This window comes from Pseudomonas sp. NPDC087029, from assembly GCF_044745345.1.
Lineage (GTDB): Bacteria > Pseudomonadota > Gammaproteobacteria > Pseudomonadales > Pseudomonadaceae > Aquipseudomonas > Aquipseudomonas faucium.
Genome location: NZ_JBIVAB010000012.1, coordinates 55275 through 112945, shown reverse-complemented (window position 1 = coordinate 112945; position 57671 = coordinate 55275). Strand labels below are relative to the sequence as shown.

Below are 57671 nucleotides of genomic sequence, written 5' to 3'. Positions count from 1 at the left end.
CGTACTGGTATTCCTGGGCGCCGATTTCCACCCGGGCGACATCGCCGATGGTCACCGTGGAGCCGTCCTGGTTGGCCCGCAGCACGATCGCGGCGAACTCCTCGGGGGTGCTCAGCTGGCCCTTGACCACCACGTTGGCGGTGATTTCCTGGGTGCCGCGGGCGGGCAGGTCGCCAATGCTGCCCGGGGCCACCTGGGCGTTCTGCGCGGCGATGGCGTCGGCCACATCGTTGGGGGTGAGGTTGAAGCCGATCAGCTTGGCCGGGTCGATCCAGATCCGCATGGCGCGTTCGGAGCCATACAGCTGGGCCTTGCCGACACCCTTGAGGCGGCGGATTTCGTTCATCACGTTGCGCGCCAGGATGTCCGACAGCGCGGTTTCATCCAGGCTGCCGTCCACCGAGGTGAGGGTGCCCAGCAGCAAAAAGCCGGTGGAGACCTTTTCCACTTGCAGGCCCTGCTGGGTGACCGGGCGCGGCAGGCGCGACTCGACCACCTTGAGGCGGTTCTGCACGTCCACCTGGGCCAGGTCCGGGTGGGTGCCCGGCTCGAAGGTGGCGGTGATGGTGGCGCTGCCCAGGCTGCTCTGCGACTCGAAGTACAAGAGGTTGTCGGCGCCGTTGAGCTCCTGCTCGATCAGGCTGACCACGCTCTCGTCCATGGTCGCCGCCGAGGCGCCTGGGTACACGGCGTAGATTTCCACCTGCGGCGGCGCCACGTTGGGGTACTGGGCCACCGGCAATTGCGGGATGGCCAGGGCACCGGCCAGCAGGATGAACAATGCGACCACCCAGGCGAACACCGGGCGGTCGATGAAGAATTGCGGCATGGGTCAGGCCCTCACTGGCCGTTGTGCTGGGCGATGGGCTGGGCGCCGTCGACCTGTACCTGGTCGCCGGCCTTGACGTGCTGCAGGCCTTCGACCACCACGCGCTCGCCGGCGGCCAGGCCGTCGCTGACCAGCCAGCGGTCGCCCTGGGCGCTGCCCAGCTGCACCTGGCGTTCGCTGACGCGCGCCTGGGCGTCGACCACCAGCACCTTGGGCACGCCTGCGCTGTCACGCAGGATGGCCCGCTGCGGCACGCTCAGGCCCTTGGGCTGCAGCGCCTGGTCCAGGCGCACGCGCACGTAGCTGCCGGGCAGCAGGTCGAGGTCGGGGTTGGGGAACTCGCTGCGCAGGGTGATCTGGTTGGTGCTCGGGTCGACGCTGATGTCGGAGAACAGCAGCTTGCCGGGCAGCGGGTAGGCGCTGCCGTCGTCCTGGATCAGCGTGGCGCGCGCCTCGCTGGCGCCCACCTGCTGCAGTTCACCGGCCCGCAGGGCGCGGCGCAGGGCATTGAGCTCGCGGGTCGACTGGGTGACATCGGCGTGGATCGGGTCCAGTTGCTGGATGGTCGCCAGTGGCGTGGTCTCGTTCTGGCCGACCAGCGCACCTTCGGTCACCAGTGCGCGGCCGATGCGCCCGGAGATGGGCGCGGTGACCGTGGCATAGCCCAGGTTCAGGCGTGCCCGCTCCAGGGCAGCCTTGGACTCGGCGACCACGGCATCGGCCTGCAGGAAGGCGGCGCGGGCGTTGTCGTATTCCTGGCGGCTGACCGCCTTGTCGTCGACCAGTTCGCGGTAGCGCTGCTCTTGCAGGCGGGCCTGGTACAGGTTGGCCTCGGCCTTGGCCAGGGTGGCGCGGGCGCTGTCGTGATCGGCCTTGAACGGGGCCGGGTCGATGAGGAACAGCACGTCGCCCTGCTTGACGTCGCTGCCCTCGCGATAGACGCGCTTGAGCACCACGCCCGCGACCCGAGCGCGGACCTCGGCGGTGCGCGGGGCGAGGATGCGCCCGCTCAGCTCGGTGCTGATGGCCAGGGGCTCGAGCTGCAGGGTTTCTACCCGCACCTGGGGCTTGGGGGCGTCTTCGGGCTGTTCGGCGCTGTCGTTGCAACCGGCCAGGGAAACGGCCAGCAGCGCCACGAGCGCCACGGGGCGCAGGTGCGGGGGGAGGATGATAGGCATACGGATCTTCCGATGATGAGCCGGTGTATGCTACGGCAGCCGTTCCCTGGGTGCCTGTTAACAGCTGTAGGGCGTGTGTGAAAAAGTGTGAAGAATGAGCCTGCCCAGTTGTAGGATTCTATATTCTCCTTGGCCATCTGAGCGGTCCTCCCCTAATTTTTCTCAAGCGCCTATGCCCAATATTCTCCTGGTCGAAGACGACAGTGCCCTGTCCGAGCTGATCGCCAGCTACTTGCAACGCAACGATTTCCATGTACGGGTTATTGCCCGTGGCGACCATGTGCTCGACAGTTTCCACCGCGACAAGCCGGACCTGGTGATCCTCGACCTGATGCTGCCCGGCATCGACGGCCTGCAGGTGTGCCGCCTGCTGCGCCAGGCTTCGCAAAGCCTGCCGATCCTGATGCTGACCGCCCGCGACGACAGCCACGACCAGGTGCTGGGCCTGGAAATGGGCGCCGACGACTACGTCACCAAACCCTGCGAGCCACGGGTACTGCTGGCCCGCGTGCGCACCTTGCTGCGCCGCAGCAGCGTCAACGAACCGCGCCTGGACAACGAGCAGATCCTGGTCGGCGGCCTGCGCATCGACTTGGCCGAGCGCCTGGTCAGCTGGCGCGGCGAGGAGGTGGAGCTGTCCAGCGGCGAATACAACCTGCTGGTGGTGCTGGCGCGCAACGCCGGCGAAGTGCTCAGCCGCGACCGCATCCTCCAGCAATTGCGCGGCATCGAGTTCAACGGCACCGACCGTTCGGTGGACGTGGCCATTTCCAAGCTGCGCCGCAAGTTCGATGACAGCGCAGGCGAGGCGCGCAAGATCAAGACCGTGTGGGGCAAGGGCTACTTGTTCAGCCGCGTCGAGTGGGAGTGCTGAGGGCACATGCTGAAGATCCTGGTGCGCCTGTACCTGGTGATCATCGTCGCCTATGCCGGCGCGCTGCTGCTGATCCCCGATGCCATCGTCGGCCTGTTCCACGAGCGCTTCATGGCCTACAACCTGGACCAGGCCAAGGGCGTGCAGTCGCTGATCGTCCGCCAGTTCCGCCAGGCCCCGCAGGCGCAATGGCCGGCCGTGGAAAAGGAACTGGCGCAGGCGTTCGCGCCGCTGCAGGTCAGCCTGCTGCGCAACGACCAGGCCGATTTGAGCGCTGCCGAGCAGGCGCGCCTGGAGCACGGCCTGTTCGTGGTGCGCATCGGCGACTGGGGTTACTACCAGACGGTGCTGGCGCCGCTGGACAAGAACTGGCTGGTCAGCCTGCACGCACCGCCCGACCCGCTGGACATCAACCTGCTGTCCTGGGGTGTGACCGTGCTGATCGGCGCCGCCATGCTCGGCTGCCTGCTGCTTTGGGTATGGCCGCACTGGCGCGACCTGGAGCGCCTGAAGGAAACCGCCCGGCGCCTGGGCCAAGGGCAGATGGCCGAGCGCACGCACATTTCGCCGCATTCGAACATCGGTGAACTGGCCGGGGTGTTCGACACCATGGCCAGCGACCTGGAGCGCCACGTCAACCAGCAGCGCGAGCTGCTCAACGCGGTGTCCCACGAATTGCGCACGCCGCTCACCCGCCTGGATTTCGGCCTGGTGCTGTTGTTCGACGAAGTGCCGCCGAGCAGCCGCAAGCGCCTGCTGGAGCTGGTGGGGCATGTGCGCGAGCTGGACGAGCTGGTGCTCGAGCTGCTGTCCTACAGCCGCCTGTACAACGCCGACCAGGCCCGCGAGCGGGTCGAGGTGTCGTTGCTGGAACTGGTCGACAGCGTGCTTGGCAGTTTTGCCGAAGAGCTCGATGCCCGTGGCATTCGCTGGGAGGTGCAGGCCGAAGGCAAGCTGCCACGCTTCGTGCTCGACCCGCGGCTGACGGCGCGGGCGGTGCAGAACCTGGTGCGCAATGCCATGCGCTACTGCGATGAGAGCCTGCTGCTGCGCCTGCGCCTGGAAGAGGACGGCGCCTGCCTGCTGACGGTGGAAGATGACGGCATCGGCATTCCGGTGGAGGAGCGCGAGCGGATTTTCCAGCCGTTCTACCGCCTGGACCGCAGCCGCGACCGCAATACCGGTGGTTTTGGCCTGGGGCTGGCGATCAGCCGGCGGGCGATCGAGGGGCAGGGCGGCACCTTGACCGTGGCGCAGTCGGCGCTGGGTGGGGCGCAGTTCAGGATTCGTTTGCCTGCAGGCGGCTAGGTTGGCAGGCCCGGCCCTATCGCCGGCAAGCCGGCTCCCACAGGCATGTGCTGGCTAACTGTTTTCTGCAAGCCTGGCAGTCCACAGGACGAAGCGATCCTTGCCACTGTGCTTGGCCTCGTACAACGCCTGGTCGGCCTTGACCAGCGCCATGGTCAGGGTGTCCTCGCTGTCTACCCGCGCCAGCCCGATGCTGATGGTCACCGGGTGTTCACCCACATCCTCGCGTACCCGCCTGCACAGCGCCGCCACCTGCCGCTCGGCGCCTGCCTGGTCGAGCTCCTTGAAAAAGATCACGAACTCCTCGCCGCCAAGCCTGGCGAATTCATAGCCGCCCATGCTCGCCTTGATGTGCACCGCCACGCGCTTGAGCACCTCATCGCCGATGTCATGGCCAAAGCGGTCATTCACCTTCTTGAAGTTGTCGATGTCGACCATCGCCAGGTACTGCCCGGTAGGCGCGGCCTTCAGCTGGCGCTCGGCCTTGGCCATGAACGAGCGGCGGTTGGGGATGTCGGTCAGCACGTCGATGTAGGCCTGGTCCAGCAGCACCTTGGACATGTAGAAATTGTGCAGCTTGGCCTGGCGGATGCGCAGGTAGCTGTAGACCACCAGGCCGCTGAGGAACAGCGCATAGCTGATGAGCATGGCCGCTTCCAGGTCGGTCAGGCGGATGTTGGTGCTGAAGAAGGGGTTGAGCACGGCCCAGGTGATGGCCATGGCGCAGAAGAACGACCAGCGCCGCACCGGCAATACCGACACGCTGTAGAGCACGGTGGAGGTGCCCAGCACCAGCCAGACCGGGCGCAGTGCGATGGGGATGCCTTCGATGACCAGGCGCATGCCCAGGGTGATGACGGCGATGAACAGCAGGTTGAGCACGTCGAAGTGGTGGGACTTGCGGGTGAAGCCCAGCACCACCGTGAGGCTGCACATCAGCCCTACGAACAGGCCCGAGCGCCAGGTGAAGCCCTGGTGGCCCAGGTAGCTGACGATCAGGTCGAAGATCAGCCAGACGGCGATGCTGACGCAGAAGATCAGCTGGCAGAAACGCCGGGAGTTCTCGAATTCGTATTGGCGAAACTCCGAGCGCAACGCGGCGGGGGCGACTTGTTGGCGAACGTAGTCTTCGATGGTCCTGAGCATCGGGGTTTCCTTGTGCGGACTGCTTTTGCCTGGGCCGGCCCTATCGCCGGCAAGCCGGCTCCCACAGGGTAGGGGCCAGTTTGCCGGTGGCAGGGCCAGTACAGGCACTCAATTGAACGACAGGATACCCCGAGCCCAAGGCCGATAGCGCAATGCAAACACCGCTTCGGCATGGCACCCACCGCTCAGCCTGGGCTCACCCGGCTCGGCGCGAAACGCCTGCCCTGGTGCACTCACCTGGCGAAACGCTTCCCGCACCACGCCCACCCGGCACGGCAAGGCCTGCTCATAGCCCTGGCGCACCAGCGGCGGCAGCCGCCCGGTGCCGATGCCGTCCTGCCACCATACGGTCAAGCCCAGCCCGGCCAGTTCATCCAGCCACGCGGCGTTGACCCGCGGCGCCAGGTGGCCGGCGCTGAAGGCGCTGATATGCAGGGGCTTGTCCAGCTGCCGGTTGAAGGCCTGCAACTGCTTGAACAACGCCTCGCGGCGGCTGGCGTCACGAAAGTGCAGGTCATCCAGCTCCAGCGGCAGGTACCAGCCCGCCACCGGCAACTGCCAGTCCTTGCGCACCTGCTGGTACTGGCTCAGCGAGCGGCCCAGCTGTGCCTTCCAGTAGCTGCCCAGGCCATCGGCGTCCAGGGTTTCGATGCGCTGGTAGTAGGCCGGGTCCATGTACAACCCCAGCACCAACTGCAAGCCCTGGGCCTGGGCTTCGCGCAGGCTGTTCGCCAGCCAGCCCTGGGCACCGCCGAAATCGCTGTCGCCATAGGCGCTCCATTGCACGATCAGGGTCTTGCCGCCCTGGGCCACGGTGGCGCGCCACAGTTGCTGCCACTGGGCGGCGCTGACCCCGGCATCGCGGTTCAGCGGCTGGTAGAACAGGCGCTGGTCGGCCATGGCCGGCAGGCACAGGGCAAGTAGGCAAACGGCGAGCAAGGTACGCATCAGAAGGTCATCTCCGCGCCAACCAGCACGCCATTGGCGCGCTCGTAGAGGTTGCCACCCAGCGACTGCTGGTATTCGGCGCGCACTTTCAGCGAGCCGCGGTAGGCGTTGTAGCGGTCGTCGTCGAACCACCATTGCCAGCGCACGCCGACACCGGCGCGGGCATCCTGGCGCCAGTCGTTGCTCGGGTCTTGGCTTGAGAACTCGAAGAAGCCGTAGGGCATGAGGGTTTGCGGCGAATTGCCGGGCAGTTTCCAGGCATGGCCCTGCTGGTAGCGCGACAGCCAGGCGTGATCGCCGGCGCGGGTCCACCAGGCGGCATCGAGGTAGAGGAAGCGCTCGTTCCAGTCGTCCTCGTCGACCCGCCAGTCGTTGCGCCAGTCGCCCTGGTCGAGGAACGAGGCGGTGGCCCGCAGCAGCAGGTCGTTGCTCGACTCGGCATGGTGGCGCAGGTCGCCCCAGTTGCCGCCGACCTTGGCCGGGCTGAGCAGCTCGCCCAGGCTCAGGTTGTTGTTGTGCTCCTCATCGATCTGGCGCTGGTGGTAGAGCTCGGCATACAGGTTGAGGTTGGCCTGGCCCAGTGGCTTGTAGCGAAGGCCCACCCCGGTGCCCATGCTCTGGGCGTAGTCGGTGCGGCTCTGGCCGCCGAACAGCACGCGGCCATACACCGACAGGGTGCTGCCGTTGCGGCTGGGCTCCTCGCCCAGGGCGTGGTCCCACATGGCCAGCTGCACGTTCTGCGACTGGGCGCGGCGCGAGCTGCCGCTGCGCTGGCCGTTGTCGAGGAACTTGTCGTTGGTCGAGGTGCCGGCGGGCGACCAGGTGCTGGCCAGGGTGATGGTGTCACGCCGCGACAGCGCTTCATGGGCGCGCCGCTGGCGGTACTCGCGGGCTTTCAGGCTGCCGTATTCGTCGTCGCCGTCGACCAGGTTCTGCTCCACATCGAGGATGCGCCGCAGCTCGCGGCGGGCGGCGGCGCTGTCTTCGGCTTCGTCGTAGCGCAGCGCCAGGGTTTCACCCAGGCGGTAGTCCTCGGGGAAATCGCCAGTGGCCTGTTGCAGGAAGGGGATCGACTGGCGGCGCTGGGCCTTGTCCGTCGAGCCGGCCAGGCGCATCCCGTAGTCGGCGCGGTAGCGTGGCTGGTCGGGAGCCAGGCGCACCGCTTCGGCGAGCCAGGCCGTGCTCTGCGCGCTGTCGCCGGCCAATTGCGCGGTGCTGGCGGCGGCATAGTAGTGGTCGGCCCGCGGGTTGCTCGCCAGCGCCTGGCGCTGGAAGCCCAGGGCTGCCTGCAGGTCGCCCTGGCGCTGGGCGATGGCGGCGCCCAGCGCCCAGTCATCGGCGCTGCGGTGGGCGGCGGCATCCCAGTAGCGGCGGGCGCTGTCGGCATCGCCGAGGTTCAGTGCGCCGCTGGCGGCGGTCAGCCGGGCGTTGTCGGTCCAGGCGCTGTCCGGCAGGCTGCGCCAGATCGGCGCGGCCGCCTGGGAATCGCCGGCGGCTTCCAGTGCATAGGCCAGTGGCAGGCGGCTGCCGGTACCGTCCAGGCGCTCGGCGGCCTGGTAGTAGACCACCGCTTCACCGGGCTGGTCGGGCATGGCGCAACGGCCCAGGGCGCGCAACTGGCCCGCTTCGCTCGGGGTCGCCGGGATGGCCTGGCGCACGGCCGCGCACTGGCCGTTTTCGGCCAGCCGGGCGAGCAGTTGGGCGCGGGTATTGGCATCGACCCTGGGCACCAGGTTGAGCATGCGGCGGCTGTCCAGCGGGCCGTCGTTGCGGGCGTAGAGATTGCCCAGGCGCTGCAGCAGCGATGGCGTCAGCCGGCCTTGGCGGCGGTCGTAGGCCTGCTCGAGCAAGGCCCTGGCGCGCTCGCTCTGGCCCTGTTGCAGGAGCAGGAAGCTGGCTTGCTCCAGCGCCGCCAGGTCACCGCTCTGGCGGTAACGCCGCTCCCACTCGGCCGCCGTGCGCGGTTGCGGCGGTTGCACCGGGTCGCCATACAGGCGCTGCTTGAGCACGGCATAGGCGCGGGCATCGGCCGTGGCGGGGCAGGCCTTGAACTGCTCGCGGGCCAGCTCCGGGTCGTGCCGCGACAGCCAGTCCACGGTTTCCAGGCAAGGGCGCTGCAGCTCGTTGCTCAGGCGCCGCACCAGCACCGCGTCGTCGCCTTCGCGGGCCAGCTCCCAGAGTTGCTGGCGCAGCTCTGGCCGTTGCAGCTGGTCGCTCGGCAGGGCCTGCAGCGAGCGCTGCGCCAGCTGGTTGTGGCCCACGGCGATGGCGCGGTTGGCCATGGCCAGGCGCGCCTGATTGGCGGCTTCGGCAGAGGGCGCGCTGGCGAGCAGCTTGTTCAGCCCTTTTTCGTCGACCTGCTGCACATAGGCATTGGCCAGGCGCTGCCAGTCCTGCGGCGGCAGCTGGCCCTGGTCGGCCAAGGGCGCGAGCTGTTCGATGGTTTCCTTCCAGTTGCGCAACTGTTCGGCGAAGTTGGCCCGGGCCAGGCGCAGCACCTGGCCATCGTTGCGCGGTGGCAATTGGTTGAGCCAGTCCAGGGCCTTGGCGGCGCCGCCGAACTTGGCCAGGCTCAGGCTGTAGGCTTGCCACAGGCGCACGCGCTGGTTGCCGTCGGCGGCGGCCAGCCAGCTTTCCACCTGGCCCGCCGGCGGCGGGTCCTGCTCGATCCAGGTCAGGCGCAGCTCCAGCAGGGCGTCGGCATGTTCGGCGCCGTCGCCCATCTGCTCGGCCATGGCCTCGGCTTCCTTGTAGCGGCGCTGATGGGCCAGGGCCTCGACCAGCAGGGCGCGGGCCTCGTCGTTGTTCGGCACGCGGCCGAGCACGTGGCGGGTCAGGCGCTCCACTTCGGCCCAGTTGTCCTTTTTCGCTTCGCGGTAGCTGCGCTCCATGAACGGGTAGCTGGTGAAGCGCTGGAAATCGGTCATCGGCGCGGCCACGGCGGGGAGCGCGGCGCAGCACAGTAAAAGGCTGGTAAAGGTCAGGGTAAAGCGCGGCTTCATGCCACCTCCCGGATCAGGTCATAGGCGGCCTGCTGTTCGCTGGCCTGTTCGGCGAGGGCTTGTTCGAGCACCTGCTCGGTGATGATGCCGCGGGCGATCAGGTGTTCGCCGAGGCTCTCCTGCTCGGGGTCGAAGTCGATCAGCGCCTGGTTGAACAGGGTCACCGGAACCATGCCGCGCACCTGCAGCAGGGCGCCGAGCATGACCTGGTGGCTGCTGACCTGTTCGAGCAGTTCGGCGTTGTCCTGGTGCTGTTCGAGCACCTTGAGCATGTGCCGGGTTTCTTCCTTCTGCCAGGGGCTGGGGTAGTGGTAGCGCAGGCCCAGGGTGACCCGGCCCTGGGGCGCCAGGCGGTAGCTGACCGGGCGCTTGAGCTGGCGGCTGATCACCCCCAGCGAAACCTGGCTGACCGGGCTTTCGCTGGCCAGCACCAGGGTGTCGCCGTCCTCGGCCACCGGCAGTACGCCGTAATGGGTGGCCAGGCGCCGCGGCAGCGCGGCGATCAGCCGCGGGTCGAGCTTGAACGGGTTGAGCGGGGCCCAGGGCAGGTCGAGCTGCTCGGCCAACGCCTGCACCAGTTGCTCGCTGCTCAGCCAGCCGCGCAGCAGCAGCTCGCGGCCCAGGCGCCGGCGTACCGGGCTGTTGATGGCCTGGTCGAGCTGCTGTTCGCTGATGTACCCCTTGGCCACCAGGCGCTGGCCCAGTGGTGTGCGCGCAGGCGCAGCGATGGCGGGGAACTCGTGGGTGGTCTTGTCCCAGGCCACCCGGCGCGAGTCGCCCATCTCCATCACCTGGCGCAAGGCGCGCAGGTTGGCGAAGAAGTTGACGAAGTTGCTCCACATCATCCGCGGCGCCGACAGCAAGCCCTCGCCGATGCCGTAGTAGCGGGTGACGAACCAGCCGCGCTGGAACAGGCGGTTGATCAGCATCAGGCCGTTGAGCCAGAGCAGGGTGGTGAGCAGCTGGCTGTCGCTGAGGATCGACATGAACCGCCACGACTGCGGCGCGATCACGGTCACCAGCCACATGGCCAGCAGCACCAGCAGCAACAGGTTGACCAAAAAACTCAGCAGGTAGGCGAACAGGCCGCGGCGGTCACGCCAGAGGAAGTAGTTGAGCGCGCCGGTGCGGCTCCAGCCCAGGTTGCTGGTGCCCTGGAACACGATGCCGACGATCCACCGGGATTTTTGCCGGATGGCGTGCTGCCAGTCGCGCGGGAAGTGCTCGCGCACGCAGATCACCTGGGAGAACTCGCGGCTCATGCCCAGGCGCCACTCTTGCTTGAGGGTCAGCGCCGGGTCGGTGATGGAATAGCGGGCGAAGATGCACTTCATGCCCTTTTGCTTCAGGCGAAAGCCGATGTCGTAGTCTTCGGTGAGGCTCTGCACGTCGAAGGCGATGCCGTCGCCTTCTTCGAGCAGCGCGCTGATGGCGCGGCGGCTGAAGCAGGTGCCGACCCCGGCGCTGGGCACCTGGCCGGTGAGCGCCTCGCGCACGATCACGTCCTTGCCATGGTTCTCGGCGAACTCGTCCACATAGTGCCCGGCGGTGAAGCCTTTCCATTCCGGCGCATAGGGGTACACCGGGATCTGGATCATGTCCTTGGCCGGCAGCAGGTAGTTGAACAGGCGCAGTTCCATGGGCGAGATGACGTCTTCGGCGTCATGCAGGATGAAGCCTGCGAACTCGATGCGGGCATCGTCCTGGAAGCGCAGGATGGCGTCGATGATGTTGTTCAGGCAGTCGGCCTTGCTGGTCGGCCCGGGGCGGGCGCAGACCACTTTGTGCACGTTGGGGTAGTGCAGGCACACGGCGTCGACGTCGGCCTGGGTCTGTGGGTCGTTGGGGTAGGTGCCGACGAAGATCTGGTAGTTCTCGTAGTCGATGGTCGAGGCTGCCAGGCGCGCCATTTCGCCGACCACGCCAACCTCGTTCCAGGCGGGCACCATGATCGCCAAGGGCTTTTCGGGCACTTCGAACAGGCGTTTCTCGTCGGCCTTGTCGTACTTGTCGTAGATGCGGAATCGGCGGATCAGCTTGCGGCCCCAATAGCACAGGTCGATGAACAGGTCATCGAGGCCGAGCAGGAACATCAGCGTGGCGAGGATGATCGCGAGGATTTTGAGGCCGAACAGTACGTAGGTGAGAAAGTCGATGAAAGCCAGGCTCATGCGTCGTCCTGTTGGTTGGCAGTTTCCTCGAACCAGCGGCTCAGGCGCTCGGCGATGATTTCGCTGGCATGGCCGTCACCGAAGGGGGTGAACACGCGTGCCATGCGCTGGTAGGCGGCCTGGTCGTCGAGCAGTTGGCTGGTTTCCTTGACGATGCGTTCGGTCTGGGTGCCGACCAGCTTGACCGTGCCGCCCTCCAGCACCGAGGGCCGTTCGGTGACCTTGCGCAGCACCAGCACCGGCTTGCCCAGGGCCGGGGCTTCTTCCTGCACGCCGCCGGAGTCGGTGAGGATGATGTGCGCGCGGTTCATCAGCCAGACGAAGTGCTGGTAGTCCTGGGGCGGCACCAGGTAGATGTTGTCGCGCCCGGACAGCAGGCCATACACGGCCTTTTGCACATGCGGGTTGAGGTGCACGGGGTAGACGAACTGCACATCGGGGTGACGCAGGGCCAGCTCGGCCAGGGCCAGGCAGATGCGCTCGAAGCCGGCGCCGAAATTCTCCCGGCGGTGGCCGGTGATCAGCACCATGCGCTGGTCGTCGCGCAGGGCATGCAGCGGTGACTCGGCGGCGGGGTGCCAGGTGCTTTGGGTGAGGAATTCGCGCATCCACAGCAGGGCGTCGATCACGGTGTTGCCGGTGACTTCGATGTGCTCCGGCGGCACGCCTTCGCGCAGCAGGTTGTCGCGGCTCTTGGTGGTGGGGGCGAAGTGCAGGTCGGCGATCACCCCGGTCAGGCGCCGGTTGGCTTCCTCGGGCCAGGGTTGCTGCAGGTTGCCGGTGCGCAGGCCCGCTTCCACGTGGCCGACCGGGATGTGCCGGTGGAAGGCGGCGAGGGCGGCGATGAAGCTGGTGGTGGTGTCACCGTGCACCAGCACGATGTCGGGCTGCACCTGTTCGTAGGCCTTGTCGATCTTGTCCAGCAGGTCGCGGGCCAGGCCGTTGAGGGTCTGGTTCTGGGTCATCACCTTGAGGTCCTGGTCGACGCTCAGGCCGAAGGCGGTGAGCACCTGGCCGAGCATCTCGCGGTGCTGGCCGGTGGAGCAGATGTGCAGGTCGATGTCTGGCCATTCACGCAGCACCCTGGCCAGCGGGGCCATCTTGATCGCCTCTGGGCGGGTGCCGAATACCATCATGACGGTGTTAGCCATTGTCTTGTTTCCTCGTTCGATTCCCCGGACGAAGCTGTAGGATTTGTGCCGCTAGCAATGGATAGATACAAGCAGTCAAGCGCGGGGTTGTCCAATGCACGGCCGTTCGCGGTCAGCGCCTGGGCTGAGCGAATCGGGGTGGGGGTTGGTTGCAGGGCGGGGCTGCCGGGTGCCGGAGAATGGGTGTCGCTGAAACGTTTAGTCTAAATATTTTTAATTGAACGTTCAGTCAAAAATGTATTTCAGGCTTTTTCTTACAAGCAGCTTCTTGTAATTTGGCAGGTCATTTCCAAACGGAGCTGCACATGCAAGGCAAGGCACGCAAGATCGTCCAGGCCATTCTCTACGAGGCGATTGCCGTGGCCTGCGTGGCGCCGGCGCTGGAGCTGGCGTTCGATGCGGGCATGGCCCAGTCGACCCTGTTGTCGATCCTCATGTCGGGCATCGCGATGAGCTGGAACATGGCCTTCAACTGGGCGTTCGAACGCTGGGAGGCACGCCAGCCCAAGCGCGAGCGCACGCTGCTGCGCCGCTTGCTGCATGCCCTGGGCTTCGAGGGCGGGCTGGTGCTGCTGTTGCTGCCGCTGGTGGCGTACTGGCTGGACGTGAGCCTGTGGGCGGCGCTGCTCACTAACCTTGCGCTGTTCGTGTTCTTCTTCGTCTACGCCTTCGTGTTCCAGTGGGGCTTCGACAAGGTGTTCGACGTGCCGCTTTCGGCCCAGCAAGCCAAGTGTTGACTTGCCGCCAGCTTGCAGGATAAGTTCCCACCCCATGAACACTTTCCCGCACGTGAACGCGATTATTATTACCGCCATTATCAGTTTGGCGGGCTAGCGCGTACGTGCACCGAACCCGCCCTGGAGGCGGGTTTCTTCTCTCTGACTCCTGGGCAACGCAAATAAAGCCAAGGAGTTGCACCCGATGACCAGCCTCAACGTCAGCCCCCGCACACCGCTCACCCCGCAGCAGCTGCTGTCGGAGCAGGTGCGCCGCATTCTCTCGGCGCCGGTGTACGACCTGGCCATCGAAACCCCGCTGCAGCTGGCGCCGGCACTGTCGGCCAGCCTGGGCAACCAGGTGCTGCTCAAGCGCGAAGACCTGCAACCGACCTTCTCGTTCAAGATCCGCGGTGCCTACACCCGCCTGGCGCGGCTGAGCACCGCCCAGCGCGAGCGCGGGGTCATCACCGCCTCCGCTGGCAACCACGCCCAGGGCGTGGCCATGGCGGCGGCGCGGCTGGGCATCAGGGCGACCATCGTCATGCCCACCACCACCCCTTCGCTGAAGGTCGAGGGCGTGCGTTCACGCGGTGGCCAGGTGGTGCTGCACGGTGAAAGCTTCCCCCATGCCCTGGCCCACGCGCTGACCTTGGCCGACAGCGAAGGGGCGACCTTCGTGCCGCCGTTCGATGACCCCGACGTGATCGCCGGGCAGGGCACCGTGGGCATGGAAATCCTGCGCCAGCAGCCGGGGGCGCTGGACGCGATCTTCGTGCCGGTGGGTGGCGGCGGGCTGGTGGCCGGCATCGCCGCCTACGTCAAGTACCTGCGCCCGCAGGTCAAGGTGATCGGCGTCGAGCCGCAAGATTCCAATTGCCTGCAGGCCGCGCTGGCGGCCGGTGAGCGGGTGATCCTGGCGCAGGTCGGCACCTTTGCCGATGGCGTGGCGGTGGCCCAGGTCGGTGCCCATTGCTTCGAGCTGTGCCGGCATTTCGTCGATGAAGTGATCACGGTCAGCAGCGACGAGCTGTGCGCGGCGATCAAGGACATCTACGACGACACCCGCTCGATCACCGAGCCCTCCGGCGCCCTGGCGGTGGCCGGGATCAAGAAGTACGTGGCCCGCGAAGGCGTGCAGGGGCAGACCCTGGTGGCCATCGACTCCGGCGCCAACGTCAACTTCGACCGCCTGCGCCATGTGGCCGAGCGTGCCGAGCTGGGCGAGCAGCGTGAAGCGATCATCGCCGTGACCATCCCCGAGCAGCCCGGCAGCTTCCGCGCGTTCTGCCAGGCGCTGGGGCGCCGGCAGATCACCGAGTTCAACTACCGCTATTACCCCGGCAAGGAGGCGCGCCTGTTCGTCGGCGTGCAGACCCACCCGCAGCACGACCCGCGCGAGCAACTGCTGGCGAGCCTGGGCGAGCAGGGCTACAGGGTGCTCGACCTGACCGACAACGAACTGGCCAAGTTGCACGTGCGCCATACCGTGGGTGGGCATGCGGCGCCGGGCGCGCAGGAGCGGGTGCTGCGCTTCGAGTTCCCGGAGCGGCCGGGGGCGTTGCTGGGCTTTCTCGAGCGGCTGGGCAAGCGCTGGAACATCAGCCTGTTCCATTACCGCAACCATGGCGCGGCGCAGGCCCAGGTGTTTGCGGCGCTGGAGGTGCCGGTGGAGGAACAGGTGGGGTTGCCGATGGCGCTGGAGGAGATGGGGTATCGGTATTGGGATGAGACCGAGAACCCGGCTTATCGGTTGTTTCTGGGGTAGTGCGGTGGTGTCGGTACTGGCCCCATCGCCGGCAAGCCGGCTCCCACATGTACAGCGCTGTGCCTGTGGGAGCCGGCTTGCCGGCGATGGGGCCAGCGCGGCCGCTAGCGCTCGCGCATGAAGAACCCGGCCACATACTTGCGGAAGGTCTCCAGGCTCTTGAAGTCGGCATAGCGCTTGAAGTTCTCGGCATCCGGCTCCGGCCCCAGCGGCTGCTCCAGCAGCGACACCGACAACACCCGGTCCTGGTCCGAGGTCAGCACCAGCTCATCCATCACCTGCCCGCCAATCACCGGCCGGCGCATCTGCACCTTCACACCCTTGCCGGCCATCCAGTCGATCAACGACACCAACGCCTTGAGCGGCTCACGTTCCTCGTCGCGATACACCGGGAACAGGTGAGCCCGCGACAGCACCGGCACGCTGGCCACATGGATCAGCTCGTAGAAATGGCTGCCGGCGGTGGCCGGCGAATACAGGGCCAGGGCCAGCAGCGGGCCGGATGCGCGGCTGCCGCCCCAGTACAGGTGGTGCCCCTGGAAGTCGAAGCCATCCTCGCTGCGGTTGTTGAACAGCTTGCGCCCGCGCACCTGGTCGACGCAGTCCAGCAGCAGCCCGTGGCGGCGGTGGTTGCCGAACACCGTGGCCTCGCGCAGGCGGGCTTTGAGCATCATCATGTGCTTCATGTCCAGCCGGGTTTCCAGGTAGTTGCTGGCGGGCACCCGTTCGAGCAGCGGATATCGGCTGGCGACGCTGCGCAGTTCGGCGAACTGGGCAGTCAGGTCCTTTTTCAGGTGCGTGGCGTACAGGTTCAGGCCGCTGGTCTCGATCCAGGTCAGCAACAGCGACAGCAAACGCTGCTGGTCGCGCCGCTCGCTGCCCTCGCCACTGCCTTCGAGGCCATCGCTGGCCCTGGGGAAGTCAGCGATCAGGCGCAGCGGCGTATCCGGCGCCAGCCAGGCGGCCGGGGCGCTGGGTTGGGCCTCGCGCTCGGCGGCCTCGCGTTCGTCCTTGGTGAAGGGGCAGCCGGGGGCGTGCTCGGCGGTGCCGGGGTTGTTCTTGAGAAACAGCGTGCCGGTGTTGCCATTGAGGGTGACATTGAGCACCGGCAACGCATCCTTGCGGCAATCGCAGGCCAGCCACTGGTTGGCGCTGCGCACTTTCATCAGCAGCTGGTTGGCCTGCAACAGGCGGGGGCCGACGAGGTTGCCGCCGGCGAAATCCGCCAGCAGTTCCTCTTCGGCCGGTGTCAGGCTGCGCACCTGCGCGGCGGTCTTGTCGATGATTCGCATGAAGCAGCTCCCAGCTACGAGCCCCAAGCTTCAGGCAAAGTCGCGCCGCTTTCAACGTGTGGTTCAGCTGCCAGCGAACATTTTCGCGGCGCGGGCGCGGATTTCCTCGGGGCTGAGGTCTTCCTTGTGGGTGGAGACGAACCACAGGTTGCCGAACGGGTCTTTCAGGGTGCCGCTGCGGTCGCCATAGAACTGGTCCTTCACTTCATGCATCTGGGTGGCGCCGGCGGCCAGGGCCTGGGCATACACCTTGTCGCAGTCCTCGACGTACAGGTGCAGGCCAACGGCGGCGCCATTGAGTTTCTGGCTGGCGGTGAGGCCGCCTTCCATCTGGTCGCACGGGTCGGCGAGCATCATCGACGAATCGCCGATCTTCAGCTCGGCATGGCCGACGCGGCCGTCCGGGCCTTCGAGGCGGAACATCTCCACGGCGCCGAAGGCCTTCTTGTAGAACTCGATGGCCTTGGCGGCGTCCTTGATGGCCAGGTAGGGGGTGATGCTGTGCTGCCCTTCGGGAATGGGTTTGACTGCCATGTTCGGTACTCCTCTGACGGGGTTGCGAAGGGGGCACGTGGCGCGCCCCTGTTGCATAGAGTCGTTTGCAGCCCTGGAAGATCGACAATCCTGCTAGACCGATTGTCTATAAACAGCCGCGCCTCAGAAGATGTAGTCGGTGGTCAGGAAGCTCGATTGGCGGTTGCGGATGATCTCGCTGATCAACTCCTTGTTGGCCTCCTGGAAGCGGGTGGCCACCAGGGTGCGGATCGAGAACACGCGCAAGGCGTCATGCACCGACAGGGTGCCTTCGGCGCTGTTCTTGCGGCCGTTGAACGGGTAGGTGTCGGGGCCGCGCTGGCACTGGGCGTTGAGGTTGATGCGCCCGACCTGGTTGGCAAAGATGTCGACCAGGCTGCCGATGGTCGCCGGGTCGTTGCCGAACAGGCTCAGTTGCTGGCCGTAGTCGGAGTCGAGCACGTAGTCGATCACCGTCTGCAGGTCGCGGTAGGGCACCACCGGCACCACCGGGCCGAACTGCTCCTCGTGGTACACGCGCATGTCGCGGTTCACCGGGTACAGCAGCGCCGGGTAGAAGAACGAGCCGCGGCTTTGCCCGCCGCCTTCATTGAGCACCCGCGCGCCCTTGGCGGTGGCATCGGCCACCAGGCCTGCGAGGTAGTCGACCTTGCCCGGTTCCGGCAGCGGCGTCAGGGCCACGCCCGGCGCCCAGGGCATGCCCGGCTTGAGCGCGGCGAGCTTGCGCTGGAACTTGTCGAGGAACGGCTCGACCACATCCTCGTGCACGAACAGGATCTTCAGCGCCGTGCAGCGCTGGCCATTGAACGACAGGGCGCCGGTGACGGCCTCGTCCACGGCGTTGTCCAGGTCCACCTGGGGCAGCACGATGCCGGGGTTCTTGGCATCCAGCCCCAGGGCCGCGCGCAGCCGGTGCGGGCGCGGGTGCAGCTTCTTCAAATCACTGGCCGCCTTGTGCGTGCCGATGAAGGCGAACACGTCGACCTTGCCGCTGGCCATCAAGGCGCTGACCGTTTCCCGGCCGCGGCCGTAGATCACGTTGATCACCCCCGGCGGGAAGCTGTCGCGAAAGGCTTCGAGCAGCGGGCGGATCAGCAGCACGCCGAACTTGGCCGGCTTGAACACCACGGTGTTGCCCATGATCAGCGCCGGGATCAGCGTGGTGAAGGTTTCGTTCAGCGGGTAGTTGTAGGGGCCCATGCACAGCGCCACGCCCAGGGGCGCGCGGCGGATCTGGCCGAGGGTGCCTTGTTCGAGCTCGAAGCGGCTGGAGCGGCGGTCGAGGTCCTTGAGGGCGTTGATGGTGTCATTGATGTAGTCGCAGGTGCGGTCGAATTCCTTTTCCGAGTCCTTGAGGTTCTTGCCGATCTCCCACATCAGCAGCTTGACCACCGCCGTGCGTTGCTCGCGCATGCGCGCCAGAAACTGCTCCACATGCTGGATGCGCTCGGCCACGCGCATGTTCGGCCAGCTGCCGCGGCCCTTGTCGTAGGCCTGCACGGCGGCGTCCAGGGCCGTCAGCGCGGTGTCGGCATCGAGCAGCGGGGCGCTGCCGAGGATGACCTGGCGTTCGCCATCGGCGTGCTTGAGCCACACCGGGCTGCGCACCGTGGCCAGCGGGCCGTCCCAACGGCGCAGCTCACCGTTGACCAAATAGTCGCGTTGCTCCAGGGGCTCGCCCAGGTGCCAGGCCTCGGGGATGTCGTCTGGGCTGGGAAACAGCGAATCGAGCAGGGAGTCCATGGGTGCCGCACCTCGCATGTCTAGGCAGGTGAATCGCTTCAGCTTCGAGCATGCACCTGGCCAAAGAAAAATACCAGTCTGGCTCAATATTGCCGGGCGTGCGCCGATACAGGAGCAATCGACCGCGTTCGCAGGCCTATGATCCCGTCCAACTCCCCGCTTTCAGAAGAGCAGAAACCGCCTGTCGGTCGCCTGCGCCAAACCCTCTGCCGCTGGTTGCCGGCTGGCCTCACCGTGGCCGGCGTCGGCCTGTCGGTGCTGCTTGGGCAGGTGGATGTGCAGCGTCAGCCGGCCGGCACCGAGGCCTACGTGCTGACCTCGCCACTGTTCTGGTACGCCCTGGCCTGCACCGGCGTGACGTGCCTGTTTCTCTGCCAGACCCACCGCAAGCAGCGCCAGTTGCAGCAGCGCAACCGCGAGCTGCGCCGCTCCCAGTCGCAGCTCGAACGCCTGGCCCATTACGACACCATCACCGGCCTGCCCAACCGCGTGCTGTTCCAGCAGCAGCTGACCGAAGCGATCGGCAAGGGCGATGGCCTGGCCGTGCTGATGCTCGACATCGACGGCTTCAAGCAGGTCAACGACAGCCTCGGCCACCCCATGGGCGACCTGCTGCTGCAGCAGGCCACTGCGCGCTTTCTGCAGGAACTGGACAGCGCCGACCGCCTGTGCCGCCTGGGCGGCGATGAATTCGTGTTCATGCTGCGCGGCACCCAGGGGCAGATCAGCCACCAGCTGGCGCACTTGCTGCGCTGCCTGCAGCGGCCGTTCGACCTCAACGGCAACGCCGCGCTGGTCACGGGCAGCATTGGCCTGGCCTGGTGCCCGCAGCATGGGGCCGATGTCGGCAGCCTGTTGCGCCATGCCGACACCGCCATGTATGTGGCCAAGGAAAGCGGGCGCAACACCTGGCGCCCTTACCACGGCGACATGACCGCACGCCTGCAGCAGCGCCTGGACCTGGAGCGCAACTTGCGCCGGGCCTTGCAGGCCAACGAGTTCGAGCTGTGGTACCAGCCCAAGGTCGACCTGTTCAGCGGTTGCCTGGAGGGCGTCGAGGCGCTGCTGCGCTGGCGCGACCCGGCCCACGGCCTGGTGCCGCCCGCCGAGTTCATCCCGCTGGCCGAACGCACCGGGCTGATCATCCCGCTGGGCGAGCGGGTGCTGGAACTGGCCTGTGCGCAGATGGCCGCCTGGCGCGACCAGGACCGGGTGCCCGGGCCGATGGCGATCAACGTGGCGGCGCTGCAGATCGAGCGCAGCGACTACGTCACCAGCCTGGCCCAGGCCCTGGAGCGGCATGGCCTGCCGCCGAGCCTGCTGGAAGTGGAAATCACCGAAAGCCTGTTGATGGAAAGCCAGCAGCAGGCCTGCGCGGTGCTGGCCCAGTTGCAGGCCATGGGCGTGACCACCGCGGTGGACGACTTCGGCACCGGCTATTCGTCACTGGCCTACCTGCGCGCATTGCCGATCGACCACTTGAAGATCGACCGCGCCTTCATCAAGGACCTGCCGGACGATGACGATGCCGTGGCGGTGGCCCGGGCGATCATCGACCTGGGCCATGCGCTGGGCTTTCGCATCACCGCCGAAGGCATCGAGACCCAGGCGCAGTACGACTTCCTGCGCAACGCCGGCTGTGACCAGGGCCAGGGTTACCTGCTGGCGCGGCCGATGCCGGCGGCCGACCTGGCGCGCTGGCTGGCGGCGCGCCGCGAGCAGGGCCGCCAGGCCGGCGCCTGAGGGGCGCTACAGCTCCAGCAGCGAGGTGGCCGGCGCGGCCAGTGCGCGCTCACGAAAACGCGGGTCGGTGTCCATGCGCTCCAGGCGGCGCCACAGCGCTTGCAGGCCGGTGTCGTGATCGCCGATGTCTTCGATCAGCAGGCGCAGGTCGCGCCGGTACTGCAGCGGCACCCGTGCCCAGAGCTGCAGGCGCCGGGCGCTGGCATCTGCCAGCAGCTCCTGGTAATCGGTGACGGCCACCAGCAGGTCGACGCCGTGCTGCTGGTAGTAGTCTTCGATCTGCTCGCGGATCGGCAAGCCCAGTGCGGCGCTTTCCAGGCTCACGGCATCGGCAGTGGCGGGGGGCAGGATGAAACCGCTGGGCAGGCGCTGGAACTGGTTGTCGGACAGGTCGATGAACAGCGCTGATCGCAAGTGCTCCAGCCCCTGGGGCAAGCGCGTGAGGCTGCAGTTGACCATGAACAGCGAGGTGACGCTGGGCGTGTGTGACATGTCTGGCGCATTGAGCAGCGGGTTGTCGGAAAGGTCGAGGATGCGCAGCGCGGTCCACTGCTCCAGGGTGGCCTGGGCCTGGTTGTCCCAGGTGATGCGGTTGTGTTCGATGTCGAGCCATTCCAGTGTGGACGGTTGCGCCAGCTGCGGCAGGCGATCGAAACGGCACCGCTTGAGCATCAGCCGGCGCACCTGCGCCATGCGTTGCAGCCATTGCCCGGGTACTTCGCTGAGCAGGCTGTTGCCGCTGAGGTCCAGCTCCATGATGTGATTGAAGCCGTCGGGCAGGGCGAGGGCGGCCAGGTCCTGGTTTTCCAGCTCCAGGTTGGCCAGGTTGAGCCAGTGGATACGTTCGTCGACGCCCAGCCAGCGCACGGCATTGCGCCGCCAGGCGTCGAGGATGCGCACGCTGGCGCGTTGGCGCCGCGCCGTGCTCGCGGCCCAGCGGGCCAGGCTGTCGCGCAGTTGCTGCAGCGCCGCCTCGCGCACCTGCAACTCGTGTTCGGCAACCACCAGCGCGCGGCGCCAGTCGGCTTGCAACTGCTGGATCTGCGCTGGGCTGATGGCCGGGTAGAGCCTGCGCAGGCGCCCCTCCACGGAGCCGCTGGCCAGAGGCGATAGGGGTGGCAACGGAGAAAGCGGGCCGCCGCCGCGCAGGCCGCCACGACGGGCAGGGCGCTTGGCCGCCAGGCCCCACAGGCGTTGCGGCCAGTGGGCGCGCTCGGCGAGGGCCAGTTGCTGGGTGCGCAGGCGCAACGCATCAGCGCTGCCCCAGGCCAGCTGCAGGCTCTGTGGCGCGCCCGCGTACAGCGGCTGATACGGCTCGGGGTAGAGCGGCCCGCTGGTCGGGCGTTCGCCGACATGGCGTTCGTAGCCAGAGTCGGACCTGAGCAACAGCAGCTGCTGGGCGGCGTTTTCGTCACCCAGGCTCGCCAACACGTCGCCGCTCGGGCTGGCGGCGCGGATCTGCACATGCAGCTCGGTGGGCCAGCTTGCAACGCGCTCGATGCAGGCCAGCAGCAGGCGTTCGCTGTCGGGGTTGGCCAGGCGCGGCTCATGCAGCCCCTGCAGTGCGCGCACCAAGGGCAGGTCGCGGCTGACTTGTTCGCTTTCCAGTCGTAGCCAGGCAGGCAAGTGGCCCTGCGCCGTCCAGCCGGCCATCTCGTCGGCAGACAGGCGTGACAGCAGGCGCCTGGCCAGCGCGGTGTCGAGGCCGGCGTAGGCCTCTGTGAGTTGACGTTCGGCATCGGTCGCCACGCCGGCGTTGAGGCTGGCCAGGGCCAGGCGCTCTACGGTGTCGGCGAGCAGCACCGGAGTGGCCTCGCCCGCCAGGTGCACGGCCTGCAGGCCTGCGCGGTCGACGCCACTGATGGCCATGGCCAGTTGCAGCCGGGCGTCATCCAGGGCGTCGGTCGGCAAACCCAGGCGCCGCACGCACTGGGCATCGGACCAGGCCTGGGGCACTTCGTGCTCGGTGCGCCAGGCGCCTTCACCGTTATGTTCCAGGCGCGGGCGATAGGCTTCGGGGTCGTTGGGGTGGTGGATTCGCCAACCATGTTCGGCGGCGTCCTGGCTCACTTCGTACGTGGCGCCCTCCAGCGCAATGTACAGCCTGCCGTCATGGGCAACCTGGCCGAGCGCGTTGGGCGTGCTGGAGTGTGCAAGTGCTACCTCACTGGCATAGCCTGCCAGGTCCGGGCGCCACAGCCGGCGGCTGCCATCGGGCATCTGCACCGGCTCGAGGCTTTCCAGCAGCGGGCTGCCGAGCAGCTTCGGCACCACCTTGCCAGCCCCATGCAGGGCGCCGATCAAGGCCAGGTTCAGGCCCACGGCCTCTAGGTGCTGCAAGGCCAGGTGGCGGTCGCCGACGTGCCAGGCCTGGTAGCCCTCGTACACGTCGCCGAGCAGCTGGCAGGCCATCACGCCTGTCATCAGGGTGCCGACACCGGGGACGAAGAAGCCCGCCAGCATCAGTGCGTCCATGCCCAGGCTCTGCCACTGGGCGATACGCCGTTGCCGGGCTTTGGCATCGACGGCGGCCGTGGGTACCGCAAGGTCAGCCGCTTCTGCTTGCAGGCGGGCCACGTGGTCATCGTGGATAAAGGCAAATACCGGGGCGGCGATCAGCTCAGTCGTCAGGTGAAGGTCGGCAGTGGATTCGAGGTTTTGTTGCAGGCGATCGACAAAGCGGTGCTGCAGCGCCGCCGGCACGTAGCGCAAAAAGGCGCGTCGATACGCAGGTTGCAGCAGTTGCGCGAGCAGGTGCTGATGCACACCCGCTAGCCCTTCGCACTGCAGCAGGGCTCGCTCGTCGCCGGGCAGGTACAACAGCAGGCCCCTGGCGCCGGCGTCGATGATCAGTGCTTCATGCAGGCCAATTGCGAACAGCGAGGGTTGCCAGCAGCGCACGGCGGCGTCGCCCAGCAGCGCCTCGATGACATCGCGGGCGGGGCCGTCAATGCCATGGCGCAACAAGGCCAGGTCGGCGGCCAGGCGCAGGCGGTCGCGCTGCAGGGCCAGGCTGTCGCGGCGCACGGCCGGGCGGCCGAAGCAGGCCTGCAGGTGTTTCTGGTACTGCTTGCCGATATCCAGGTCACGGCAGCTGCGGGCGAAATCGTCAGGGGCGAGCGTCAAGGGCTTGAGGCTTGGCGTTTCCGATTCCAGTTCGATATCCACCCACGTCTCGCTGTCGCCCAAGGTGGTGCGGCCCACGGTACGCACCTGTTCGAAGCGGGCGTCGCCGGCCAGCGTCAATGCACTGTCGGTGCTGAACGTGGCCGCGGCATCGAAGTTGTGCAAGGCCGCTTCCAGCAGGCTGGTCTGCGTGTGGCGGGTGACATAGGTGCCAAAGGTGAACAGGTGATGAATTTCCACCAGCTCGGTGCTGCGCAGCGGGACCGCCAGTTGGTGCTCGGCCTGCAGTCGCTGCGCGAGCCGCGTTTCGGCGAACGGCGCAATGTTCTCAATGCCCTTGAGCGAGCGCGCCAGTGCCTGTTGCGAATCATCCAGCCGAGCCTGGCTGGCCAGTACTGCGGCGCGCAGGTCGGGCGCCGCATTGGCGAACCAGGCGGCCTCGCTATCGACCAGGCCTTGGGCAGGCAGCAGGCTTTCGCGCAGTGCCTGCCAGTGTTGCGGCGCCGCATGCCGTGCCCAGGCAGGCAGTTGCGCTTCAATCAATTGTTGATGGGGGTTTTCACTTGCGGGCAAGTTCATGGTGGCGCTCCTGTTGAAAGAGCAGCCAGCAGGCCCGCACCTGCACAACCCCCGGAAGTAGATAATTAGCCATTGCCGTTATAAATGATGGTGCTAGGCAGCAGGGGCAAATTTGACGTCATAAAATAAGGCCAAGTGCTAGCAAAATGCCGCTTGCCAAGGCGCGAGCTTGCATCTTAAATTGTTACTGAATGTTAGGGTGATAACGGATAAATGTTATTGATTTATCAGTAAGTTATGCGGCTGTGTTAATGAAACTTCATCGTCTTTTGCGATAACGCCAGTTGAAATATACAAAGGGACGTCAAAAAAGAATGAAAGCGCACCTGGTGGCAGTAGCCCGCAAACTCATTTCGCCCTCCCTGCGTTACGAGATCAGGACCGTTTCAAGCATGTTACGGGACATCCTCGGTCGGGCCTGTTTCTGGCGGTGGGAGATCGCCAGGTTCAGGCTGCAGCAGGCCAGCCCCTACGAAATCCTCTACATCGGCAGGAAGCAGCAGCGCGAAATGGCCAAGCTGCTGATCGGCGGCAAGGCGCCGCGCGATGCCGGCGATGTGCAGGGCGCGGCCACCCCCGCCGCGCAGAACCACGTGGTGGTGGTTAGCGAGGTGCCCACCGCCGGCGCATTGTCGGTGCCCCATTACCTGAGCGCAGTGGTACCGCTGGGGCGCTCGCTCGATGACATCACCGGCCGCTACGACAGCGAGCTGCGCCGCAGCATCCGCAAGAACCGGCCGCTGTACCAGATGCGCCAGACCTTCGACGACAACGAAATCGCCATGGCCGACCGCGACCTGCTGCGCCCATACGCCACGGCGCGCCAGGGCATCCATGCCGCGCAGTTCGCCACCGAGGAAGTGTTCCGCCTGGCCAAGGGCGTGGGCCGGCTCGACCTGATCACCCTCAACGACGAAGTGGTGGCCTGCCACCTGGGCTGCGAAATCACCCGCGGCGGCAAGCGCTATTGGAGCACCCTGCGCTTCGGCTACTGCGAGGCGGTGTTCTCCGACGCCAAGCGCCTGCGCGAGGTCAACTCGATCACCACCTTCATGGCCCTGGAATGGGCCCTGGAGCACGGTTACGACTACTACGACATCGGCCTGTGCCTGGCCCGGCCCGACGATGGGCTGCTCAAGTGGAAGCGCCGGCGTGGCGGCGATGTCGATTCGCTGGGCAACCACGCCTACATGTTCGTGCGCCTGCCCAGAATGGGCACCGCGCAGTTTCTCTGGGACACGCCGCTGTTCGCCATGGAGGGCAACAAGTTGACGCTGCACCTGGGCCTGCCCGAAGGCGCCAGCGATGAAGAAGTGGCCAGCCGTTATCACGAAATGGTCTTTGGCGGGCTGCACAAGATCTACCTCTATGGCGACAAGAGTGCAGGGGAGTCGTTCCTGGAAACCTTGCGCGCGCGTTACGCCACCTTCCATTCACCGCCCCAGATGGAGCGGGTGCCGTCCAGTTGAGCACCCCGTCTGGCCGGTAACAGACCCCTCGCGTCAGCCCCTTGCCCCGTTACCGTGGAGGCCGCCTCATGCAAAGCGATATCTCGAAACTCAGTGATTACCCGGTTGCCAGCGGCCATGCCTGGACGTTGGCGGCTTACCGGCACATGGCGCGAAAACGGCTGGCGCGCAAAGCGGATATCGAGCTCAAGAGCCTGGCGGTCAGAACCTGGGATATCGCCCCCGGCGAAACCACGCTGTCGCCGCCGGCCTTCTACCTGCCCAACCAGCTGGAGCGGGTAACCGGCTGGGAGGCCAAGCGCTTTTTCCCCTACGTGCACCCGGGGCGCACCATGGAGGGCGGCATCCGCGCCGAGCAGGGGCCGACCCGCGCCTACCTGCTCAAGGACGTGTGGCTGATCGATGGCGCGCTGTACAAGGGCAATGCCAGCCACTGGCTGTCGCTCAAGCCCAGTACCTTCCCGCGCATTGCCGTGGAGCATGAGATCGAACGGGGCGCGGCCTATTGCACGCAAAACGGCAACACCTGGTTCGGCACCTGGCTGATGGAGGACTGCCCCACCTACGCCCTGGCCTGCAACGAGGGCGTGCCGGTGACCACCGCACCCTCGGCGCGCTACCCGCTGTTCACCCAGGGGCCGGCCTACGAGCAGTGGCTGGGCATGCAGCCGCTGCGCCTGCGCAGTGCCTTCTTCCACGAGCTGGTGCTGTTCGACGATGTCAGCAACAACCGCAGCCGGCACCAGCGCTACAAGGCCATGGGCGACAAACTGCTGGCGCATGTGGATAGCACGCCGCACCCGGGCGTGTTCATCCTGCGTGGCAGCGATGGCGACCTGCGGCTGTTGCGCAATGAGCTGGAAATCGCCGAGCACCTGCGCACGCAGCGCGGCTTTCGGGTGATCAACCCGATGCAGCTGGATGTGCCTTCGATCGTGGCCGCCTGCGCGGGCGCCAGGACGGTGGTCGGGGTGGAGGGCAGCCAGCTGGTACATGGCATCAATGTGCTGCAAGCCGGTTGTAACTTCCTGGCGCTGCAACCGCCAAACCGCTTCGTCAGTTATTACAAGTACCTGACCGATCGCGATCACCAGCACTTCGGTTTTGTGGTCGGCGTGCCCGAGGGCGAAGGCTTTACCCTTGATATCGATGAAGTGGAACGCACGCTTGATCTTTTTCCGTCATAAAACGGTTGCTAAGCAGAATGATTCGCACCTGTTCTCGCCGTTGAAACACTTGGGCGCCGCCAGAAAAGCGAGTCGGTGGCGTTCGCCCGGCGTTGTAACGCGGCCAATGAGTGTCACAATATCGCGCAATTTCAATAACTTGTTAATTGCCCCAGGCGGGCAGTTGGGGGTGCATTTTCTGCATGGCGGTAAATTGACGAGTACCGGGTCGGTCGATTGATTTTTATTATGGTGTCGGATCATTGACGTAATGTCATTGTGCCCATAAGCTCCAATCACCAGCAGTAAAAACTCTATTCAAACCAACAATAACTGTCCTCTTTTCAGGAGGGGAACATGCGCTCGACTCTGTTCATCAAATCGATTTTCCTGTTGGTGTTATTGAGCGGTGCGGCACGAGCGGCTGATTCTTATATGAACCAGACCAATATTGTTCCTTTGGCAACGGCGGGTTGGCTTTTTGCGTTTGCAGTCATTGGCTTCGTGGCGGTAGCCAATAGAAAGAAGATTTGAAGCGTTGCCCGTGTTAGTTGTTTGAAGTTTACCTTTCTTTATCGCGACGCCAGCAACTTGACGCACAAAAACGGACATTTGCGCTTTATCGCTGGCGGTTGCTTGTCAATTTTCCAGCCATTGCTATATTCCACTGGCCAGACCCTTGGGCAGTGGTGGCAGGGGCAGGCAAGGCGGCATCGCGGTAAAGGGCCTGCAGGATTGCGAGGCCGGCGCAGCGGGTTTGCAGCTGCGTGTGGAGCGAGAGGCTTGCTGTTGTTCTCATTCAGTGCTCTTAACCTGGGCCGATTGGCCGGAGGGATCCCTCATGGCGCGTTTGCTGATTTCCCTGTTCTGCGTACTGTGCGCCTGGGCCGGCGCCAGCGTTGCCGATGACAGCACGTCCACCTACCTGTTGAGCCCCGGCGACAAAGTGTTGATCTCCGTGTGGCAGGAAGACACCCTGCGCCAGGAAACCGTCGTACTCCCCGATGGCAGCATTACCTTCCCCCTGGCCGGCCGCATCGATGTGGCGGGCCTGGATGTGACCGCAGTGGCCAAGAAGGTCACCGCCGGCCTCAAGCCTTTTCTTGCCGACCCGAACGTCAGCGTGGTGGTCACCGGCACCGCCGGCAACCTGGTGTACGTCCAGGGCAAAGTGATCAAGCCAGGCCCGGTGCCAATGGCAGGCCCTACGGCCGTACTGCAAGCCTTGAGCATGTCGGGTGGAATGGACAAATTCGCCGACGAAAGCGCCATCAAGGTGATCCGCGGCAGTGGCCCTGCACAAAAGGTATTGCCGGTGCGCTACAAGGATCTGGTTTCTGGGCGTGACATGTCCACCAACTTCCAACTTCAGGCTGGCGATACGCTGGTCGTACCTTGAATCTTCTAATAATTAAGAATTACTAGTGCCTATTTTTCGACCAAAGCGTATGGCGGCGGCAATCATGATGATGCCGTTCGCGGGGGTGGTTAGTGCCGCCAATTGGCAGTCTTCAGTTGTGGTACCCACGACTGTCGAGTACGACAGTAACCCATTGCTCCTGACGTCCAAGGAGAAAGGTGTGACGCGTACCATCATTGCACCCGACTACAACCTGATCGGTCAGTTCGACCGCGACCAACTGCGTCTGGGCCTGGGCATGAACCTGTTGCGCTCGTCCGACCGTTCGGTGGTCGACGACCGTGAAGACCCCAACCTGAGCCTGGGCTGGCAGCGCGAGACCGAGACCGGCGGTTTCGGCCTCTTGGCGCAGTACACCGAGAGCTCGACACTGTCTGGCACGGTGCTCGACACCGGCGTGGTCACCACCGACGGCACGCAGAAGATGTCCTCGCTGACCGCCAACTGGAGCAGCGCGGTGACCGAGCGCAGCACCCTGGCCAACGAGCTTCGCTACAACCATGCGCGGTATGACATCACCACGCTGACCGGCTACGACGAGTACTCCAACTACCTGACCTGGACCTACGCCTGGAGCGAGCGCACCGACCTGATCACCGGGTTCGAGGCGCGGCGCTACGAGCCCCAGGACACCACCACCGCCATCGCCACCAACAGCTACGTGCCGAGCATCGGCATCAAGCACCAGTTCTCCGAACGCCTGGAAGGCGCCATGCATGTGGGCGTCAACGAAACCAGCGGCTCCGGTGGCGGGCGCCGTGGCGAAGGCGGCATGTCGCTGTTCTACCGCGGCTCGCGCGCCGAGGCCAGTTTCAGCGCCGAGCGCAGCACCGTGGCCAGTGCCGAGGGCGGTTTCGCCGAGCTGGACATGGTGCGCGGCGGCTGGAGCTACCTGGTCAGCGAAAGAAACCGGGTGGGCCTGGAAGCGTCCTGGCAGGACGCCAAAGGGCAGACGCCAAACACCTTGCAGACCTACAGCGCCTGGGCCAGCCACGAATTCTCGCGGGCCTGGGACATGCGTTTTTCGTTGATGTACAAGGAGCGTCAGCAAGATGGCTTGCCAGATGCTGAAGCGACCATCGTGGGACTGACGCTGACGTACCGATATCCCGACATCTGACTCTTCGCACGGGTGGCCACACATGAAGACCGAGTACGAGCTGTCGATCAAAGATTACATCGCCATCATCAAGGACCGCGCCTTGCTGCTGGGGGTGAGCATCGTCGTCGTACTGGCAGCGACCGTGGGCGTCGCCCTCAGTGTGCCACCCATCTACCAGGCCACCGGCACCATCCTGGTCGAATCGCAGCAGATATCGCCCGACCTGGTCTCGGCCGGCAACACCACCTTTGCCGATGAGCGCATCGAGGTCATTCGCCAGCGCGTGATGACCCGGGAAAACCTGCTGCGCATCATCGACAAGTACGGCCTGTTCGCCGACAAGGGACGGCAGTTCAGCGAAACCGACAAGATCGAGCAGATGCGCAACGACATCGTGGTGGCCACGCTCAGCACCTTCATCAAGGGGCGAGGCGAGGCGACCGTGGCGTTCACCGTGTCGTACGAGGACAAGCGCCCGGAAGTCGCCAAGGAAGTGGCGGACGAACTGGTGAACCTGTTCCTCAACGAAAACATCAAGCAGCGCACCGAACGCGCCACCGAAACCACCGAATTCCTCTCCCAGGAAGCCAACAAGCTGGGCGCCGAACTGGCCGACCTGGAAAACCAGCTGGCCGACTTCAAGCAGGCCCATGCCAATGCCTTGCCGGAAAACCAGCAACTGCGCATGAGCATGCTGTCGCGCTCGGAGCTGGAATTCCGCGAGGTCGACCGTGACTACAAGTCGGCCCAGGAAGAGCTGCGCTACCTGGAGCTGGAGCTGTCGGCTGCCAATGCCGGGGTGCCTACCCAGGCTGCCAATGGCCGCTCGACGGCCGCCGACCAACCGCAAGACCTGGCAAGCCTGAAGGCCGAGTATGCCCGCCTGCTGACCCGCTACACCCCGGCGCACCCGGACGTGCAGGCGATCAAGCGCAAGATCGATGTGCTCCAGGCCTCCGGTGAAAAGGGCGCGGCGGCAGCGGCGACGATGAACCTGGACGCCGCCCGGGTGCGCACCAAGATGGCGGCGGCGCAGTCGCGCATCGCCTCGCTGGCCGAGCAGAAGCGCCAGCTCACCAGCAAGATGGAAGGCTACGAGGCGGATATCCTCGAAGCCCCGCAAGTGGAGCGCGGCCTGATCACGCTGATGCGCGACCACGACAACGCCCGCAAGAAGTACGAAGAAATCCGCAACAAGGAAATGGGCGCGAAGATCACCGAAAGCCTGGAGCAGGAAAACAAAGCCGAGCGCTTCGTGCTGCTCGAGCCGCCGCTGATGCCGGAAAAACCGGTCAAACCCAACCGCAAGAAAATCGTCGCCCTGGGCCTGGTGCTGGCACCGGCCGTGGGCGGTGGGCTGGTGATGTTGCTGGAGATGCTCAACCAGCGGGTGCGTGGCGTGGGTGCGCTGGAAAGCGTGCTGGGCAAGCGCGTGCTGGTGGCGGTGCCCTATATCGCGACCCAGGCCGACAAGGCCCGGCGGCGAAAATGGCTGATGCTGCTGATCGTCGCCGGCGTGGTGTTGCTGGCTATGCTGATGGTAGTCGTCCATGTGTTCTACATGCCGTTGGACGTCCTGCTGTTTAAAGCTATGGCTCGGTTTGAATAGGGAATGCAGCGATGGACAGAATTACGCCGGCTATTGGAAAGAACCTGCACCAGATCTCACCCACCCCCGTGGAAACCCCAAAGGCCCCGCTGTTGGCGGAAAAGCCCGAACCCCTGGGCGATTTCGACTACGTGCAGACCAAGGTGGTACCGCTGCGCGCGGAACACCTGGAACGTAACCGCATCATCTCGTACAACAAGAACTCGAACATGAGCGGCGCCATCGACCTGTTGCGCACGCAAGTGCTCAAGGCGATGGACGAGAACGGCTGGCGCACCCTGGCGATCACCTCGCCCACCCCGGAGGCCGGCAAGACCGTGCTGGCGGTGAACCTGGCCATGAGCATCGCCCACCACACCACCAAGACCGCCTTGCTGGTGGACTTCGACCTGCGTCGGCCACGGGTGGGCAGCAGCCTGGGCCTGCCGATGGACAAGGCGCTCAACGAGGTGCTCAGTGGCAAGGCGTGGCTGGAAGAGGCGCTGGTCAACCCGACGCTGCCGCGCTTCGTGGTACTGCCGACCCGCGAGCCGATCCCGATGTCCACCGAGATGCTGTCCTCGCCCAAGGTCGACAACCTGATCGGCGAACTGCGCGACCGCTACGATTCGCGCATCTGCATCTTCGACCTGCCGCCGCTGCTCAGCTCGGACGATGCGATCACCGTGCTGCCCAAGTTCGATTGCGTGCTGCTGGTGGTGGCCAACGGGATGAACAGCAAGAAGGACATCGAGGACTGCCTGTACCACCTGGCCAACGCGAACCTGGTGGGGGCGGTGTTGAACAAGGCCGATGAGCAGCCGCGCACGTACTACTGAGTTTCGCGGTGTTTTTGAGATCGAGCGCCGCCCGCGCGGCGCATCGCGGATAAATCCGCTCCTACATTTGTTGCAACGTGCCACGGTCTGTCAGGCCATGGTTGTCCACCTTGGCGCCCGCCGAGAAAACGCATTGGCCTGTAGGAGCGGATTTATCCGCGATGCGCCGCGCGGGCGGCGCTCGATCTCGAAATCACTACAAGGAACCTGGGCACCAAGGGAACTTGCGCTCCCAACTCCAGGCATGGCCGACAATTTCATCCAGCCTCGCAAACTGTGGCTGCCAACCCAGCACGCTTTTCGCTCGCTGTGCATCGGCCACCAGCGCTGCCGGGTCACCTTCGCGACGCGATGCTTCAATCACCCGGATTGGCCGCCCCGTGATAGCTCGTGCAGCTTCGATCACTTCCTGCACCGAAAAGCCCAGCCCGTTGCCCAGGTTGAATGACGCGCTTTCGCCGCCCTTGAGCAGGTACGCCACCGCCAGCGCATGGGCCGACGCCAGGTCGGCGACGTGCACGTAGTCGCGGATGCAGGTGCCATCCGGCGTGTCGTAGTCACGGCCGAACACGGTAACGGCCTCGCGCCGCCCGGAGGCCGCCTGCAGGATCAGCGGGATCAGGTGGGTTTCCGGCTCATGGCACTCACCCAGCGCCCCCTCGGGGTCGGCGCCTGCTGCGTTGAAGTAGCGCAAGCTCACCGACTTCAACCCATAGGCGCGGTCGAAGTCCTGGAGAATCTGCTCGACCATCCATTTGCTGCGCCCATAGGGGTTGATCGGCGCCTTGGGGTGCTGCTCGTCGATGGGGACATAGTGCGGGTCGCCATACACGGCGGCGCTGGAGGAGAAGATCAGGTGCCTGATGTCGGCCCGTACCATCGCCTCCAGCAGGGTCAGCGTGGCCGCCACGTTGTTCTGGTAGTACTTGCCAGGGTCGCTGACCGACTCGCCCACCTGGATGAAGGAGGCGAAGTGGAACACCGCATCGAAGTGATAGTCGCCGAACAGCCGGTCGAGGGCGCCTGCGTCGGCGATGTCCAGCTCGACCCACTCGATGTCGGGCGCCGTGGCCACGGTGTCTGCAACCACCACCTCATGGCCATCGCGCAACAGGTGCTTGACCATGTGCGAACCGATATAACCTGCACCGCCGACAACCAAGTACTTCATCCAATCCTCCTGGAACAGACGCAGCGTCGAATGCCTGGAATACAGGTCTGAACTGACTCTAGATGGCTATTTCAGGAACAGCCAGTTGGCCATCTGCTGGCCGTCGAAGGTGATCCGGTAGCGCCCATCCTGGTAGGTCGAGGCCATCGCCTGCTCGCTGCCATCGGCCTTGCGCGCGTACAGCTTCAGGCCCTGGGGTGCCTGGATGGTCAAGCTGCCTTCGAGCGGCTCGACATGGAACGGCGTCATGTCGTCGGGCCGTGGCACGGCGCGGCTGCCGAGCGAAATCAACAGGCTGCGCGACTGCTTCAGCGGCTTGGCGTCCAGGCTTTGCACCACCACGCTGGCGTAGGCGGTCTTGAGATCGACCGCGATGTCGCCCAGGCGCAGCGCCTGGCCGCCCAGCCAGCCGGTGGCGGCCTGGGTCAGCGGCGTGTCGATGGTGTACAGGCCTTGCTGCCAGTTGCGCCTGAGCTCGCCGGTGTCGCTGGTCGACTCGCTGGCGTTGGCATCGAGCAGCGACTGGTCCGGGTCTTTCAACACCTGTGCATCGCTGGGCACGACGCCCGGCTGCAGCCAGGGCAGTTCAGGCGTTTGCGGCAGGGCGATCTGCAGCCGGCCTTTTTCCATGGCGGTGCGCAGCAGCACCGAATTGGCCGGGGTGATGGCCCGGTTGAACAGGGTTTCGGCGCTGGGTGCGAACACGTAGCGGGTGCTGGCCTGGCGCACGTCCTCGCGGCGGTAGAGCAAGGCGGCGGCGGGGAGGGTGGCGATCATCGCCGGGTCGTTGTAGGCGTTCCAGTTGTCGGCCCGGCGCCAGCCTTCAAGAAACGCCTGCTGGCTGTAGGCGTACTGCATGATCGCGTCCCAACCCTGGTGGCTGGCGGTGCCGGCCACATACAGCGGCAGCGAATGGCGGTCGGGCAGGGGGAAGGGTTCGGCGTTCCACTCGGTGACGGTCATCGGCAGGCCCAGCACCTGGGCGGCGCCGAGCCAGTTGATCATGCCGTCGCTGGTCAGCGGGTTCTTCTGCAACTGGCCAATGCCGCCGTAGGCGTGGGCATCGATCACATTGCCGGCGGTGAGCGCCGGCAGCGCGGCCAGGCCGTTGCCACCCCAGGTGCTGGTGGTGACGATCGGCACCTTCACCCCCAGGGTGCGCAGGTGGTCGATCATGTCGACATTGAAGCGGTGCTCCAGCTCGTTGAGAAACAGCTTGCCAGGCCCCGGCTCCCAGGCGCGCCAGGTCTTGTCGGCGGGCAGGTTGGCGCGGGCGGCGAAGGCCTTGGCCTGGTCCATGAACAGGCGGTTGTGCTTGGGCACGCCCTTGTCCGGCAGCAGGGCGTTGCCAAAGTGCTGGGTCACGTCGTTTTCGTTGGTGATCAGCACGGCCGCCACGGCCGGGTCGTCCTTGTAGGCAAGGCCGGTGAAGCTGTTGACGTGGCCCAGGTACTGCTCGGCGAAGCGCTTCATGGCCTGTTGCAGGGTCACGTTGACGTAGGCGTAGCCCTTGATGCCGGCGTACTGCTCGCCCTTGGCCAGTTCGTCGAAGGCATAGATGTTGTCATTGACGGTGACGATGCGCTCCACGTGCAGGTCGAGCCACACATAGATGCCTTCATCCTTCAGGCACTTGATCCACCAATCGAGCTTCTTCAGCGAGGCGGGGCTCAACTGCTGGGTGTCGCGCAGTGTTTTGACCTCGCCGAAGACGTTCGGGCTGACCCAGGGCGAGTCATGGTGGTGCAGCCGCACCAGGTTGAAGCCCAGCGCAGACAGGCGCTTTGCCTGTTGCTTGATCTCATCGTCCGGCGTGTTGAACAGCGCATAGGCCGACAGGTTGGTACCCCAGAAGCGCGCCGGGGTGTTGTCGGCGAACTGCAGCTGCTCGCCGGCGGCCTTGACGAAGCCGCGCTTGCCGGCGGGTTTTTCTGCGGCGTTGAGGAACGACAGGTCGACCGGCGAGGTGCGCCAGCCGAGCTGGTCGTCTGGCCAGCGCGTGGGGTCGGCCAGGCCGAAGCGTTCGGTGGGGGTGGGGGCGAGCTCGATATCGCCGGTGAGGTTGAGCGTGGCCTTGATCTGCTGGCGGCCAGGTTCGATCGGGTCGGTGTAGAAAAACGCGCGGATTTCGGAGGTATCGCCGCGCTCGAAATACACCTTGGCCAGCGCCGGCTCGAAGCGCAGTTCGATGCGCCGCGTCGCACTGCCCCATGACCAGCCACGATTGCCCGGCAACAGCTGCGGCTCGCCCATCTGCTGGCTGAACAGCGCCGGGTCGAAGCGAAACACCATGCCGCCGCCCATCACGCCGCGCTTGAGGCTGTGGGCATCGAGGTCGAAGGCCCAGCTCAGGGTCTGCGGCTGTGGCTGGGTAATTGCTGCCGCCAGCTCGAAATCCAGCTGCGGGTTCTTGCCGTTGAGCGTGTAGCGGTAGGGCGCGTTGACCTTGAACGCGGTACCGAAGCCGGTCCAGCTCCAGTCGCCGCCCCAGAAATCGAAGCGCGCCTGCATCGCCGGGCCGCCGCCGCGGCTCACGCTGGGCAGGCCGTTCTGTTCGTCGACGCTGACGGTCCACTCGGATGAAGACCAGGCCAAGGCTGGCACTGCCAGCAGCGCGACGAGCCACGATGCCCTGAGCCCAGGGCGCAGACCAATCCTTGTCATGAAAGTACCTGGTTCGTCGGCTGGGAGGTTTCCAGCGCGTTGGTTTCACTGCTTCTGAGCCTGCGCACCATCTGCACGTAGGCCACGCCCAAACCGCCTACCGACCAGTACACCACCGGGATCACGGTGATGCTGCTGACGGTGAAGATGATCACCAGGATCCCCAGCAGGGTTGCCAGCAATGAGCGGCCCAATCGTCGGTGTTCGTCTTCCTTGTCGGGGAATGCCCGCAGCGCCTTGTAGATCGCCAGCAGCACGCTGGCGAAGAACGCCACGAACAGCGCCAGCCCGACCAGGCCGAAGCGCAGCGCCATGCTGATGTAGCTGTTGACGATGTCGATGATGCCCTCGCCCTGGATCATCGACTGCATTTCCGGGGTGTTGCGAAAATCGAAAGAGCCGAACAGCGGGTTGCGCTGGATGGTGATCCAGGAGTTGTCGAGCAGGCGCTGGCGGTAGGTAATGTTCTCTTTTTCCAGGTTGCCGACGAATGGCAGCAGGTCGAGCACCTTCTCGCCACCGGGCAGCAGGGTCAGCATCGGCAACGCCAGCAGGCCGGCGCAGGCCAGCAGGGTCAGGCGCTTGACCGCGCCTTTGCCGGTGGCGATGAACACCCCGATGATCACCCCGGCGCCAATCCACGGCCCGCGCGACAACGGCACCACCAGCCCTGCAGCCAGCAGCAGGGCGCCCATGTAGCGTTGCAGGCGGTTTTGCACGTAGCTCTGCACGAACAGGTACATGCCGATGGCCACGCTGATCACATAGGCCAGGGCAATCGCCTGGCCGGTGGTGGCGCTGGCGCGCAGCGAGCCGCCGCGGCTGAGGTAGCTGGACATGCTCCACTGCACGCCCATGGCGCTGATCAGGCCGTTGTACAGCAGCCAGTGGCGGGCGAACTCGGCCACCGCGATGATCGCCAGGAGAAAGGCGGCGATGACGAAGGCGAGCAGGGCGTCCTTGAAGTCCTGCACGGTCTTCAGCCCACGGCTGGCGACGTAGTAGGGCAGGAACACATCGATATACAGCGACACCGCCTGTCGCAAGGTATCGGTGATGGTGGTTTCGCGCAGGTACAGCAAGGTCATCAGCACCAGGCTTGCGGCCAGCAGCTTGTCCGGCAGGGTGCGGCCGAAGCGCACCGTGTCGGCCTGGCGGCCCAGGGCCAGGGCCGTGGGCAGCAGCACGCAGACGGTGAGGATGCGGATGTGGTTGAGCTCGATCAGATAGTTGATCACCCCGAACCCCGGGATATCCACCGAGGCCGGTGGAATGGCGAACACCAGCATGAAGAACAGCGCCATGGCGTTGTGTTCGCGGCGCCTGGCCACCAGCAGGGTGATCACCGCCGCCGCGGTGTACACCCAGAAGCTGAACGAGAAGAACGCCAGCAGGGTGATCAGCAGCCACAGGTTGCGCCGGCGCTTGTAGTCGCGGTCGGGAATCAGGTCGTTGGCGGGCCTGCGGGCCAGGAAGAACACCACGCTGGCGACGAACAGAATGACGATCAGCGCACGAAATTGTTCGGGCATGGGCTACAGGCACCTATCAGTCGGTGGACGACGGCTAGCGTCATGGCTAATTGAAACTATAGTGACTTCTAGCCATTCAGTCAGAGATTGAAGTCATGCCGTCGATTGAAGCGTCAGCAGCTGGGAGCCTGCGTAAGCGTGCGCTGGGCGCCGGGGCATGGAACCTGGTGTCGCTGGTGGCCTCGCAGGTCATGCGCCTGGGCGGCAACCTGATCATGGCACGCCTGCTGTTACCGGAAATGTTCGGGGTGATGGTCATCGCCACCACGGTTTCGGTACTGCTGCACCTTCTGTCGGATGTTGGCTTGCGCCAGAACATCATCCAGAGCCCGCGCGGCGACGACCCGCTGTTTCTCAATACCGCCTGGACCGTGCAGATTCTGCGCGGCCTGCTGCTGTTCGGCCTGACCCTGCTGCTGGCCGTGGCCGCCTGGGCCGCGCAAATGGCCAACCTGTGGCCGCCGGCTTCTACCTACGCGGCGCCGGAGCTGCCCCTGGTGCTGGCGGTGACTGGCCTGCAGGCGATCATCTGGGGCTTCCAGTCGACCAAGATGGATGTTGCCGTGCGCACCTTCCAGCAAAAGCGCGTGGTGCTGATCGACCTGGCCTCGCAGACCATCGGCCTGGTGGTGATGCTGGTGATCGGCTGGTTCACCCGCTCGATCTGGTCGCTGGTGGCGGCCGGCGTGGTGGCTGCCCTGGCCGGCACGGTGCTGGGCCATACCGCGATGCACGGGCCGGCCAACCGCCTGCAGTGGGACCGCACCGCGCTGGCCGAGCTGGTCAGCTTCGGGCGCTGGATCCTGCTGTCGTCGATCGTCGGCGTGCTGGCGATGTACGGTGACCGCATCTGGTTCGGCGCCAGCATGACCGTGGCGGAACTGGGTGTGTACTCGATTGCCGTGCTGATCCTCGGCTCGATCCAGACCGGCCTGATGAAGCTGTTCGGCGCGGTCGCCCTGCCGGCGTTCAGCGAGGCCACCCGCGATGGCGACAAGGCGCGCCTGCGCGCCCTGTACGACCGATTCAAGCTGCTGGTCGATCTGGTCATGCTGTTCGTCTGCGGCCTGTTCCTGACCGGCAGCCCGCTGCTGATCGGCTGGATGTACGACGCACGATATGCCGACGCCGGGCCGATGCTGGCGATCCTGTCGCTGTCGTTCTTCACCCTGCGCTACACCTTGACCCACCAGATCTGGATCGCCCTGGGCCACACCAAGTACCAGGCCATGGACAACATCATCCGCCTGGTTTCGCTGTGGCTGCTGTTGCCGCTGCTGCTGGCCATCGGCGGGCCGCGCCTGGCGATCTGGGGGGTGGCGCTGCACGCTTTGCCGACGCTGGTGCTGATCGTCTACGTCAACCGCAAGCTGGACATTCTCAACATCAAACGTGAACTCATCGTGCTGCCAATGGTGCTGGTCGGGGCACTCTGTGGCGAGCTGGCGGTACGCATCTTCAACTGGTTCTGACCGATACGACAACAGCGGTGCCCGAGCGATGGGCAGGGTAGCGCATCGCGGATAAGTGACTAGGATTCTTAAAAAAATGGCACGGGTGGTCTGGGGATCATGGGGAAGCTTAAGTACTGCACTGCGCTGCTCGATCGTAGGGGCTTTCTACGCAATTGCGTGTTGCTGGGGGTGGGGGGCGCAGTCCTGGGCGTTGCGCCCGGCCTGGCGCGCGCTGCTGCAGGCAAACCCGCCGAGCCGAACGGGTTCGTCGTTATCAACGGTTGGGTGTTGCCGTCCCAGTACTTGCGGAACGACTGAACATGATCAACGACTACCAGACGCAGAAGACCCTGCGTGATCATTATGACGTGTGCATCATCGGCGCCGGCCCTGCCGGCATCACCCTGGCCCTGCGCCTGGCGCAGGCCGGCTGGCGGGTGGTGCTGCTCGAGGGCGGCGGCCACGAGTACGCGCCCCGTTCGCAGGAGTTGTACAAATGCACCTCCTCGGGGCTGGAGCTGTACGCCGAGGAAACCCGCCTGCGCTTTCTTGGCGGCACCTCCAACCACTGGGCAGGGCGTTGCCGGCCGTTCACCGCGTCCGACTTTGCCGTGCAGCCACCGGGCGACCTGCCGGGCTGGCCGATCCCCTATGCGGAAATCGAGCGCTACCTGCCCGCCGCCATGGACATCGTCGACCTGCCCCAGGGCAAGGCCTTCCAGCCACTCAATGTGGCGCTGAAGGGTGACGACTTCGACGCCGACCGCTTTTTGCTCAGCCCGCCCACACGCTTTGCGCAGAAGTACGCGGCCGCGCTCAACGACACCCCTGGGCTGGACGTGTTCATCAACTGCAACTGCGTCGACCTGGAATTCGACAAGGCCAGCGGCCGCCTGGCCTCGATACAGGTGTCGGACTACGAGCGCAATCGCCAGCGCCTGGTGGCGAAGAAGTTCATCCTCGCCACCGGCGCCATCGAGAACGCCCGCCAACTGCTCAACAGCCAGTCGCTGCAGGCCGCCGGCGTGGTGAGCCCCGACGGCCTGGCGGGGCGCTGCTTCATGGAGCACCTGAACATCGACATGGGCACTTTCATCCTCAGCAACGGGCAGGACGGCAGCCAGCACCAGTACTACACCACCGATGCCTTCGTCGCCGAGTACCACGCTGGCAAGGGCAATGTCACCACCGCCGTGCTGGAAGAGGTCAGGACCTACGGCAGGACCGCCGAGGTCAAGCACTTCCTGGAGAACCTGGCCTGTGACATGGGCGTGGCCAGCAAGATCGCCTTCATCGCCAACTTCAGCTGCCCCGGCGACGGGGTCATCAGCACCATGATCGAGCAGTTCCCCAATGTGCAGAGCCACCTCTCGCTGCTGGATGAAAAGGACGCCCTGGGGATGGGCAAGGTCAACGTCAACTGGGCGCTGAGCGAGCATGACCGGCACACCATCAAGTGCATCGGCAGCGAGCTGGCCAAGCAGTTCGCCGACACCGGCCTTGGCTTCGTCAAGTTGAACGATTTCGTCTACGACACCAGCCTTGCCCTGAAGCTGCAGCCGCATGCCCACCACATGGGCACCACGCGCATGGCGGCGTCGCCCGAGTTCGGCGTGGTCGACAGCGACTGCAAGGTGTTCGGCACCCACAACCTCTATGTGGCCGGCAGCAGCATCTTCGCCACCAGCGGCGCCTCCAACCCGACCATGCCGCTGCTGCAGTTCGCCGTGCGCCTGGCCGAGCACCTGGACGACAAACTGAAAACCAGCAACAAGGCGGTTTGAGCCGCAAAGGAGTGTGCCAAGGCGACAAGCAACGGTTACAGCGCGGTTGACAAGGGTTGAGTGCGATGCGGTCAGCACCAAGAAGAACGAGACCGGTTCGCCTCAGAGGCAGTCCAGGAAGGGTTTACTAACGAGGCAGACAGCATGTTCGGATGGCTACGGAGCGCCGTGAAACATTACGCCAACTCAACCGGGCGGGGAGGCTCGCTGTACAGGAAACTGTGCAATCCCACACCGTTGCAATGGGGAACCTACCTGGCGCGGTGGGGCAAGTTCCACTCGATCGGCAACAACGTGCACATCAACTGCGGCTGTTGCGTCACCGACCCGACCCTGGTGCGCATCGGCAGCAACGTGGGCCTGTCGGACTGCACCCTGATCGGGCATGACGGCGTGGTGGCACTGATCGAGGTGTGCTACGGCAAGCAGCTCGATTCGGTGGGCTACATTGATATACGAGACAACTGTTTCGTCGGCCACGGCGCCATCATCATGCCGCGCGTGACCATCGGGCCCGACTCGGTGGTTGCCGCCGGTGCCGTGGTCACCAAGGACGTGCCACCGGGCATGGTGGTGGGCGGCAACCCGGCCAAGGTCATCTGCACCACTGCAGCGTTGATCGAACGGGTGGAGGAGCGGTGCAATTCGTATCCCTGGATAGACCTCGTCAAGCAGCGCAAGGGCGCCTTCGACCCCGCGCTGGAACCGACCTTGGCGGCAGTGAGGCGGCAGTACTTCTTTGGGGACGGCAACAATGGATAGCAAGCCCGTCGATGTGATGGTGGTCAACTTCAACACGGCCTCCTTGCTGCAGCCGATGTTCGACGCGCTGCGCGAGGCGGGCAGCGAGCGCCTGGCCAGTTACCTGGTGGTGGACAACGCCTCGGCCGACGATTCGTTGGCGCGCATGGCCCAGGTCTGCCCCGAGGCGCTGCTGCTGAGCAACCAGAAGAACGTCGGTTTCGGCCGCGCCAACAACCAGCTGCTGGCCCACCTGCAGGGCAAGTACGCGCTGCTGCTCAATACCGATGCCTTCGTTGCCAGCGACTCGCTGGAAAAGACCATCGCCTACATGGACGAGCACCCCGATTGCGGCGTGCTGGGCGTGCGCCTGGAAGGCCGCGAGGGTGACCTGCAGCCGTGCTGCCGCTATTTCCCCACCCCCTTGAACGTGTTCGTTTCGCGCACAGGCCTGGGGCGCTTGTTCCCTGGGCTGAAGATGGTCGACGAGATGAGCTGGGACCATGGCTCGGTGCGCGAATGCGACTGGCTGCCGGGGTGCTTCTACCTGGTGCGCCGCGAGGTGCTGGACAAGGTGGGGCTGTTCGACCCGCGCTATTTCCTCTACTACGAGGAAGTCGACCACTGCAAGCGGGTCAAGGAGGCCGGCTGGAAGGTGGTGTTCTACCCGCATACCACGGTGGTGCACATCGGCGGCGAAAGCTCCAAGTCGGTGGCTGAGCTGGAGGCCGCCAGCCGGCAGATCTCGGCCTACCAGATCGAAAGCGAGCTTTTGTACTTTCGCAAGCATCACGGCGCGGCAGGGCTTGCCCTGCACATGTGCCTGGTCAGCCTGGGCGATTTGCTGCTGGCCCTCAAGGCGCTGCTCAAAGGGCGCGGCTGGCCGGCCATCCGGGCCTGCTGGCTGCACACCCGCGCCACCTGGTCGTTGCTGTTCAAGACTCGCTACGCCACACAGCCAACACGCTAGGAGGGGGCCATGTTCGACAACATCCGCGCGGACTTGCGGGCATACAAGGGCGACTGGGGCGCCCAGGGCTTCTGGGTGATGCTGGTGTACCGCTTCGGCCGCTGGCGCTACGGGGTGCGCCCGGCACTGCTGCGCAAGCTGCTGTCGTTCATCTACAAGGTGTTGTTCAAGTTCGTGCAGATCATCACCGGGGTGGAGTTGCCGTGCGAGGTAGAGGTGGGCCGCAACTTCGTCATCGACCATTTCGGCGGCATCGTCATCAGCGGCTACGCGCGCTTTGGCGACGACTGCAGGATCCGCAACGGCGTGGTGGTGGGGCTGAAGAATGTCAGCGAGCCGACTGCGCCTGTGATCGGCAACAACGTCGATATCGGCGCCGGGGCCAAGCTGCTGGGCAATATCCGCATCGGCGACAACGTGGTGATCGGCTCCAATGCGGTGGTGCTGATCGATGTGCCGGACAACTCGCTGGCGGTGGGGGTGCCGGCCACGGTCAAGGCGCGCAAGCACGAGGCAGTGCAGTACACATGAGCCGGCCCCAGGGGCGGCGGTGATCGGCAAGTGGCGTTCAGGGGTGGCGAGAGGCGCATGGAGACAGGCATCGGAGTGGTGGTGATTGGTCGCAACGAGGGGATGCGCCTGGAGCGCTGCCTGGCCTCGCTGGCCAGCGGCGCGGACCAGGTCGTGTATGTCGACTCCGGTTCCACCGATGGCTCGGTGCAGCGGGCACGCAGCCATGGGGTAGAAGTGCTGGCGCTGGACCTGAGCATCCCGTTCACGGCTGCCCGGGCGCGTAACGAAGGCTTTGCCTGCCTGCTGCAGTTGCGCCCGGAGCTGCGCTACGTGCAGTTCGTCGACGGCGACTGCGAGGTGGTGGCGGGCTGGCTGGGCAGCGCCCAGGCGTTTCTCGACACCCACCCCGACGTGGCGGTGGTGTGCGGGCGGCGGCGCGAGCGCTTTCCCGAGCGCTCGGTGTACAACCTGCTGTGCGACCTGGAATGGGACACCCCGGTCGGCGACGCCAAGGCCTGTGGTGGCGATGCGCTGATGCGCGTCGATGCCTTCAGGGCGGTGTCCGGCTACCGCCCGGAGCTGATTGCCGGGGAAGAACCGGAGCTGTGCGTGCGCTTGCGCGCCCGTGGCTGGAAAATCTGGCGCCTGGACGCCGAAATGACCTTGCACGATGCCGCCATGACCCGTTTCAGCCAATGGTGGCGGCGCTGCGTGCGCGGCGGCTATGCCTTCGCCGAGGGCACCTACCTGCATGGCTACCCACCCGAGCGCCACTGGCGGCGTGAGTCGCTGCGCGCCTGGCTGTGGGGGCTGGGCATCCCGCTGGTGACGCTGCTGCTCTGGGCGCTGCTGGGGGGCTGGGGCTTGCTGTTGTTGGCGATCTACCCGCTGCAGGCCCTGCGCCTGACCCGCCGCGGCGGCCGCACGCTGCGCGAGAACGGCTTGCAGGCGGTGTTCCTGGTGCTCGCCAAGTTCCCTGAAATGGTCGGGCAGGTGAAGTTCCTGCTCGACAGGTTGACCGCCAGCAAATCGGCTTTGATCGAGTACAAGTGAGATGACCATGAACCTCGTTTCACTCGCCAGGACCCTGCCAGCGGTGCACCCCGGCCTGTCGCCGCGGGCACTGAAGAACCGCCTCGCACTGACCCTGCTGATGGTCCGCCAATGGCCCCAGCTCGGCACCTTCGTGCAGCGCATGAACACGGCGCTGGGTGCCGAAGGCTGGGCGGCGCTGGGTGACGACAGCATCGGCATCCTGCAATGGCCCTACATCAGCAAGGGCTGGGATGCACCGCAGCGGCTGGCGGTGGTGGCCTCGCACTACGAGCTGGTGGCCAAGCAGTTTCCCTCCTTGTTGCTGCTCGGGCGTGACGCGCAGCGAACCCTTGCCGACCTGTCGAGCTACTCCCCGGGCTGCACCCTGGTGCTGGACCGGCCGATCTGGTTCAAGCGCGAAGGCGAGCTGGTGCTCAACCTGTTCCAGGGCGACTTGCGCGCGGCATCGCTGGCTTTCAGCCTGTGCCAGGCCGATGGCCAGCTGTGCCTGTTGATCGGCGCGGTGCAGGGCATCCACAAGGGCATCGACAGCGAGACGTCGCTGAACATCTACCGCGACCTGACCAAGGATTTCGAAGGCCTGCGCCCACGCAGCCTGCTGATCGAAGCCATCAAGTGCCTCGCCCGGCTGCTGGGCGCCACGCAGATCCACGCCGTCAGCGATGCCTACCGGCATCACCGGCACCCTTATTTCGGCGCCGACACCGGCCGCGAACTGGCCGCCAACTACGACGCCATCTGGCAGGAGCATGGCGGCGAGCCCCTGGCGCGCGAAGGCTTCTTCAGCCTGCCCGTGGCTGCGGCCGAGCGCTCGGCAGAAGACATCGCGCCGAAGAAACGCGCCATGTACCGGCGCCGCTATGCGCTGCTGGACGACCTGTTCGGCCAGCTCGAAGCCGCGGTGCCCGACCACGAAGTGGCGCAGCAGCTCAACCTGCATCGCCAACGCCTGGGCAGCGCCCTGGCGGCGCAGCAGGCCAGCGTTGGCAGTACGCCACCTGGCATGCATGCCCGCCTGGCAGGCCTGCTGCGGCAGATCACCACCGAGCCGCGGGCCGACCAGCGCTTCATTGCCTACCTGCGCAAGGCCGGTTTGTACCCGACGTTGAAAAAGGCCGTGCGCGAACTGCTCAGGCAGGGGCCGTCGCTGCTGTGGAAGCCCGCCGACAGCAAGCGCAAGAGCCTGCCGCTGGGCGACCCCAGCGTGCCGGCCAGCGAACTCTTCCCGCGTGAGCTGCTGCTGGTCTGCGAAGGCGAACTGGCCCAGCCGCCCAGCGGCCGCCCGGCGTGGCTGCAGCAGGCACTGCAAAGCCTTGGCTACCGCTGCCAGGTGCTCGACTGGCGCGACGCCGCAGCCTGCAACAATGCCCTGCAGACCGCCTCGGTGGTGATCTTCCATCGCCTGCCGGCCACGGCCGAGATGCTGCAGCTGGTGGACGAGGCCAGGCGGCTGAAGGTGAGCACGCTCTGGGATGTCGATGCGCTGATCTTCGACCCCCAAGCCTATCGGCAGCACAACGACTTGAGCGTCTTCAACGAGGAAACGGTCAACCAGCTGCTGGCGGCGGTCAGCCTGTTCCAGCAGGCGCTGCTGGCCTGCGACCACGCCATCGCGGCAACGCCGGCACTGGCCAAGGCCATGCTGGACCTGGGCGCGGGGCACGTCACGCTGGTGGAGTGGGACAACAGCGCCCACGCCCTCAACAGCGAACAGCTCGGCCACCTGTTCCCCCAGTTGCCGCGCGACCGCAACCGGCGGGTACTGTCGGCCAACATCTTCTTCGCCCCGCGCAGCTTCGGCGGCGCCACGGTGGTGGCCGAACAGATGGCGCGCCTGATGGTGGCGACCACCACCTTCCAGCAGTTCATCTTCACCTCGCTGCCCGAAACCGATGCCGAGCCCTACAGCCTGTACCGCTACGAGGCGCATGGCGCCGCGGTGATCGGCATGGGCCTGCCCGACGAGCGCAGCGCCCGCGAAGACTTCGAAAACCCCGACACCTTGCCCATGTTCGACACCGTGCTCGAACGGGTGGCCCCGGACCTGGTGCACATGCACTCGATCCAGGGGCTGGGCGCGCTCTTGGCCGACAGCTGCCGGCGCGCGGGCCTGCCGTTCGTGGTGACCCTGCACGATTGCTGGTGGATCTGCGGGCGCCAGTTCATGATCGACAAGCACGGCAAGTACTGCGGGCAAACCACCATCCGCGCCGAGGTCTGCGCCCGCTGCGTGGACGACCCAGCGCTGAACGTGTATCGCCAGCAGTTCCTGGCCAGCACGCTGAACCAGGCCGACCTGCTGCTGGCGCCCAGCCACTTTGCCCGCAACCTGTACATCGCCAACGGCTTCGATGCGGCGAAGATCCGCGTCAACCGCAACGGCATCCTGCCGCCGGCCGCCGACTACCAGCGCCACCCGGGCAAGGCCATCCGCTTCGGCTTCGTCGGCGGCAACGCGACCATCAAGGGGATCGACGTGATCACCCGCGCCTTCGCCGCCCTGCAGCGTTCGGACTACGAGCTCAAGGTGGTCGACAACCTCCTGCACCTGGGCTTTCGCTCGTTGAACCGGCACAGCATCAAGATCCCGGGCACGGTCAGCATCGTGCCGGGCTACACCCAGGCCAACATGGACGAGTTCTTCGCCGGTATCGATGTGCTGCTGTTCCCCACCCAGTCGAAGGAAACCTTTGGCCTGGCCGTGCGCGAGGCGCTGGTGCGCGACGTGTGGGTGATCAGCACCCATGCCGGCGGCACCGTGGAAGACATCGTCGACGGGGTGAACGGCACGCTGATCCCGCTCAGCGCGGACGAAAAGTACCTGCGCCAGGCGCTGACCGAGATCCTCGAGCAGCCCGAGCGCTATCGCCAGCACCGCAACGCCTTCAAGCAAGGCATCACCTTGTGCAGCGACCAGGCCCTGGAGCTGCAGGCCATGTACGACGATGTGCTCAAGGCGAGCACCCCGGCTGCCGGGTTGTGCCCGCAGCAGTGAGCGCCCTGGTCATCACTCACGCAGGTAGAGATCTGGATTTCTATGCGCATTGCCTATTTCATCAATCAGTACCCGAAAGTCAGCCATAGCTTCATCCGCCGCGAGATCCTGGCGCTGGAGCGCCAGGGCGTGGTGATCCAGCGCATTGCCCTGCGCGGCTGGGACGGCGAGTTGCAGGACGCCGAGGACCTGGCCGAGCGCAACAAGACCCAGTACGTGCTGCAGGCAGGCCTCAAGGGCTTGCTCAAGCCGCTGTGGCAGGTGCTGCGCGCCGAACCTCGGCGCTTTGCCGCAGCCTTGCGGCTGAGCCTGCGCCTGGGCCTGCGGGGGGACCGGCCGCTGCCGTATCACCTGGTCTACCTGGCCGAGGCGTGCTGCGTGGTGCAGTGGCTGCAGGCCTTTGGCGCCGAGCATGTGCACGCGCACTTTGGCACCAACTCCGCCGAAGTGGTGATGCTGGCCAATGCCCTGGGCGGGCCACCCTACAGCTTCACCGTGCACGGGCCGGAAGAGTTCGACAAACCGCAGTTTCTGCACATGGGCGAGAAGGTCAGGCGCTCGGCCTTCGTCGCCGCGGTCAGCTCCTATGGGCGCAGCCAGTTGTATCGCTGGGTGGCGCATGAGCACTGGGCCAAGGTCAAGGTGGTGCATTGTGGCCTGGAGCCTGCTTTTCACCAGGTGGCGCCGGTGCCAGCGCCGGCGGCACCGCGCCTGGTATGCGTGGGCCGGCTGTGCGAACAGAAGGGCCAGCTGTTGCTGCTGCAGGCAGCGCAGCAATTGGCCGGGCAGGGCATCGACTTCGAACTGGTGCTGGCCGGCGACGGCGAAATGCGTGCGCAGATCGAAACCTTGATCGCCCGCTACGGGCTACAGGCCCAGGTGCGTATCACCGGCTGGATCAGCAGCGCCCAGGTGCGCGATGAAATCCTCGCTGCCCGCGCCCTGGTGCTGCCGAGCTTCGCCGAAGGCTTGCCGGTGGTGATCATGGAGGCCATGGCCTTGCGCCGGCCGGTGTTGACCACCTTTGTCGCCGGCATCCCCGAGCTGGTGCGCCCGGGCGAGAACGGCTGGCTGTTCCCGGCGGGCGCTGTGGACGAGCTGGCCGGCGCCATGGCCGATTGCCTGGCGCAACCGGCCGAGGTGTTGCAGCGCATGGGCGAGGCGGCGCGCCAGCGGGTGCTGGAGCGCCATGACATCGATCGCGAAGCGGCCAAGCTGGCCCATCACTTCAAGGCATTGGCATGATCACGCTTATCAGCTGGCTGTTGGGCGCGGTGGCGCTGTTGATCCTGTTGCCGGTGACGGTGCTGTTCGCCCAGGTGCTGCTGGCCTGCCTGCCGCCACGGGCGCAGGCGCAGGCCTCGGCGGCTGGGCCACGGCCTCGGGTGGCGGTGCTGGTGCCTGCGCACAACGAGGCATCGGGCATCGTGGCGACGGTGCAGGGCATCCACCGCCAGTTGCTGGAGGGTGACCGCCTGCTGGTGGTGGCCGACAACTGCGACGACCAGACTGCCGCCCTGGCCCGCGGTGCCGGCGCCGAGGTGGTCGAGCGCCAGCATGGGCAACTGCGCGGCAAAGGCTACGCCCTGGATTGCGGCGTGCGCCACCTGGCCGCAGCGCCGCCGGACGTGGTGGTGGTCATCGATGCCGACTGCCAGGTGAGCCCAGGCTCGATCGAGCACTTGGCGCAGCGCTGCATCGCAGCCGCAGGCCCGGTCCAGGGCCTGGACCTGATGTGCGCACCGCCGGGGGCCGGGTTGAAGATCCTCATTGCCGAGTTCGCCTGGCGCGTGAAGAACCTGGTGCGCCCGCTGGGCTGGGCGCGTGCGGGCTTGCCTTGCCAGTTGATGGGCACGGGTATGGCCATTGGCTGGCAGGACATCGCCGCTGCCAACCTGGCCACCGGGCACCTGGTCGAAGACCTGAAGCTGGGCCTGGACTTCTGCCGGGCCGGCAAACCGCCGCTGTTCTGCCCGCAGGCGCGCGTCACCAGCCTGTTCCCGACCAGCCAGGAAGGCCTCAGCGGCCAGCGCACCCGCTGGGAGCACGGGCACCTGGGCGTGCTGCTGGCCGATGGGCCGAAACTGGTTGCCAGCGCCCTGGCCAAGGGCAACTGGCCGTTGCTGGCCATGAGCCTGGACCTGATGGTGCCGCCGCTGGCGCTGCTGACCTTGGCCCTGGTGGGCCTGTTCGTGGTGTCCTGGCTGATGTTCCTGCTGTTTGGCGTACTGCTGCCGGCGGTGCTGGCGACGCTCGCCTTGCTGATGCTGGGCAGCGCGGTATTGCTGGCCTGGAGCCGTTTCTCGCGCGAGGTGATTCCGTTTTCGGTGCTGATCTACGCACCGCTCTACGCCTTGAAGAAGATCCCGCTGTACCTGGGCTTTCTGATCAAGCGCCAGGTCGAGTGGGTGCGTTCGAAACGGGATGACGGCTGATGAGCACTTCGAATTGGCAAGGCCGCTGGCAAGCGCTGACCGAGCGCATGCAGCGCGTGGCCGACCGGGCGGACCAACAGCGTGTGCTGCACGCCCTGGCCACGCCCGAGCGGGCGACGGTGCTGGGCTTCGTCAATGCCCATGCGCTGAACCTGGTGACCCGCGATGCTGGCTTCCACCAGGCGCTGATGGCCGCTGACGTGCTGCTGCGCGACGGCTCCGGGGTGGCCATCCTGTATCGCCGCCTGGGCCTTGAGCCTGGCTTGAACATGAACGGCACCGACTTCATCCCCCAGCTGTTGATGGCCTACCAGGGCCGCCGGGTGGCCTTGTGGGGCACTCGGGAGCCTGCGTTGAGCGCCGCGGCCGCGCGATGCCAGGCGGCGTTCGGCGTCACGCCGGTCTCCTTGCACGATGGTTTTGCCGACACCGATACCTACCTTGAGCTGGCGCGCAGCGTGCAGCCGGAGCTGATCATCCTGGGCATGGGCATGCCCAAGCAGGAAGCGCTCGCTGCCCGCCTGTCGGACACTGCCGGGCCGTGCCTGATCGTCTGCGGCGGGGCGATCCTGGATTTCCTGGGTGGCAAGGTCGAGCGCGCGCCGCATTGGCTGCGCCGGCTGGGCGGGGAGTGGATATTCCGACTAATGAAAGAGCCGAAACGGCTGTTCATGCGCTATGTTGTCGGTAACCCGATGTTTATTTGGCGCACATTGAAGTTTTCTGCGTGGCGCGGAAAATGCGTCAATGTTTCGTCGCCACAGCCGCGGCAGAAAGCGGATCCTAAATGATTTGTCACGGCATGATGGCCGGATACTGCTACAGTGATATCAAAGACACATTGCCTGAATAATCATGTACATATTAAGGAAGATGTAAAAGTTTAATGGATGAAATGTACTGATGGCGTGAAAAGTACCTGCTGCGCCTAATAAGATGAGGCCTGAGAATGGTTTTCGAACCCAGAAGCAGTCGTTCCTTGCTCCAGCGCAGAAGCAGCGTGAGCAACGCCATCCAGGCGGGCCTCGACGGCATCGCCGTGACCGGCGTGGCGTGGTACTTGATCTACGACCAGATCGGCTACATCACCTCCGACTACGTGATCATGCTGTTGCTGCTGATTGGCGCATTGGCGGTGATCTACGACCATTACGCCATCTACCGCACCAATGTCGGCTTGTCGATCAAGGCCTTCCGGCTGTTCAAGGCGTGGTCGGCGACCTTCTGCTTCCTGGTGGTGCTGGCGTTTCTGACCAAGCAGAGCGAGACCTACTCGCGCCTGCTGGTGGGGCAGTTGTTCGTGATCGGCTACGTGGTGCAGTTGTTTCTGCACTATGCGGTGCGCGAGGTGCAAAAGCGCTTTACCGCCCATGCGCGGCTGGACAACGCACTGATCATCGGCAACGGCGACCTGGCCAACTTTCTTTATCAGAAAATCAGCAACAACCCGTGGTTTGGCGAACGGGTAATGGGCTGCGTGTTGCTTGACGGTACTATCGAGCCGGTCAGGGAAAGTGCCGATGGCAAACAGCGCCTGCCGGTACTTGGGCATATCGACAAGTTGGATGAACTGGTCGCGCAACATGCAATTAGAACGGTGTATCTGGTGACCCCGCTGGGCGGTTCGGAAGTTATCAACGAAGTGTATTTGAAGTTGCTCGACAAGTGCATTGCGGTGAACTGGGTGCCCGACATCTTCTCCCTTCGCTTGATCAACCACAGCGTGCGGGAAATTGCCGGTATTCCCGTGCTGACCCTGTCGGAAACGCCGCTGACCGGCATGAGCCTGTTCCTCAAGAACCTCGAAGACCGGGTGCTGGCAGCGCTGATCCTGTTGTGTGCCTCACCGGTACTGCTGGCCGTGGCCCTGGCGATCAAACTGGACAGCCCGGGGCCGGTGTTCTTCCGCCAGGAACGCACGGGCTGGACCGGCGAATCGTTCCGTATCTGGAAGTTTCGCAGCATGCATGTTCACCAACCCGAGCAGGGGGTGGTGAAACAGGCGCAGAAGAATGACCCGCGGCTGACCCGAATTGGCGCTTTCATCCGCCGCACCAGCCTGGATGAACTGCCGCAACTGTTCAATGTGCTGACCGGCGAGATGTCCCTGGTCGGGCCACGCCCACATGCCTTGCAACATGACTCGTTGTATTCCCAGGACATCGTCGACTACTTCGCCCGCCACAACATCAAGCCGGGCATGACCGGCCTTGCCCAAGTGCGCGGGTTCCGTGGGGAAACCCGCGATATCGAGCAGATGATCCAGCGGGTCGACTCGGACATCGAGTACATCAACAACTGGTCGCTGTGGCTGGACTTCGTGATCCTGGTGCGCACGCTCAACGCGTTCACCGGCAAGCAGGCGTACTGACGGGCAGGCGCGGGTTTTCAGCTGAGGTGTCAGCTTAACGGGTGCAACGCCCGGAACCCGCGCGCTTCCTCCACCAGCCAGTCATGCACCGCCCGCGCCCCCGGCTGGTTCAGGCCGCCGGGCGGGTAATGCACCACATAGCGCTTGAAGTTGGCGATCGGCACGCCGAACGGCACGATCAACGCCCCGCGCTCCAGTTCGTCATTGAGCAGGGTGCGCCGGGCAATGGCCACGCCAATGCCGGCGATCGCCGCCTCGATGGTCAGGTGGTTGCGGTTGAAGGTGTGGCCGCGGCGCACATCCAGCCCGCCAGCGCCGATGCCCTCCAGGTAGAACTCCCATTCCGCGTATTCCGAGCTGCCACGCCAGGCGGTGATGTCGTGCAGCAGCGGGTAGTGCACCAGGTCTGCCGGGCCGTGCAGCGGCGGGCGGCCGCGCAGCAGGGCAGGCGAGCACACCGGGAAGATCTGCTCGTCCAGCAGCGGCGTCGAGAGCATGCCCGGGTAGCTGCCGTCGTTGAGGTCGATGGCCAGGTCGAAGTCGCCCGGGTGCAGGGCCTGGGCGCTGTCCTCGGCCACCAGGCGCAGTTCGATGTCCGGGTAGCGCTGCTGAAAGCGCGGCAGGCGCGGCGTCAGCCACTTGGCCAAGAACGAGGGGATCGAGCGCAGGCGCAAGGTGCCACGAATCTCCCCGGCATCCAGGCGCAGCAGTTCGGCCTCGATGCTGCCATAGGCTTCGGCCACGGTCTGCGCCAGGCGCTGCCCTTCGGCGCTCAGCTCCACCCCGCGCGCCCGGCGCAGGAACAGCCGATAGCCCAGGCGTTCTTCGAGCTGGCGCATCTGCTGGCTGACTGCGCCGGGGGTGATGTGCAGTTCTTCGGCGCAGCGGGTGAACGACAGGTGCCGCGCCGCGCAGCTGAAAACATGCAGCCAGACGAACATCTGGCCATTAAATTGCCGCCGCATCGTTTAGTACCGCTAAAGGCTTGCTTAGGAAGTTTCGTTGGTCATCCGTGGATGAGCCCGGCAGTATCGCGCAAATCTGCAACACCGTTCAATTTTCCCAACGAGCCGTGTCGCGGTGCACATGCACCGGCGCGGTCAGGCATTAGCATGGCTATCAGTGTTTTCGACCTTTTCAAGATTGGCATCGGCCCTTCCAGTTCCCACACCGTCGGCCCGATGCGCGCCGCCGCCACCTTTGCCCAGGCGCTGCGCGAGCAGGGCCTGCTGGCCCAGGTAACGCGCATCGAGGTGCGCCTGTATGGCTCGCTGTCGGCCACCGGCATCGGCCACGCCACCGACCGCGCCTGCCTGCTCGGGCTGATGGGCCAGTGGCCCGACCGCATCGACCCGGCGACCATCGACTCGCGCATCGGCCAGGTGCTGCAGGAGCAGTGCCTGATGCTCGACGCCAGCCAGCCGCTGGCGTTCGACTACGCCCGCGACATGCTGCTGCTGGACGAAAGCCTGCCTTATCACCCCAACGCCATGACCCTGGTCGCCGAAGGCGGGCAGGGCGTGCTGCTGCGCCAGACCTACTACTCGGTGGGCGGGGGCTTTATCGTCGAACAGCAGCAAATCGATGCGCCAGTGAGTGAGCAGGGCGCGGTCAGCCTGCCTTATGAATTCTCCAGCGCCGCCGAACTGCTGGCCTTGTGCAAGGCCCATGGCCTGAGCGTGAGCCAGTTGATGCTGGCCAACGAATGCGCCTGGCGCCCTGAAAGCGACGTGCGCGAAGGCTTGCTGCGCATCTGGGCGGCGATGCGCGAGTGCGTCGACAACGGCCTGCGCCACGATGGCGTGCTCCCGGGCGGGCTCAACGTCAAGCGCCGCGCCGCGCGCCTGCACCGCAGTCTGCAGGAAGTGGTGAAGCCAAACGTGATCGGCTCGACCTTCAGCGCCATGGAGTGGGTCAACCTGTTCGCCCTGGCCGTCAACGAAGAGAACGCCGCAGGCGGGCGCATGGTCACCGCGCCGACCAATGGCGCCGCCGGCATCATCCCGGCGGTGTTGCACTACTACATGAAGTTCAACCCCGGCGCCTGTGACGACGACGTGGTGGCCTTTTTGCTCGCGGCCGCCTCGGTGGGCATCCTGTGCAAGAAGAACGCCTCGATTTCCGGTGCCGAAGTGGGCTGCCAGGGCGAAGTCGGCTCGGCCTGCTCGATGGCTGCCGCGGGCCTGGCCGAAGTGCTGGGCGCCACGCCGCCGCAGTTGGAGAATGCCGCCGAAATTGCCCTGGAGCACAACCTGGGGCTGACCTGCGACCCGGTCGGTGGCTTGGTCCAGGTGCCGTGCATCGAGCGCAATGCGATTGCTGCGGTCAAGGCGATCAATGCGGTGCAGATGGCCCTGCGCGGCGATGGCGAGCATTTCATCTCGCTGGACCGGGTGATCCGCACCATGCGCGATACGGGGGCGGATATGCATGCCAACTACAAGGAGACCTCGCGGGGTGGGTTGGCTGTGGCGTTTGTCGAGTGCTGAGGTTAGGCACCTACAAAACTTGAAGTTGTTTCGAGAATAATTCTATTAATGCATGTGAATCAGGTATTTAGCGTTTAAATTTAAAGCTGATTATGCTTGAGTGTGAGGGTGGGTTTGAAATCGAGCGCCGCCCGCGCGCCGCATCGCGGATGAATCCGCTCCTACATTTGTTGCAACGTGCCACGGTCTGTCAGGCCATGGTTGTCCGCTTTTGGCGCCCGCCGAGAAACCGCGTCGTGCCACCAAGGCTGACAACCATGGCCTATCAGGCATAGATACGTTGCAACAAATGTAGGAGCGGATTCATCCGCGATGCGCCGCGCGGGCGGCGCGCGATCTCACCTACACCACCGCCCCCAACCCGAGCGCCCCAGAACAACCTTCACCCCAACGCCTCGCGCAACCGATACCACAACATCCCCAACGCCAGCAGCGGCGAGCGCAATGCCTTGCCGCCCGGGAAAGTCAGGTGCGGCACGGCGCTGAACACGTCCAGCCCCTGGCTGTGGCCCAGCGCGATGCCTTCTGCCAGCAACTTCGCCGTCCAGTGCGTCACGTTCAGCCCGTGCCCGGAATAGCCCTGGGCATAGTAGACGTTCGGGTGCTGGCTCAGCCTGCCCACCTGGGGGAAGCGGTTGGCGGTGATGCCGATCATGCCGCCCCACTGGTAGTCGATGCGCACCTCGGCCAGCTGCGGGAACACCTTCAGCACCTTGGGCCGCATGTACGCCGCGATGTCCTTGGGGTCGCGCCCTGAATAGTGGCAGGCACCACCGAACAGCAAGCGGCGGTCGGCGGTCAGGCGGTAGTAGTCCAGGCCGACCTTCTGGTCGCACAGGGCCATGTTCTGCGGGATCAGCGTGCTGGCCAGGGCCTCGGGCAGCGGCTCGGTGGCCACCACGTAGCTGCCGGCCGGCAGCACCTTGCCGCTCAGCCGCGGCTCCAGTTCATCCAGGTGGGCGTTGCAGCCCAGTACCAGGCTGCGCGCGCGCACTTTGCCGCGGGCGGTGTGCAGGGTCACCGTGGGGCCGTGCTCGATGCGCAGCACCGGGCTCTGCTCGAAGATGCGTACCCCCAGGCCATGGGCGGCACGTGCTTCGCCCTGGACCAGGTCGAGCGGGTGCAGGTGGCCCGAGCCCATGTCGATCAGGCCGCCGGCATACTGGTCGCTGGCGACCACCTCGTGCATGCGCGCCGCCGGCACCAGGTGCGTCTGGTGCTGGTAGCCGAGGGCGGCGAGGTCGTCCTGCTCCTCCTTGAAGGCGGCGAACTGGGCAGGCGTGTTGGCCAGTTCGCAAAAGCCCCAGCGCAGGTCGCAGTCGATGCCATAACGCGCGATGCGGCTGGCCACCAGGGCCACCGAATCGATGCCGGCGTGCTTGAGGTAGCGCACGCCGTCCTGGCCGACGTAGCGGGCAAAGCCGCTGACGTCATGGCCGATGCCGCGAATCAGCTGGCCGCCGTTGCGCCCGCTGGCGCCCCAGCCGATGCGCCGGCCTTCGAGCAGGATCACCGAGAGGCCCTGCTCAGCCAGCTCCAGGGCGGTGTTGACCCCCGTCAGGCCGCCGCCGACCACGCACACGTCGGCCGTCAGTTCGCCGTCGAGGCTGGGGTAGGGCGCCGTGTTGCGCGCCGTGGCGGCGTAGTACGACGCAGTGTGTTGGGTATCGAAAGGCATGGCGCGTTCTCGGCTCAGCGGTTGGACTTGATCTTGCTCCAGGAGCGGGTCATCACCCGCATGATCTGCGGGCTCGGCGTGCTGGAGATGTACAGCTTGTCGAGCACCGCCTGGGTCGGGTAGATCTCGGGGTTGTCGACCAGCGCCGGGTCCATGAAGGCTTTGGCGTCGGGGTTGGCGTTGGCATAGCCGACGGTGGCGCTGACCTTGGCGATCACCTCTGGCTGGAGCAGGTAGTTGATGAAGGCCAGGGCTTGCTCAGGGTTTTGCGCATCCTTGGGGATGGCCAGCAGGTCGAACCACAGGTTGCTGCCTTCCTTGGGGATGCTGTAGGCGATTTTCACGCCGTTCTTGGCTTCGATTGCCCGGTTGGCGGCCTGGAACACGTCGCCGGAGTAGCCGAAGGCCACGCAGATATCGCCGTTGGCCAGGTCGGACACGTACTTGGAGGAGTGGAAGTAGGTGATGTAGGGGCGCAGTTCGAGCAGGCGCGCCTCGGCCTTGGCGTAGTCGGCGGTCTTCTCGCTGCGCGGGTCCATGCCCAGATAGTTGAGCATCGCCGGGAACAGCTCGTCCGGCGAGTCCATGAAGGCCACGCCGCATTGCTTGAGCTTCTTCAGGTTCTCGGGTTCGAACAGCACCGCCCAGGAGTCGATATGGTCGATACCCAGCGCGGCCTTGACCTTGTCGACGTTGTAGCCGATGCCGTTGGTGCCCCACAGGTAAGGCACGGCGTACTGGTTGCCGGGGTCATTCTGCTCGAGCTGCTGCAGCAGTTTGGGGTCCAGGTGCTTCCAGTTCGGCAGCTTGCTGCGGTCCAGCGGCAGGAAGGCGCCGGCCTGGGCCTGGCGGGCGAGGAAGTGGTTGGAAGGCACCACCACGTCATAGCCGGTGCGGCCGGCGAGCAGTTTGCCTTCCAGGGTTTCGTTGGAGTCGAACACGTCATAGACCACCTTGATCCCGCTGCTGGCCTGGAAGTCGGCCAGCGTCGTGTCGCCGATGTAGTCGGTCCAGTTGTACACGCTGACGCTGGGCTGGGCCTGGGCGGCGGCCGCGCCGAAGAGCAGGGTGAATGCGGCGGGAATCAGGGTTTGCAGATGACGCATGTGTACACCTCGTTGGTCTTGTTCTTTGAATGCGGTGTGTGGGGGCTGCCTTGCAGCCCATCGCTGGCAAGCCAGCTCCCACAGGTACAGCGCAGGGCCCTGTGGGAGCCGGCTTGCCGGCGATGCGTTACACGCTGAGCAGCAGGAATTCACGCTCCCAGGAACTGATCACGCGCTTGAAGTTTTCATGCTCGGCGCGCTTGACCGCCACGTAGCCCTGGACGAACTGCTTGCCCAGGTACTGCTGCACGGTTTCGCAGTCTTCCATGTGCTGCAGGGCGTCCTCGATGGTGATCGGCAGGCGCAGGTTGCGCCGCTCGTAGGCGCGGCCCTGCACCGGTGCGCTCGGGTCGATCTTCTCGACCATGCCCAGGTAGCCGCACAACAGGCTCGCGGCGATCGCCAGGTAAGGGTTGGCGTCGGCGCCCGGCAGGCGGTTTTCCACGCGCATCGCATCGGGGCTGGAAGTCGGCACGCGCAGGCCGGCGGTGCGGTTTTCCTCGCCCCACTCGACGTTGACCGGGGCCGAGGTGTCCGGCAGGAAGCGGCGGAACGAGTTGACGTTCGGCGCGAACATCGGCAGCAGCTTGGGGATGTACTTCTGCAGGCCGCCGATATGGTGCAGGAACAGCTCGCTCATGCTGCCATCTTCATTGGCGAACACCGGCTTGCCGGTGGCGATGTCGACCACGCTCTGGTGCAGGTGCATCGCACTGCCCGGCTCGTCGGTGATCGGCTTGGCCATGAAGGTGGCGGCCACGTTGTGCTTGAGCGCCGCCTCGCGCATGGTGCGCTTGAACACGGTGATCTGGTCGGCCAGGTCCAGCGCGTCGCCGTGGCGGAAGTTGATCTCCATCTGCGCTGGGCCGTCTTCGTGGATCAGCGTGTCCAGGTCCAGGCCTTGCAGTTCGCACCAGTCGTAGACGTCCTCGAACAGCGGGTCGAATTCGTTGGCGGCATCGATGGAGAACGACTGGCGCCCGCTTTCGGCGCGGCCGGAGCGTCCCATGGGCACCTGCA

42 protein-coding genes and 1 pseudogene (2 of these 43 cut by a window edge) are annotated in these 57671 nt (G+C 65.5%); 25 read left to right on the top strand and 18 right to left on the bottom strand.

Features of this window, described 5'->3' with window-relative positions:
- Window positions 1–829 carry the 5' portion of a multidrug efflux RND transporter permease subunit gene (locus tag ACIPG5_RS18900; protein WP_401377067.1) on the bottom strand. 2294 nt of this gene lie to the left of the window's left edge, so the window shows 829 of its 3123 coding nt (coding positions 1–829); it begins with the start codon at window positions 827–829; its stop codon lies off the left edge, out of view.
- 11 nt (window positions 830–840) lie between these two features.
- Window positions 841–2007, bottom strand: coding sequence for an efflux RND transporter periplasmic adaptor subunit (locus ACIPG5_RS18895; RefSeq protein ID WP_401377065.1), 1167 nt, complete (start codon window positions 2005–2007; stop codon window positions 841–843).
- A gap of 172 nt (window positions 2008–2179) precedes the next feature.
- Between ACIPG5_RS18895 and ACIPG5_RS18890 the strand changes: the two genes are divergently transcribed.
- Together ACIPG5_RS18890 and ACIPG5_RS18885 are read left to right on the top strand one after the other, a co-directional pair.
- Window positions 2180–2881: a response regulator transcription factor gene (locus ACIPG5_RS18890; RefSeq protein ID WP_176517533.1), complete on the top strand. Its 702-nt coding sequence runs from the start codon at window positions 2180–2182 to the stop codon at window positions 2879–2881.
- Window positions 2882–2887: 6 nt separating this feature from the next.
- Entirely contained in the window at window positions 2888–4189 is a 1302-nt protein-coding gene (locus ACIPG5_RS18885) for an ATP-binding protein (RefSeq protein WP_176517532.1), read from the top strand.
- Between the two features lie 54 nt (window positions 4190–4243).
- Here the strand turns inward: ACIPG5_RS18885 and ACIPG5_RS18880 are convergent, their stop codons facing one another.
- The 5 genes from ACIPG5_RS18880 to wecB all read right to left on the bottom strand — a co-directional run bounded on the left by ACIPG5_RS18880 (window position 4244) and on the right by wecB (window position 12607).
- Window positions 4244–5335, bottom strand: a complete 1092-nt coding sequence (locus ACIPG5_RS18880; RefSeq protein ID WP_401377061.1) for a GGDEF domain-containing protein — start codon at window positions 5333–5335, stop codon at window positions 4244–4246.
- A gap of 108 nt (window positions 5336–5443) precedes the next feature.
- Window positions 5444–6283 carry a DUF4434 family protein gene (locus tag ACIPG5_RS18875; protein WP_401377059.1) on the bottom strand — a complete coding sequence of 280 codons (840 nt, stop codon included), beginning with the start codon at window positions 6281–6283 and terminating at the stop codon, window positions 5444–5446.
- Entirely contained in the window at window positions 6283–9285 is a 3003-nt protein-coding gene (locus ACIPG5_RS18870) for a phage receptor (protein WP_401377056.1), read from the bottom strand. The genes ACIPG5_RS18875 and ACIPG5_RS18870 overlap by 1 nt, the downstream gene beginning before the upstream one ends.
- A complete protein-coding gene (gene nrfB / locus ACIPG5_RS18865) occupies window positions 9282–11456 on the bottom strand; it encodes a cyclic di-3',5'-guanylate-activated glycosyltransferase NrfB (RefSeq protein WP_401377053.1) in 2175 nt (724 codons plus the stop codon). Before nrfB ends, ACIPG5_RS18870 begins: the two co-directional genes overlap by 4 nt.
- Window positions 11453–12607 carry a non-hydrolyzing UDP-N-acetylglucosamine 2-epimerase gene (gene wecB / locus ACIPG5_RS18860; RefSeq protein ID WP_236193775.1) on the bottom strand — a complete coding sequence of 385 codons (1155 nt, stop codon included), beginning with the start codon at window positions 12605–12607 and terminating at the stop codon, window positions 11453–11455. Before wecB ends, nrfB begins: the two co-directional genes overlap by 4 nt.
- Before the next feature lie 305 nt (window positions 12608–12912).
- Here wecB and ACIPG5_RS18855 point away from each other — a divergent pair, with 305 nt between their 5' ends.
- Window positions 12913–13344, top strand: coding sequence for a PACE efflux transporter (locus ACIPG5_RS18855; protein ID WP_176518355.1), 432 nt, complete (start codon window positions 12913–12915; stop codon window positions 13342–13344).
- A 184-nt stretch (window positions 13345–13528) separates the two neighbouring features.
- The gene (ilvA, locus tag ACIPG5_RS18850; protein WP_401377049.1) at window positions 13529–15091 is read left to right on the top strand and encodes a threonine ammonia-lyase, biosynthetic; all 1563 of its coding nucleotides are present in this window, start codon (window positions 13529–13531) and stop codon (window positions 15089–15091) included.
- Window positions 15092–15195: 104 nt separating this feature from the next.
- Here ilvA and ACIPG5_RS18845 read toward each other — a convergent pair whose 3' ends face one another.
- The 3 genes from ACIPG5_RS18845 to ACIPG5_RS18835 all read right to left on the bottom strand — a co-directional run bounded on the left by ACIPG5_RS18845 (window position 15196) and on the right by ACIPG5_RS18835 (window position 18660).
- Window positions 15196–16383 (bottom strand): hypothetical protein, encoded by a 1188-nt coding sequence (locus ACIPG5_RS18845; protein ID WP_236236273.1) that lies wholly within the window; start codon window positions 16381–16383, stop codon window positions 15196–15198.
- Between the two features lie 63 nt (window positions 16384–16446).
- Entirely contained in the window at window positions 16447–16917 is a 471-nt protein-coding gene (locus tag ACIPG5_RS18840) for a VOC family protein (RefSeq protein WP_236236274.1), read from the bottom strand.
- Window positions 16918–17040: 123 nt separating this feature from the next.
- Window positions 17041–18660, bottom strand: coding sequence for an NADP-dependent glyceraldehyde-3-phosphate dehydrogenase (locus ACIPG5_RS18835; protein WP_176516171.1), 1620 nt, complete (start codon window positions 18658–18660; stop codon window positions 17041–17043).
- A gap of 138 nt (window positions 18661–18798) precedes the next feature.
- On the opposite strand from ACIPG5_RS18835, the gene ACIPG5_RS18830 reads away from it, so the two are divergent.
- Window positions 18799–20403 carry a putative bifunctional diguanylate cyclase/phosphodiesterase gene (locus tag ACIPG5_RS18830; RefSeq protein ID WP_401377045.1) on the top strand — a complete coding sequence of 535 codons (1605 nt, stop codon included), beginning with the start codon at window positions 18799–18801 and terminating at the stop codon, window positions 20401–20403.
- 6 nt (window positions 20404–20409) lie between these two features.
- Here the strand turns inward: ACIPG5_RS18830 and ACIPG5_RS18825 are convergent, their stop codons facing one another.
- Window positions 20410–24108, bottom strand: a complete 3699-nt coding sequence (locus ACIPG5_RS18825; protein WP_401377042.1) for a dermonecrotic toxin domain-containing protein — start codon at window positions 24106–24108, stop codon at window positions 20410–20412.
- A 314-nt stretch (window positions 24109–24422) separates the two neighbouring features.
- Between ACIPG5_RS18825 and ACIPG5_RS18820 the strand changes: the two genes are divergently transcribed.
- From ACIPG5_RS18820 to ACIPG5_RS18790, 7 genes are all read left to right on the top strand, one after another.
- Window positions 24423–25577, top strand: coding sequence for a hypothetical protein (locus tag ACIPG5_RS18820; protein ID WP_401377039.1), 1155 nt, complete (start codon window positions 24423–24425; stop codon window positions 25575–25577).
- Between the two features lie 68 nt (window positions 25578–25645).
- The gene (locus tag ACIPG5_RS18815) at window positions 25646–26764 is read left to right on the top strand and encodes a glycosyltransferase 61 family protein (protein WP_401377036.1); all 1119 of its coding nucleotides are present in this window, start codon (window positions 25646–25648) and stop codon (window positions 26762–26764) included.
- Window positions 26765–27100: 336 nt separating this feature from the next.
- The gene (eppA, locus tag ACIPG5_RS18810; protein ID WP_176516182.1) at window positions 27101–27277 is read left to right on the top strand and encodes an EPS-associated small membrane protein EppA; all 177 of its coding nucleotides are present in this window, start codon (window positions 27101–27103) and stop codon (window positions 27275–27277) included.
- 307 nt (window positions 27278–27584) lie between these two features.
- Entirely contained in the window at window positions 27585–28142 is a 558-nt protein-coding gene (locus tag ACIPG5_RS18805; RefSeq protein WP_176516185.1) for a polysaccharide biosynthesis/export family protein, read from the top strand.
- Window positions 28143–28212: 70 nt separating this feature from the next.
- Complete coding sequence (locus ACIPG5_RS18800) at window positions 28213–29283, top strand: hypothetical protein (protein WP_176516191.1); 1071 nt, start codon at window positions 28213–28215, stop codon at window positions 29281–29283.
- Between the two features lie 22 nt (window positions 29284–29305).
- Entirely contained in the window at window positions 29306–30874 is a 1569-nt protein-coding gene (locus ACIPG5_RS18795) for a Wzz/FepE/Etk N-terminal domain-containing protein (protein WP_286914626.1), read from the top strand.
- Window positions 30875–30885: 11 nt separating this feature from the next.
- On the top strand, window positions 30886–31692 hold the full coding sequence (locus ACIPG5_RS18790) for a CpsD/CapB family tyrosine-protein kinase (protein ID WP_176516189.1): 807 nt from the start codon (window positions 30886–30888) through the stop codon (window positions 31690–31692).
- Between the two features lie 196 nt (window positions 31693–31888).
- Here the strand turns inward: ACIPG5_RS18790 and galE are convergent, their stop codons facing one another.
- The 3 genes from galE to ACIPG5_RS18775 form a co-directional block, all read right to left on the bottom strand.
- Complete coding sequence (gene galE / locus ACIPG5_RS18785) at window positions 31889–32863, bottom strand: UDP-glucose 4-epimerase GalE (RefSeq protein ID WP_401377032.1); 975 nt, start codon at window positions 32861–32863, stop codon at window positions 31889–31891.
- A 66-nt stretch (window positions 32864–32929) separates the two neighbouring features.
- A complete protein-coding gene (locus ACIPG5_RS18780) occupies window positions 32930–35527 on the bottom strand; it encodes a glycosyl hydrolase family 5 (RefSeq protein ID WP_401377029.1) in 2598 nt (865 codons plus the stop codon).
- Window positions 35524–37059 carry an O-antigen ligase family protein gene (locus ACIPG5_RS18775; protein WP_401377026.1) on the bottom strand — a complete coding sequence of 512 codons (1536 nt, stop codon included), beginning with the start codon at window positions 37057–37059 and terminating at the stop codon, window positions 35524–35526. The genes ACIPG5_RS18780 and ACIPG5_RS18775 overlap by 4 nt, the downstream gene beginning before the upstream one ends.
- A gap of 95 nt (window positions 37060–37154) precedes the next feature.
- On the opposite strand from ACIPG5_RS18775, the gene ACIPG5_RS18770 reads away from it, so the two are divergent.
- From ACIPG5_RS18770 to ACIPG5_RS18715, 12 genes and pseudogenes are all read left to right on the top strand, one after another.
- Window positions 37155–38531: an oligosaccharide flippase family protein gene (locus ACIPG5_RS18770; protein ID WP_401377023.1), complete on the top strand. Its 1377-nt coding sequence runs from the start codon at window positions 37155–37157 to the stop codon at window positions 38529–38531.
- 302 nt (window positions 38532–38833) lie between these two features.
- A complete protein-coding gene (locus tag ACIPG5_RS18765) occupies window positions 38834–40297 on the top strand; it encodes an FAD-dependent oxidoreductase (RefSeq protein ID WP_401377020.1) in 1464 nt (487 codons plus the stop codon).
- 144 nt (window positions 40298–40441) lie between these two features.
- On the top strand, window positions 40442–41059 hold the full coding sequence (locus tag ACIPG5_RS18760) for an acyltransferase (protein WP_176510854.1): 618 nt from the start codon (window positions 40442–40444) through the stop codon (window positions 41057–41059).
- Window positions 41052–42008, top strand: a complete 957-nt coding sequence (locus ACIPG5_RS18755; RefSeq protein WP_236236285.1) for a glycosyltransferase family 2 protein — start codon at window positions 41052–41054, stop codon at window positions 42006–42008. Before ACIPG5_RS18760 ends, ACIPG5_RS18755 begins: the two co-directional genes overlap by 8 nt.
- A gap of 9 nt (window positions 42009–42017) precedes the next feature.
- A complete protein-coding gene (locus ACIPG5_RS18750) occupies window positions 42018–42539 on the top strand; it encodes a serine O-acetyltransferase (protein ID WP_176510852.1) in 522 nt (173 codons plus the stop codon).
- A gap of 57 nt (window positions 42540–42596) precedes the next feature.
- A complete protein-coding gene (locus ACIPG5_RS18745) occupies window positions 42597–43574 on the top strand; it encodes a glycosyltransferase family 2 protein (protein WP_236236286.1) in 978 nt (325 codons plus the stop codon).
- Window positions 43575–43581: 7 nt separating this feature from the next.
- A pseudogene (locus ACIPG5_RS18740) lies at window positions 43582–44574 on the top strand (VirK/YbjX family protein); the annotation flags it as partial.
- 6 nt (window positions 44575–44580) lie between these two features.
- Window positions 44581–46572 (top strand): glycosyltransferase family 4 protein, encoded by a 1992-nt coding sequence (locus ACIPG5_RS18735; protein ID WP_401377165.1) that lies wholly within the window; start codon window positions 44581–44583, stop codon window positions 46570–46572.
- A 42-nt stretch (window positions 46573–46614) separates the two neighbouring features.
- Entirely contained in the window at window positions 46615–47817 is a 1203-nt protein-coding gene (locus ACIPG5_RS18730) for a glycosyltransferase family 4 protein (protein ID WP_401377016.1), read from the top strand.
- Window positions 47814–49007 (top strand): glycosyltransferase family 2 protein, encoded by a 1194-nt coding sequence (locus ACIPG5_RS18725; RefSeq protein ID WP_401377013.1) that lies wholly within the window; start codon window positions 47814–47816, stop codon window positions 49005–49007. Before ACIPG5_RS18730 ends, ACIPG5_RS18725 begins: the two co-directional genes overlap by 4 nt.
- Window positions 49007–49798: a WecB/TagA/CpsF family glycosyltransferase gene (locus tag ACIPG5_RS18720; protein WP_236236290.1), complete on the top strand. Its 792-nt coding sequence runs from the start codon at window positions 49007–49009 to the stop codon at window positions 49796–49798. Before ACIPG5_RS18725 ends, ACIPG5_RS18720 begins: the two co-directional genes overlap by 1 nt.
- 158 nt (window positions 49799–49956) lie before the next feature.
- The gene (locus tag ACIPG5_RS18715; protein WP_314616581.1) at window positions 49957–51378 is read left to right on the top strand and encodes an undecaprenyl-phosphate glucose phosphotransferase; all 1422 of its coding nucleotides are present in this window, start codon (window positions 49957–49959) and stop codon (window positions 51376–51378) included.
- A 29-nt stretch (window positions 51379–51407) separates the two neighbouring features.
- Here the strand turns inward: ACIPG5_RS18715 and ACIPG5_RS18710 are convergent, their stop codons facing one another.
- Window positions 51408–52343: a LysR substrate-binding domain-containing protein gene (locus tag ACIPG5_RS18710; protein WP_176510845.1), complete on the bottom strand. Its 936-nt coding sequence runs from the start codon at window positions 52341–52343 to the stop codon at window positions 51408–51410.
- A 147-nt stretch (window positions 52344–52490) separates the two neighbouring features.
- On the opposite strand from ACIPG5_RS18710, the gene ACIPG5_RS18705 reads away from it, so the two are divergent.
- Window positions 52491–53867, top strand: a complete 1377-nt coding sequence (locus tag ACIPG5_RS18705; protein WP_401377007.1) for an L-serine ammonia-lyase — start codon at window positions 52491–52493, stop codon at window positions 53865–53867.
- Window positions 53868–54249: 382 nt separating this feature from the next.
- Here ACIPG5_RS18705 and ACIPG5_RS18700 read toward each other — a convergent pair whose 3' ends face one another.
- From ACIPG5_RS18700 to ACIPG5_RS18690, 3 genes are all read right to left on the bottom strand, one after another.
- Window positions 54250–55545, bottom strand: a complete 1296-nt coding sequence (locus tag ACIPG5_RS18700; RefSeq protein ID WP_401377004.1) for an NAD(P)/FAD-dependent oxidoreductase — start codon at window positions 55543–55545, stop codon at window positions 54250–54252.
- A 14-nt stretch (window positions 55546–55559) separates the two neighbouring features.
- On the bottom strand, window positions 55560–56651 hold the full coding sequence (locus ACIPG5_RS18695; protein WP_176510842.1) for a polyamine ABC transporter substrate-binding protein: 1092 nt from the start codon (window positions 56649–56651) through the stop codon (window positions 55560–55562).
- Window positions 56652–56778: 127 nt separating this feature from the next.
- Window positions 56779–57671, bottom strand: the 3' portion of a protein-coding gene (locus ACIPG5_RS18690; RefSeq protein WP_176510841.1) for a glutamine synthetase family protein. The gene runs 466 nt beyond the window's last position; the window shows 893 of its 1359 coding nt (coding positions 467–1359); its start codon lies off the right edge, out of view; it ends in the stop codon at window positions 56779–56781.

Coding starts and splice junctions, on each gene's coding strand:
- ACIPG5_RS18895 (WP_401377065.1), bottom strand. CDS start 2,007: ATGCCTATCATCCTCCCCCCGCACCTGCGCCCCGTGGCGCTCGTGGCG.
- ACIPG5_RS18890 (WP_176517533.1), top strand. CDS start 2,180: ATGCCCAATATTCTCCTGGTCGAAGACGACAGTGCCCTGTCCGAGCTG.
- ACIPG5_RS18885 (WP_176517532.1), top strand. CDS start 2,888: ATGCTGAAGATCCTGGTGCGCCTGTACCTGGTGATCATCGTCGCCTAT.
- ACIPG5_RS18880 (WP_401377061.1), bottom strand. CDS start 5,335: ATGCTCAGGACCATCGAAGACTACGTTCGCCAACAAGTCGCCCCCGCC.
- ACIPG5_RS18875 (WP_401377059.1), bottom strand. CDS start 6,283: ATGCGTACCTTGCTCGCCGTTTGCCTACTTGCCCTGTGCCTGCCGGCC.
- ACIPG5_RS18870 (WP_401377056.1), bottom strand. CDS start 9,285: ATGAAGCCGCGCTTTACCCTGACCTTTACCAGCCTTTTACTGTGCTGC.
- nrfB (WP_401377053.1), bottom strand. CDS start 11,456: ATGAGCCTGGCTTTCATCGACTTTCTCACCTACGTACTGTTCGGCCTC.
- wecB (WP_236193775.1), bottom strand. CDS start 12,607: ATGGCTAACACCGTCATGATGGTATTCGGCACCCGCCCAGAGGCGATC.
- ACIPG5_RS18855 (WP_176518355.1), top strand. CDS start 12,913: ATGCAAGGCAAGGCACGCAAGATCGTCCAGGCCATTCTCTACGAGGCG.
- ilvA (WP_401377049.1), top strand. CDS start 13,529: ATGACCAGCCTCAACGTCAGCCCCCGCACACCGCTCACCCCGCAGCAG.
- ACIPG5_RS18845 (WP_236236273.1), bottom strand. CDS start 16,383: ATGCGAATCATCGACAAGACCGCCGCGCAGGTGCGCAGCCTGACACCG.
- ACIPG5_RS18840 (WP_236236274.1), bottom strand. CDS start 16,917: ATGGCAGTCAAACCCATTCCCGAAGGGCAGCACAGCATCACCCCCTAC.
- ACIPG5_RS18835 (WP_176516171.1), bottom strand. CDS start 18,660: ATGGACTCCCTGCTCGATTCGCTGTTTCCCAGCCCAGACGACATCCCC.
- ACIPG5_RS18830 (WP_401377045.1), top strand. CDS start 18,799: ATGATCCCGTCCAACTCCCCGCTTTCAGAAGAGCAGAAACCGCCTGTC.
- ACIPG5_RS18825 (WP_401377042.1), bottom strand. CDS start 24,108: ATGAACTTGCCCGCAAGTGAAAACCCCCATCAACAATTGATTGAAGCG.
- ACIPG5_RS18820 (WP_401377039.1), top strand. CDS start 24,423: ATGAAAGCGCACCTGGTGGCAGTAGCCCGCAAACTCATTTCGCCCTCC.
- ACIPG5_RS18815 (WP_401377036.1), top strand. CDS start 25,646: ATGCAAAGCGATATCTCGAAACTCAGTGATTACCCGGTTGCCAGCGGC.
- eppA (WP_176516182.1), top strand. CDS start 27,101: ATGCGCTCGACTCTGTTCATCAAATCGATTTTCCTGTTGGTGTTATTG.
- ACIPG5_RS18805 (WP_176516185.1), top strand. CDS start 27,585: ATGGCGCGTTTGCTGATTTCCCTGTTCTGCGTACTGTGCGCCTGGGCC.
- ACIPG5_RS18800 (WP_176516191.1), top strand. CDS start 28,213: ATGCCGTTCGCGGGGGTGGTTAGTGCCGCCAATTGGCAGTCTTCAGTT.
- ACIPG5_RS18795 (WP_286914626.1), top strand. CDS start 29,306: ATGAAGACCGAGTACGAGCTGTCGATCAAAGATTACATCGCCATCATC.
- ACIPG5_RS18790 (WP_176516189.1), top strand. CDS start 30,886: ATGGACAGAATTACGCCGGCTATTGGAAAGAACCTGCACCAGATCTCA.
- galE (WP_401377032.1), bottom strand. CDS start 32,863: ATGAAGTACTTGGTTGTCGGCGGTGCAGGTTATATCGGTTCGCACATG.
- ACIPG5_RS18780 (WP_401377029.1), bottom strand. CDS start 35,527: ATGACAAGGATTGGTCTGCGCCCTGGGCTCAGGGCATCGTGGCTCGTC.
- ACIPG5_RS18775 (WP_401377026.1), bottom strand. CDS start 37,059: ATGCCCGAACAATTTCGTGCGCTGATCGTCATTCTGTTCGTCGCCAGC.
- ACIPG5_RS18770 (WP_401377023.1), top strand. CDS start 37,155: ATGCCGTCGATTGAAGCGTCAGCAGCTGGGAGCCTGCGTAAGCGTGCG.
- ACIPG5_RS18765 (WP_401377020.1), top strand. CDS start 38,834: ATGATCAACGACTACCAGACGCAGAAGACCCTGCGTGATCATTATGAC.
- ACIPG5_RS18760 (WP_176510854.1), top strand. CDS start 40,442: ATGTTCGGATGGCTACGGAGCGCCGTGAAACATTACGCCAACTCAACC.
- ACIPG5_RS18755 (WP_236236285.1), top strand. CDS start 41,052: ATGGATAGCAAGCCCGTCGATGTGATGGTGGTCAACTTCAACACGGCC.
- ACIPG5_RS18750 (WP_176510852.1), top strand. CDS start 42,018: ATGTTCGACAACATCCGCGCGGACTTGCGGGCATACAAGGGCGACTGG.
- ACIPG5_RS18745 (WP_236236286.1), top strand. CDS start 42,597: ATGGAGACAGGCATCGGAGTGGTGGTGATTGGTCGCAACGAGGGGATG.
- ACIPG5_RS18735 (WP_401377165.1), top strand. CDS start 44,581: ATGCATGCCCGCCTGGCAGGCCTGCTGCGGCAGATCACCACCGAGCCG.
- ACIPG5_RS18730 (WP_401377016.1), top strand. CDS start 46,615: ATGCGCATTGCCTATTTCATCAATCAGTACCCGAAAGTCAGCCATAGC.
- ACIPG5_RS18725 (WP_401377013.1), top strand. CDS start 47,814: ATGATCACGCTTATCAGCTGGCTGTTGGGCGCGGTGGCGCTGTTGATC.
- ACIPG5_RS18720 (WP_236236290.1), top strand. CDS start 49,007: ATGAGCACTTCGAATTGGCAAGGCCGCTGGCAAGCGCTGACCGAGCGC.
- ACIPG5_RS18715 (WP_314616581.1), top strand. CDS start 49,957: ATGGTTTTCGAACCCAGAAGCAGTCGTTCCTTGCTCCAGCGCAGAAGC.
- ACIPG5_RS18710 (WP_176510845.1), bottom strand. CDS start 52,343: ATGCGGCGGCAATTTAATGGCCAGATGTTCGTCTGGCTGCATGTTTTC.
- ACIPG5_RS18705 (WP_401377007.1), top strand. CDS start 52,491: ATGGCTATCAGTGTTTTCGACCTTTTCAAGATTGGCATCGGCCCTTCC.
- ACIPG5_RS18700 (WP_401377004.1), bottom strand. CDS start 55,545: ATGCCTTTCGATACCCAACACACTGCGTCGTACTACGCCGCCACGGCG.
- ACIPG5_RS18695 (WP_176510842.1), bottom strand. CDS start 56,651: ATGCGTCATCTGCAAACCCTGATTCCCGCCGCATTCACCCTGCTCTTC.